The sequence below is a fragment of the Novosphingobium soli genome (genome assembly GCF_042432915.1).
Taxonomy (GTDB): Bacteria; Pseudomonadota; Alphaproteobacteria; order Sphingomonadales; family Sphingomonadaceae; genus Novosphingobium; species Novosphingobium soli.
The window spans coordinates 114916-171776 of record NZ_JBHLWK010000010.1 but is presented as its reverse complement, the minus strand read 5'-3'; the positions used below and the strand labels follow the sequence as shown (position 1 = coordinate 171776).

Genomic DNA, 56861 nt, shown 5'->3' with positions numbered 1-56861 from the left:
CCATCGTCGACCAGCTTGTCGATGCGCGCGCCGACGTGCGCAAGACCGGCCCCGATGGCGTCACGCCGCTCGCGGTCTGCGCGCGCTACGCGCCGACAGGATCGGTCGCGCGATTGCTCGCGAAAGGGGCGCGGGCCGATGCCGTGGACGCGCGCGGGCAAACGCCACTGATGTGGGCCGCCTGCGCCGGGAACGCCGAGGCGGTGAGCCTGCTGCTTCGGGCCGCAGCCCGGCCCAACCGCGTCACCCGCGCCGGCTTCACGCCACTGTTCTTCGCCATCGCCAGCGGATCGGCCGAGACGGTGCGCGTCCTGCTCGACGCCGGCGCCGATGCTGCGCACCGCGGCCCCGAGAACACCAGCGCCGCCCAACTCGCGATGTACCAGAAGAACTGGCGCGCCGCGCAGATGCTGGTTGAGCGCGGCGGCGTCGACCTCATCCAACGCGACCGCAACGGCGAGCAGCTGCTCCACGCCGCGGCCGCGGGCGGGGACGAGCCGCTGGTGGCGCTGCTGCTGGCGAAGGGCGCGGATCCCAACGGGCTCACCGGTCCGTCCCGCATCGCCTGGGTGACCGAGGCGAACTTCGGCATGCCGCCGCCGCCGGTGCCCCCAACGCCGCCCCTGCTGGTGGCGGCGCGCCAGGGCCAAGTGGCGGTGATGAAGCGCCTCGTCGCCGGCGGCGCGAACCCCGCCTTCGTGGCCGAGAACGGCGTCAACGTGGTCCTCGCCGCCGCTGCGGGACAGAGCGCCGCCGCGCTGGAGGCGGCGCTCGCGCTGGCCCCGGACGCGAACGTGGCCGACGCCAAGGGTACGACGCCGCTGCACCTGGTGGTCGGCGGGGGCATGCACCCACAACTGCCGCAGATGCTGCGCATCCTGGCCGCGCACGGCGCGCGCCCCAATCTCGCCAACGCGAGAGGGACGACGCCGGCGCAGCTTGCCGAGGGCGGGCTGGCCACAGTGAAAGCCGCCTACGACCAAGTCTTTGGTCAAAAAGGCGCGCCCGTGCTAGCCAGTGCGCGTCCTTGATTCCAGAACAACGAACGGGATCCGCGAACCATGACTCATCCGAAGACGATTTCCCTGGCCGCGCTCGGCATGTCCGCAGCGCTCGTCGCCGTCGCCCTGGCGGGCAGCGGCACCATCGCCGTCGCCGCCTCCCCCGCCGCCAGCGCGATCGCCACGCGCCAGGCCAACTTCAAGAAGATGGGCGGCGCGATGAAGGTCCTCAAGGACCAGATCTCCAGCGGTGCCATCTCCAAGCCGCAGGCCGTCGCCGCCGCCAAGACGCTGGCCGCCACCGGGCGCGCGCAGGCCGGCCTGTTCCCCAACGGCAGCGGCGCCTCCGCGGGGGTGAAGACCGACGCGCTCCCGGCCGTGTGGTCCAACCGGGCCGCCTTCGACGGCCAGATGAAGGGCTTCATCGCGCAGGCCGACAAGATGGTCGCGGCCGCCAACAGCGGCAATCTCGATGCCGTGACCGCGCAGTTCAAGGCCGTCGGCGGCGCCTGCGCCTCGTGCCACAAGCAGTTCCGCGCCGACACCTGACATGCGCGCGCCCGCCCGCCCCACCGCCCGCATCTGGGACCCGACCATCCGCCTGTTCCACTGGCTGCTGGTCGGCCTCATCGCATTCTCGTGGTGGAGCGGCGAGCAGCACGACATGGAGCGGCATCGCCTCTCCGGCTACGCCATCCTCGCACTCTTGGTGTTCCGCGTGTTCTGGGGCTTCGCCGGCCCCCGCACGGCGCGCTTCGCCAGCTTCGTGCGCGGCCCGGGCGCGGTGATCGCCTATGTGCGCGAGCTCGGCAGCCGCAAGGGCCATGTCGCCGACGGGCACAATCCCCTCGGCGGGTGGAGCGTCGTCGCCATGCTCGCGGCCATTGGGCTGATGGTGGGCGCGGGGCTGTTCGCGAGCGACGTCGACGGGATCGAGTCCGGCCCGCTGGCCACCTACGTCTCGTTCGAGCAGAGCGAGGCCGCGGCCGACCTGCACGAGGCGGTGTTCAACGTCATCCTCGCCCTCACCGCGCTGCACGTGCTGGCGGTGCTGTTCTACCTCGTGTGGAAGCGGCAGAACCTGGTGCGCCCGATGCTCACCGGCCGCCGCATCGCCGAGGAGGGCGAGACCACCGCGGACCTGCGCTGGTCCCCGCTGCGGGCGCTGGTCGGCGTCGCGATCGCCGTGGCCGTGGCCTGGGCGGTTGCCAGGGGCTTCATGTTCTGACGCCCGCCGCGCTCACGCGCGTCGCCGGGCGGTCCCTCCCGGCACCAGCAGGTTGAGCAGCACGGCGCAGACCGCCGCCGGCATCACGCCCGAGCCCAGCAGCACCCGTGCGGTCTCCGGCACGTGCTGGAGCGCCGTCGGCTCCAGCTGGAGCCCCAGGGCCAGCGACAGCGAGACGCCGAAGATCAGCATGTTGCGCTGCGTCCAGTCCACGCCCGCCAGCATCGAGGTGGCGGCGGAGGCGACCATGCCGAACATGACGATGACGCCGCCGCCCAGCACCTCGATGGGAATGGTGGTGATCACCGCCCCCACCTTGGGCAGCAGTCCGCAGGCGATCAGGACCAGCGCGCCCACCGTCACCACGTGCCGGCTCATCACCCCGGTGATGGCGATCAGGCCGACGTTCTGGCTGAAGGTGGTGTTGGGCATGGCCCCGAACACCGCCGCCAGCGCGGTGCCGACGCCGTCCGCCGCGACCGCGCCCTGCAGCTCCTTGTCGCTGGCCGGCCGGCCGGCATTGCCCTCGCAGATCGCGTCGACGTCGCCGATCGTCTCGATCGAGGAGACGAAGCCGGTCAGGCAGAACCCGAGGATGGCGGAGGCCGAGATCGCGAAGCCGAAGGGAAAGGGGGTCGGCAGCATCACCAGCCCGGCCGAGGCGACGGGCGAGAAGTCGATCCGCCCCATCGCCAGCGCGGCCGCGTAGCCGGCGAGAAGGCCGATCAGGACGGCGGCGGTGGACCAGATCCCGCGCCCGAAGAAGTTGAGGCCCAGCGTCACCACCACCACCACCCCGGCCAGCAGCCACGACTGCCAGGCGCCGAAGGCGGGGGTCCCCACCGCGGGAACCCCGCCCGCCGCGTACTGGATGCCGATGCGCATCAGCGACAGTCCGATCATCAGCACCACCAGCCCGGTGATGAGCGGCGGCAGCGCGAAGCGGATCCGGCCCACGAACACGCTGAGGACGGCATGGAGCAGCCCTCCACACAGCGCCGCCGTGGTCAGCGCCGCCATGCCCTCCACCCCGCGCCCGGCGACGATGGGGATCATGATCGGGATGTAGGCGAAGCTGGTCCCCTGCACGAGCGGCAGCCGCGCGCCCACGGGCCCGATGCCGATGGTCTGCAGCAGCGTGGCCACGCCGGCGAAGAGCATCGCCATCTGGATCATGTAGATCAGCTGCGACGGATCGGCCGAACCGAACCCGAAGCCGCCCGCCCCCGCGACGATGATCGCCGGGGTCATGTTGCTCACGAACATGGCGAGGACGTGCTGGATGCCCAGCGGCACCGCCACCGCCAGGCCGGGGAACCAGTCGGGATCGCCCGCCCGGGCCGCCGCGTCGAGCGCCTGCGCGGCCGGGAGCGGTGGGGAGTCGGTAGGCGAGGCGGTCAGGGCAGTCATCGCAGGGTTCCTGTCAGGCGAAAGTCATGAGGCGGGCGAGCGAGCGGTCGGCGGCGCGCAGCACCGCGTCCCGCCGGACCTGGACGAGTTCGCCCCCGCGCACGACCGCGCGGCCCTCGACGAAGACGTCGCGCGCCTGCCGGGGCGGGCTGAGCACGAGACCGGCGACCTTGTCCCAGGCGCCGCTGGAGGGGACGTCCGCCACGTTCCAGACGGCGATGTCGGCGCGCTTGCCCGGCTCCAGCGCGCCCACGTCAGGGCGGCCGAGCACTTGCGCACCGCCCCGCGTGGCGAGGCGGAGCGCCGTGCGCGGGTCGAAGCGGTCGGCGCCGTGGACCACGCGCTGCAGCAGCATCGCCTGCCGCGCCTCGGCGAGGAGGTGACCCGAATCGTTGGACGCCGAGCCGTCCACGCCCAGGCCGACCGGCACCTTCGCGTCGAGCATGGCGCGAAGCGGCGCGATGCCCGAGCCGAGCCGGCAGTTCGAGCAGGGGCAATGCGCGAGGCCGGTCCCGGTCCGGGCGAACAGCGCGATCTCGGCCGCGTCGAGCTGGACGCAGTGGGCATGCCACACGTCGGGGCCGACCCAGCCCAGCTGCTCGGCGTATTCGCCCGGCCGGCAGCCGAAGCGTTCGAGCGAGAAGGCAACGTCGTCGGCGTCCTCGGCCAGGTGGGTGTGCATCATCACGCCCTTGTCGCGCGCCAGCAGCGCCGATTCGCGCATCAGGTCGGTGCTGACCGAGAACGGCGAGCAGGGCGCCACCGCCACGCGCAGCATCGCGCCCTCGGCGGCGTCGTGGAAACGGTCGATGACGCGGATGGTGTCCGCAAGAATGGCGGCCTCGTCCTCCACCACCGAGTCCGGCGGGAGGCCGCCCTGGCTCTCGCCCACGCTCATCGCGCCGCGGGTGGCATGGAAGCGGAGGCCGACCTCGCGCGCGGCATGGATGGAGTCGTCGAGCGTGACCCCGGCCGGGAACAGGTAGTGGTGGTCGGAGGTCGTCGTGCAGCCCGACAACGCCAGTTCGGCAAGCCCGAGCTGCGTCGCCGCGAAGACGTCCTCCGGCGTGTAGCGCGCCCAGATCGGATAGAGCCGCTTGAGCCAGCCGAACAGCGAGGCGTCGATCGCGCCGGGCACCGCGCGGGTCAGGCTCTGGTAGAGGTGGTGGTGGGTGTTGACGAGGCCGGGGGTGACGACGCAGCCGCGGGCGTCGATGACCTCGTCCGCCTCCTGCGCCAAGGGGGCGAGTTGCGCGGAACTGCCGACCGCGACGATCACGCCGTCGCGCCACGCCACGGCACCGTCCGCGATCTCGGTGCCCGCGTCGTCGATGCAGGCCAGGACGTCGGCGTGGTGGAGCAGCTTCACCGCAGGCACCGCTTCGCTGGCAGGCAGGACCCGGCGCCCCGCATCAGGGCGTCGCGTCCTTGTAGCGGTTCCAATCGCCCAGCAGCGCGTCGACCACCTTCGAGCCCACTGTGTAGAGGTTCTCCACCGCCGCCTCGAGCCCGGCGTAGCCCTCGTTCTCGCGCAGCAGGTAGGTGGCGGCGTCCACACCCGGCGGGGGCATCGTGAAGTTGGAGCCGGCGCGCAGCACCAGCACGCGGTCGCGGTCGGCGCGGCCGATCCGGTCGAGGTAGGTCATCGCCTGCATCACGCCGGTGTCCTCCATCGCGGAGGTCACGAACTCGCCCTTGCCGCCGCTCCAGCGGCGGACCCAGTCGTTGGCCCAGCCGGTCAGCTTCTCGCCGTGCCAGAAGGTCATGGCCGACAGGGTGTCGCCTTCGAGCACGACGGGCGGCTCCTGCGCGCGCGGATACCCGGTGAACTTCGCGCGCTCGGCGACGATGGCGGGGCTGTCGGGCAGCGCGATGCCCTTGGTGAGGTCGTAGGCCCACCGCTCGAGCGCGGGGTTCACCGCGAACACCTCCCCGCCGGCGGGATCAAGTGGGGTCCGGGTGTCGTTCGGGCCCTGGGTGCCCCGCGGAAAGTAGCCGGTCTTCCAGTCGGCCGGGATCTCGCGCGCGTCGATCTCGTGCGAGAGGTCGCCGTCGACGACGTAGCGCGCCCAGGCGACCGAACCGATGGTGGCATCCTCGGGGTCGATACCGGCGATCCCGGCGACCAGCCAGTAAGCCTGCGACAGGTCGAAGCGCGGATCCAGGCCGAGCGCCATGGTGGCGGCGGTGGAGCGTGCGGTGCCGATGCCGGTGACCATGCCCAGCACTTGCGTCTCGGGATTGTAGTAGAGGTCGTGGAACGACTGCGGGAAAGGAATGCGCTGCGTCAGGCCACGGCGCGCCTTCCACAGCTGGAACTCGCCCGCGACGTCACCCTCGTCCTTGCCGATCTCGAACAGCGAGACGACCACCACCCGCACCGGCAGCGGTTGGGCGCAAGGCGCGCCGGGGGCGCAGACCAGGGCGGCCGGTGTCGGGGCGGGCGCCGGATCGGCGGCCAGGGCCGGTGTCGCCGGGACCGGTGCCGCCAGGGACAGCATGGCGCCCGCGACGAGGGTGGCGAGCGACGGAATGCGCATGGGAATCCTTTCAACGGGCCGCGAAAGGAGCGCCGGACGCGCCGGCGCTCCCCCTCGGCGAACTCAGAACTTGTACGAGACGGTGCCCTGGAAGCTGCGCGGCAGCTCCGGAAGCACGATGGTGGAGCCGAACAGCTCGGTGAAGTTCGCGCGGAAGTACTTCTTGTCGGTCAGGTTCTTGACCACAGCGCGGAACACCCAGGGCCCGGTCTCGTAGGAAGCGGAGACGTCGAACTTGGTATAGGCGGGCAGCTTCACCGCCTGCGACACGCCGGAGTAGACCGAGTCCACCGCCACCATGCTGCCGGCCAGGGCTAGCCCGTTGTCGAAGGCATATGTCGCCGTCAGCGAGTAGAGGTTGGTGGGGATGCCGGCGCGGCGCGCGTCGCCCTTGGTGAGGATCGGAATGTTGCCGATCGGCTGGCCGCCCAGGTACAGCGCCGGGTTGGCGACGTTGACGAGATCCTCGATGCCGAAGAAGCTGAAGGTCTCGCCCGCTTCCAGCGCCGTCAGGTTCCAGACCTTGGTGCGGGTGTAGCCGCCGGTGAGCAGCAGGTGGTCGTCCACCGCCCAGCGGAACTCGGCCTCCAGCCCCTTGGTCTCGACCGCCTGGTTCACGGTCATCGACTGCGAGCTGTAGTCGGTGCGCTTCTGCTTGTAGACCGAGACCGCCGCGTAGAGCCGGTCGTCCAGCCAGCTGCCCTTGAGGCCGGCCTCGTAGAGCTTGGAGGCAGTGATCCAGGTTCCGCCATCCAGGTTGAACGGATCGATCTCGGCGCCCTGCCCGGCGATCACCACCGACTGGCGGGCGGCGGTGACGTAGGGGATCAGGCCGAAGGGCAGCTTGTAGTTGGCGCTGGCCGACCACGACCAGGCGCCATCGGTGTCGGACCCGCCGGAGATTGCGTCGGGCGCCTCCATGAACGATTCCTGGAAGTTGGAAACGCCCTTGATGCGATCGTAGCGCGCGCCCAGCGTCACATCGAGGCCGAACTTGAAGTCGAGGTCGACCAGCCCCGCAAAGGCCAGGTCGGTGTAGTGGCCCTTGACGTAGGTGTCGAAGTTGCAGTCGCATTCGGTGGACAGCAGGCGGTTGCTGGCCGGGGTGTAGCCCACCGTCAGGTCGACGCGGTGGAAGTACTCGTAGTTGAAGTCCTCGGCATGCCGGAAGTGCGTGTAGCGGATCGAGGGCGAGAGCTGGAACGCGAACTTGCCGGCGTCGGTCTCGAAGGTCTTCGAGAGGACGATCTTGTCCTCGAAGACGTAGGAATCGTGGAATTGCGAGAAGCCGTAGCTGTTCTCGTTGATGTTCTCGTAGCTGTCGTAGAACATCTGGTTCTTGATCTCGATGTCTCCGGGACCGGTCCAGATCAGGTCGGCGTAGAGCGTGGTCGCCTTGTTGTCGAGGCGGTCGTCCTTGCCGGTCAGGGTCTTCCTGCGGCTCAGCTTGGCCGTGCCGACGTTCGTGAGCGCGAGCTCGGGATAGGCCGAGGTGAAGCAGGCGTCGGTGAAGCCGGTCGGCCCCGTGCTGAAGCCGCCGCATCCGAAGGTGCCGAAGACCGACAGGCCGCCGGGGATCGCCTGGTTGATCTCCTCCACCGACATCTGCCCGTCGCCGTCGAAATCGAGCGACTGCGCGGCGCCGGTGATGTAGGTGCCGTTGTCCACCAGGTCCTGGGTCAGGCGGTTCCAGCCGCCGTTCTGCTGGCCCTTGTAGTTGTGGTACATGCCACCGAACTCAAGACGCAGGTTCGGCGTCAGGTCGGTGTCGAGTGCGGCCTGCAGGATGGTCTGCTTGGTCGACATGTTGTCGTAGTAGCTGCCCGAGTTCTCGACCTCGGCGTAGAGGCTGTAGCCGAACTCCTGCGCGCCCAGGCTGCCCGGACCGCGCACTTCGGCGGCGATGTCCGCCTTCTCCCAGCTGCCGCCGGTGAAGCTGATCTTGCCTTCGGGGCTCGCCATGTAGGAGCCGCCCTGCACGCGCGCCGACTTGGGAACGAAGTTCATGTAGCCGCCGGTCTTCGACGGGCCGTAGATCGGCGAGGCGGGGCCGCGCACGATGTCGATCCGCTCGGCCGCCGCGATCGGGGTTGGGTAGTTGCCGGGGTTGTCGAGGCGGCGCACCCCGCGGAAGTAGATCTCGCCCGGAGTGCCGCGGATGTCCAGCGCACCGCCGACCCCGAAAAAGGAGTTGGTGAAGGTGCCGGGCGACTGCGCGACGAGGTCGTAGATGTCGGTGATGCCGAAGCGCTCCATCTGCTCCGAGCTGACCGTCGAGACCGAGCGCGGCGTCTCGGTCACCGTCTTGTCGAAGCCGAACACGGTGCCCACGCCCTCGATCGGCAGCGCGCCCAGCGAGCCGGTGACGACGATCTCGCGGCCGTCCTCCTCCCCCGCCTCGTCGGCGGTCTGGGCCAGCGCCGGCGTCGTCAGCGCCGTGCAGCACAGCAGCGCGCCCGCGGTGGCCATCGCCGAGCGGCGAAGCGTGCGGCGGGTGTCGAACCTCATCTCAGTCTTCATGTCATGCCCCCTGAATCCGGCGGAAGCAGGCACGTACGCGCCCCGCCTTGTGGTTGTTCTCGTCCCTCCTCCCCACATCCACCTTGAGTCTGGCTGCAGTGCCCCGTTGCATCGACGGCAGCATCCGCACCGGCCTGGAAGCTATGTCCCCTTCGCGCCCTGAACGCCCCTGAAGCGGTCGAGCGAACGCTCGAACCGGTCGAAGTTGATCTCCAGCCGCGCCTGCACGGCGGCCTTCTCGCTGCCCGCCAGGAACGCCCGGCACGCGGCGCTGGCGAGCCCGGCGGCGCAGGCCGGCACGAAGGCGGTCATGCCGCGGTCGCGCCACAGGCTGGGACCCGGCGCGAAGGCATATTCCAGGCTGTCGCGCGCCATCTGCTTGAGGTCGGGGTAGCGCAGCCCCTGCTGCATGACGGCGCGGACATGCTCGTTGGTCATGTCGGAGCGCAGCACGCCCTCGTCGTCGGTGGAAAGCATGACCGGCACGCCCATCGCCCGGTAGAGCTGGATGGGATGCGTACCGCCCTCCACGCCGAGGATCACCGCGTTGCTGGTGAGGTTGATCTCCACGCCGATGCCCTCGCGGGCCATGCGGGCCAGCGTCTCGGGCGCGGCGGTCTCGTAGGCGATGTCGACGCCGTGGCCGATGCGCCGCGCACCGGAGGCCACGGCCTTGGCGATGTGATCCTCCAGCGCCCGCGGCGGGACCAGGCCGAGCGCCAGCTCGCCGGCGTGCATCGTCACCTTCACCTCGGGGTACTTCGCCTCGAGGAAGCGGAACATCGCCATGTGCAGGTCGTAGTCGCGCAGGGCGACCGGATCGTCCTCGGGCATGACGATGTTGACCCCGACGAAGCGCGGGTCGCGATGGGCGAGCGCGAAACCCGCGATCATCGAGCGCCAGGCTAGCGCCGGGGCCATCCCGCGCATCGCCGAGTAGAGGTAGCGCACCGTGACGCCGCAGCCGGGGTCGGCGGCCGCGGTGCCGCAGCGCAGGCGCTTGCGAGCCTCGGCGTCGAGACGGGTGACCTCGGCCATGGTCTCGTCCAGCAGCGGGGTCACCGCGGCGATCTCCCGCGCGTAGGAGGCGGCCAGTCCGGCGGCGTCGATCGCCTCCGCAGGGCCGGCCGCCATGGTGCGCGCCAGCCCGCCGGGATTGTACATCAGCTCCAGGTAGACGAGGTTGTTGCGTCCGGCGCTGGCATAGGCCTCGGCCAGCCAGCGCGCCTCCTCGCCGCGGTAGGCGGGGCCGAACTTGGCGAAGCTGGAGAAGAACTGGCTGTGCCCCGAGACCAGCGCCGGGCCGATGCCCTTCTGGAACCCGCGGGTGGAGATGGCATCGACCAGGCGGGCATAGGCGAAGGGATCCTCCACCGCCATGACCGCCACCTCGCGCTCGCGCGGGCACGGCGGCGGGACGATGCGGCCGATCTCCGCGTCGGCGCACAGGCCCTGCGCGGCGGCGGCCTCGAGGAAGTCCTCGGCATAGACCGACCCGCCGAGGTGGTTGTGCAGGTCCCCGCCCTTGGGCATCGCCTGGAGGAACACGCGCAGCCGGGCTTCATGGCCCGCCACATCGTCGAGCATCGCGGAGGCCGCGGCCTCTCCGGCCGCGTCCGCCCGCGCCGGCGAGGCTCCGGCCGCAGACAGCAGCGCGGCCGCGCCGGCCAGCGCCAGCGCGCGTCCCAGTGCCCCCAGCGGGCGGCCAGATCCCATCGCCGTCATGCCAGCTTTCCGAAAACCCCCTATCGGGGGCGCCCCGCGGCCCGGCCTGGTGGATGACCGTCTCAGTAGCGCCCCCGTCCGAACGTGCGGCTCCCGCGGGCGATCGATTCTCCGAAGAGAGTCGAACAAAGGACCGCAGGGGATCGCACCTTCCGGTACTCTGCGGGTGGTAAGGCACTTGACTTGGCGCAAGCAAACGCAATGAATCCCACGCGGCGTTGCAGAAATTAGAGCAGGTCCGGAACTTTCCTCATGCCCGCATTCTCCCGTTTCCTGCGATACTTCATGGCGGTCGGCCGGCACGGGTCGATCCGCAAGGCCGCGGACGAGCTCAACGTCTCGGCCTCGGCCATCGCGCGCCAGATCCTCAACGTCGAGGCGGACATCGGCACCCCGCTGTTCGAGCGCCTGCCGACGGGCCTGCGGCTCACCGCCGCGGGCGAGATCATGATGGCCGCCGGCAGCCGCTGGCAGAAGAACATGCAGGACATCCGCGCCCAGATCGAGGACTTGCGCGGACTCAAGCGCGGGCATGTCGACATGGCGGTGATCGACGCCCTCGCCAAGGGCCACATCCCCGCCGCGATCCGCGCCATCCAGGAGCGCTATCCCGGCATCACCGTGGGGGTGAAGGTGCTGGGAAACGACGAGGTGCGCAAGGCCGTGACCAGCGGCGAGGTGGATTTCGGCATCCTGTTCGAGCCGCAGACCTACCGCGACCTCACCGTGCGCGCCTTCGTCGAGGTGGTGCTGGGCTTCATCACGCCGGCCGGACACCCGCTGGGGGACAAGCGCGAGGCGCGCTTCTCCGCCTGCATCGGCTCGCCGCTGATCCTCCCGCGCGAGCCGCTGGCGGTGAGCCAGCAGATCGCCGTGCTGGAAGGCGCGACGGGGATGGAGCTGGACCGCAAGGCCTCCTCGGACAACATCCAGATGATCACCTCGCTGGTCGAGGAAGGCGTGGGCATCGGCATCCTCACCTCGCTCGACGCGATCGCCGAGGTGCGCGCGGGCAAGCTGCGCTTCACGCGCATCTCCGATGCGCTGCTGCGGCCGATGACGCTGGCGCTGTGCACCAACACCGCGCGCACCCCATCCTACGCCGCCGGGATCGTGCTAGCCGAGATCGAGAACGGCTTTGCCCAGCTCAGCTATGCCGACGCCATGCCGCCCGCGCCGGATGCCGAGGCGATTGAACTTGGCGACGATGCGCTATAACGGCGCCGCTTTCCCACATCGCCGGAACAGGATTCGCGCCGCATGAGCCAGAACGCCGAGCCCGAACTGCACTACCTCGAATACTACGAGGACTTCCTCGCCAAGGTCCGCGTGCTCTCGCGCAAGATCCGGGAGAGCGACTGGCAGCCCGAGTTCATCATCGGCGTCGGCCGCGGCGGCCTGGTGCCGGCGGTGTACATCTCGCACCAGCTCGCGCTGCCGATGCTCTCGATCGACCATTCCTCCAAGGTCCCGGGCTTCGCCGACGAGCTGCTCGGCAAGGTCGCCGGGATGAGCGCGGCGGGCAAGCGGCTGCTGTTCGTGGACGACATCAACGACAGCGGCGGCACCATCGCCTATATCCGCCAGCTCCTCGTCGACGGTGGCTGCAAGGCCGACAACCTGCGCTTCGCGGTGCTCATCAACAACGTCCGCTCGCGCGCCACGGCCGAGCTGTGGGTGGACGAGATCGACCGCGACCAGGACAAGCGCTGGTTCGTGTTCCCCTGGGAAGCGGTCGGCACCAAGGATGCCATTGTCGAGGAAGCGCGCTCGGTTCCGGAGCGGCTGTCCTGATGCGCATCTGCGTCTATCTCGGTTCGTCCGCCGGCACCAATCCCCTCTACCGCGAAGCCGCCGACCAGTTCGGCACGCTGCTAGCGCAGCGCGGCATCGGCCTCGTCTACGGCGGCGGCACCGTGGGGCTGATGGGCGTGATCGCCGACGCGGTCTGCGCCGCGGGCGGCGAGGTCATCGGCGTCATCCCCGAGGCGCTGCGCGCGCGCGAGCACGACCACCAGGGCATCAGCGAGCTCCACGTCGTCCAGACGATGCACGAGCGCAAGGCGATGATGGCCAACCTGGCGGACGGCTTCGTCACCCTGCCCGGCGGCATCGGCACGTTCGAGGAGATGTTCGAGGCCTGGTGCTGGTCGCAGCTGGGCTACCACAACAAGCCAGTCGGCCTGCTCGACGTCGGCGGGTTCTACTCGGGCCTGCGCCAGTTCATCGACAACGTGGTCGACGAAGGCTTCCTCCAGCCCCGCCACCGCGCCATGCTGATCGTCGAGAAGGACCCCGAGACGATGATCGAGCGCATCGCCAACTTCGTCCCGCCCGAGAACGAGCACTGGCTGGGCGCGCGGGACGTCTGAGCGCGAGGGGGCCGCGCGCAGCACGCAAGCGAAAGCGCCCGCTGGCGAGCGCGGGATTACGCCGAAGGAAGGCAACGCAGCCGAAGAATGACATCGGGCCGGCGTCGGGGCGCCCGTGCAGGGGCACGGGGGGAGACCGTCTCGTGCGAACGGCCGGGTAGCAGTCGGCGCAGCCCGGCTCGGCCCTGGTCGAAGCGGTTCGGATCGGCGGTGCGGGCTCGCAAACTGGCGCCGTATCCGGCCTCCCGCGGCCGACCTTGCGAAGAAGGGACGACGGTTGCGGGAAACCTGGGGTGGGGAGGGCCGCAAGCCGCCCTGCCCGATGAACCGCTCCGGTCGGACGCTGCGGCGTGATCACGACTTGTACGCCGTACCCGGCCCGCGACGCCGACCCGAAACACCGCCCGCCCTTGTACCTCAGGCCTGCGGATGGCGGCGCTTATAACCTAAATGGTTCTACATGTCAAGGCTGCGCGTAGGCTTCCAGCCGCTCAACATGCCGCGCGATCGCTTCGGGCGGAAGGAACGAGCCGGTAAAGCTGTTGCGCGCCAGCGTGACGAGGTCCGCGCGCGAGAGCCCGCGTGCCTCAGCCACCGCGCGGTAGTTGGCGGCGATGTAGCCCCCGAAATAGGCCGGATCGTCCGAGTTCACCGTCGCCTTCAGCCCCAGCGCCAGCATGCCATCGAGCGGGTGGTCGGCGAGGTCTCCGACCACGCAGAGCTTGAGGTTGGACAGCGGGCAGACGGTCAGCGTCATCCCCTCTGCCGCCAGCCGCGCGACCAGCGCCGGGTCCTCGAGCGCGCGGTTGCCGTGGTCGATGCGCTCCACCCCGAGCAGGTCGAGCGCCTGGTGGACGTATTCGGGCGGGCCTTCCTCGCCCGCGTGGGCGGTGATCCGCAGGCCCCGCGCGCGCGCGGCGGCGAAGACGCGCGCGAACTTCTCCGGCGGGTGGCCGACTTCCGAACTGTCGAGGCCCACCGCGGCGATGCGGTCCAGCCAGGGCCCGGCCGCCTCCAGCGTGGCGAAGGCGGCCTCCTCCGACAGGTGCCGCAGGAACGAGAGGATCAGGCTGGAGGTGACACCCAGCTCCGCCTCGGCCACGCGCATCGCCGAGAGCAGGCCCTCGATCACCTCCGCGAAGGGGATGCCGCGATCGGTGTGCGTCTGGGGGTCGAACATGATCTCGGCATGCACCACTCCGTCCGCCGCCGCGCGCCGGAAGTAGGCGATGGCGAGATCGTGGAAATCCGCCCGCGTGCGCAGCACCTCCGCGCCCGCGTAGTAGATGTCGAGGAAATCCTGGAGGTTGGAGAAGGCGTAGGCCGCCCGCACGTCCTCCACCGAGCCATAGGGGATCGCCACGCGGTTGCGCTGCGCCAGCGCGAACATCAGCTCGGGCTCGAGGCTGCCCTCGATGTGCAGGTGGAGTTCGGCCTTGGGCAGGCCGGCGATGAAGGTGGCGAGGTCGGTCATCGGATCCTTATGGCACATCGCCCGGGGGCGTGGACAGATTTGGTGGGGGTGTCCGGCATCGCCGACGGCCGACGCCGCCCCGCACCTTCCCCCACCGCTCAGCCTGGGCTTGCGGAAGGCCCGGCGGCCAGGCGCGAGGCTTCCATGCTTCGACAAGCTCAGCATGAGCGGGCTGGGGCAGGCGAGCAGTCATCTCTCCGAGCCATCCTCCCCAACCCCAGCTCCCAGCCGGCTTCGCAGCGCCTGAGCATCTCTCACTCGGGTCTCGGGGCTCTCCAGGCGCATTCGCCCATCACGTAAGTGCGCGCGATAGCGCGCTCGTCGCCGAGGATCTGGAGCGCGAAGAGGCGGGTGGCGAGGTCGGCGCCGGCGGTGCGCCGGGCCAGGAGCGGGGTGGCAGCGCTGTCCAGCACCACGAAGTCCGCCTCCTGCCCGGGTTCCAACGCGCCCACCCGGTCGGCGATGTGGAGCAGCGCGGCGCTGCCCGCGGTGGCAAGGTACAGCGCGCGGAAGGGGTCGAGCCGGTCCTCGCGCGCCAGCGCCGCCTGGTAGGCCAGCCCCGCTGTGCGCAACAGCGAGAACGAGGTCCCCGCCCCGATGTCGGTGCCCAGGCCGAGCCGCAGCGCGTGGCGGTCGGCCTGGCCGAAGTCGAAGTGCCCCGAGCCGAGGAACAGGTTGGACGAGGGGCAAACCGCCACACCCGCCCCGCTTTCGTGCAGCCGCGCGCACGAGCGTTCGGTCAGGTGGATGCCATGCGCGAAGACCGCGCGCCGGGTGACCAGGCCGAAGCGGTCGTAGGCGTCGAGGTAGTCCGCCGCGTCGGGGAAGCGTGCGGCGACGGCGGCGACCTCGTGCACGTTCTCGGCCAGGTGGGTGTGCATCAGCACCTCGGGATGGGCGGCGAGCAGCGCTCCGGCGTCGGCGAGCTGGGCGTCGCTGGAGGCGAGCACGAAGCGCGGCGTGATCGCATAGCCGAGCCGCCCGCGCCCCTGCCAGCGCCGGATCAACGCCTCGCTGCCGGCCCGGCCCGAGGCGACGGTGTCGTTCAGGCCCTCGGGCCCGAGATCCATCAGCACCTTCCCCGAGACCACGCGCATGCGTCGCGCCAGCGCCGCCTCGAACAGCGCGTCGACCGACTGTTCGTGGACGGTGGGGTAGACCAGCGCGCTGGTGGTGCCGTTGCGCAGCAGCTCGTCGCAGAAGAAGGCCGCGACTTCCTCGGCATGGGCCTTGTCCGCGAAGGCCTTCTCGGCGGGGAAGATGTGCTTGTCGAGCCAGTCGAGCAGCTGCTCGCCGTGGGAGGCGATGCGGTCGGTCTGGGGATAGTGGACGTGGGCGTCGACGAAGCCCGGGACGACGAGGCCGGGAAGCACTTCGGGCTCGGGATAGCGCGCGGCGAGCGCGGCATAGGGGCCACGGTCGAGGACCACGCCGTCCTCGACCACCAGCAGGCCGTCGGGCTCGTGGCGCACCGCTTCGCGTCCCGCGTCGCGCGGGTCGTGGGCGACGGACAGGAGTTCCCCGCGATAGGCCCGGATCATGGCGCCTCTCCGGCGCGGGAACCGGGCGGAGGCACCGTCGCGTGCCGCTCCACGCGGCTCCGCACGGTCTCCGGCCCGGGGCCGGGGCGGCATTTGGTCCGGGCAGTCACTGGCCGCGGAGCCCCAGCAGCTGCGCGCAGACGGAGATGGCGATGACGTCGGGCTCCTTGCCGCGCACCCCGGGCATGCCGATGGGGGCGGTGAGCCGCGCCAGCGCGTCGGGCCCGATCCCGTCGGCCGCGAGGCGCGAGCGGAACCGCGCGATCTTGGTGGACGAGCCGATCAGCCCGACGAACGCCGCCGGCTCGGCGCGACCGAGGGCGGCGAGCGCGAGGTGGTAGTCGAGCGGGTGGTCGTGCGTGAGGATCACGATCGCCGCATCCGCCGGCGCTTCCGCGACGCAATGGGCGATCTCCTCCTCGGCCATCACGGTCACGCCGTCGATGTGCCCTTGCTCGGGGCGGGTGTCGAACCAGGCGAGCTGGAGCGGCAGCCCGGTCATGTGCCGCGCGATCGCCTGCCCCACGTGGCCGGCGCCGAAGAGATAGACCGGCCGCGGCCGCTCGCCCACCGGCTCGACGATGCGGGTGCCCGCCTCCGGCCGGTCGCCGCGCGCGGACTGGCGAGTGGCGGTCTCGCGCTCGAACACGGCCCGATGCGGCCCGGCCTCGGCGAAGGTGGTCGCCAGCATGCGGCCGGGTTCGGCATCGTGCAGCCAGTCGAGCGCCCCGGGGTCTAGGCGCTCGACCAGCAGGCGCACCCGGCCGCCGCAGCACTGGCCCAGCAGCGGGCCGAGCGGATAGTCCTGCACCCGCCACGCGCCCGGCGCGTGGTCCAGCAGGGCGCGCGCCTGCTCGAGCGCGCGATATTCGAGCTGGCCGCCGCCGATGGTGCCTTCCTGCCCCTGCGCCGTTACCAGCATCCGAGTGCCCGCGCCGCGCGGGGCAGAGCCCTCGCTCGCCAGCACCGAGACCATCGCGGTCGGCACGTCCCGGTCGAGCCGCCGCAGCCAGCCGATCCACTGGCTCATGCGCCGCCCCGGTGGCCTGCGATGGCGCTGAGGATGCGCTCGGGCGTGGCGGGCGCGTCGAGCGGAGGGATCGCGCGGCGGTCGGGCGCGGTGGCGGCCACGGCGCGGTTCAATGCGGAAAACACCGAGATCGCCAGCATGAACGGCGGTTCGCCCACGGCCTTGGAGCGGTTGATCGTGGGCTCCGCGTTCTCGCCGTCCCACAAGGTGACGGTGAAGTGCTTCGCCCGGTCGGAGGCGGTGGGGATCTTGTAGGTCGCCGGGCTGTGGGTCAGCAGGCGCCCCCTTTCGTCATAAACCAGCTCCTCGGTGGTCAGCCAGCCCTGCCCCTGCAGGAAGCCTCCCTCGATCTGGCCCACGTCGATCACCGGGTTCAGCGAGCGGCCGACGTCGTGGAGGATGTCGACCGCCAGCACCCGGTGCTCGCCAGTCAGGGTGTCGATCACCACTTCGCTCACCGCCGCGCCGTAGGCGAAGTAGTAGAACGGCCGCCCCTTGAAGACCGAGCGGTCGTATTCGATCCCCGGCGTGGCGTAGTAGCCGGTGGCGGAGAGCGAGATGCGGCCGATGTGGGCCTTGCGCGCGACCTGCCCGAAGGTCAGCGTCTCGCCGCCGACCAGCACGCCGCCCGGGGTGAAGTGGACCGCGCCCTCCGCCACGCCGTAGGTGCGCGCGAGGAAAGCGGTCAGCCGCTCGCGGATGGCGGTGGCGGCGTTGTAGGCGGCCATGCCGTTGAGGTCGGCGCCCGAGCTGGCCGCCGTGGCCGAGGTGTTGGGCACCTTGTCGGTGCGCGTGGCGGTGATGCGCACCGTCTCCAGCGGCACGGCGAACACGTCGGCCACCACCTGCGCCACCTTGACGTAGAGGCCCTGCCCCATCTCGGTGCCGCCGTGGTTCACCTGGATCGAGCCATCGGCATAGAGGTGGACCAGCGCGCCGGCCTGATTCAGGTGGGTGGTGGTGAAGCTGATCCCGAACTTCACGGGCGTGAGCGCGATGCCCTTCTTGAGCACCGGGTTGGCGGCGTTGAACGCCGCCACCGCGCGCGCGCGCTCGTCGTAGCGCGCGGTCTCGCGCAGGCGGGCGACGATCTGCGGGGCCACGTTGTCGGCCACCACCATCTCGTAGGGCGTGGTCTCGCGGCCCGGGCCGTAGAGGTTGGCCACGCGCACGTCGAGTGGGTCGAGGCCGAGATGCGCGGCCACCGCGTCGATCACCCGCTCGATCGCGAGCATGCCCTGCGGTCCGCCGAAGCCGCGAAAGGCGGTGGCCGAGACGGTGTTGGTCTTCAGCCGCTCGGAGATGACGGCGACGTCGGGCAGGTAGTAGCAGTTGTCGGCATGGAACATCGCCCGGTCGTTGATCGCGGGCGAGAGGTCCACCGTGGCCCCGCAGCGCGAGGCGAGGTGCAGCGACAGCGCCAGCAGACGGCCCTCGCCATCGAAGCCGACCTCGTAGTCGACCTCGAACTCGTGGCGCTTGCCGGTCATGACCATGTCGTCGTCTCGGTCGCAGCGGAACTTGGCCGGGCGACCGGTGCGATGCGCGACGAGCGCGGCGGCGGCGGCGAAGAGAGCGGCCTGCGTCTCCTTGCCGCCGAATGCTCCACCCATGCGCCGTACTTCCAGCGTCACGTCGGCGGAGGAGAGGTGCAACATGTGCGCGATGAGGTGCTGCACCTCGCTGGGATGCTGCGTGGAGCTGAGCACGTGGATCTGGCCGTCCTCGCCCGGGGTGGCGACGGCGACTTGCCCTTCGAGGTAGAAGTGGTCCTGCCCGCCCATCGCGAAGCGCCCCGCAAGGCGGTGGGGCGCGGTCTCCAATGCGGCCGTCGCATCGCCGCGAGCCATGCGCTGCACCGGCTCAATGTGCGCATCGGCCGCCCGCGCCTCGGCGATGGTGATGGCGGCGGGCAGCGGCGCGTACGCGACCTTGCCGAGCCGGGCGGCAGCGCGGGCGGCGCGCTGGCTGGTGGCGGCGACCAGGAACAGCGCCTGCCCGTGGCACAGGACTTCGCCGTCGGCCAGCAGCCGGTCGTCGCCGGCGACCGGGCTGACGTCGTTGGCGCCGGGGATGTCGGCGGCGGTGAACACCGCGACCACGCCGGGCGCCGCACGCACGTCGCCGAGGTCCATGGCCATGATGCGCGCGCGCGCCTCGGTGGACTGGCCGAAGGCAAGGTGAAGCATGTCCGCCGGCTCGCCGACGTCGTCCGCATAGCGCGCCTCTCCGCTGACGTGCAGGCGCGCGCTGTCGTGCGGGTGCGAGGGCTTGGGCAGCACCTTCCAGGCGGGGTCGCGCTCAGCCATGGCAGGCGGTCCGGGGATGTCCGGCGCCGCGCCCGCGCGGGCCAGGGGACGCGATCATGCCTCCACCTCCAGCACCGAGATCGCGGTGCCCTGTTCGCGCAGCCACAGGCGGCGCAGGAGGTTGGCGGCGGCCTCCAGCCGGTAGGCGGCGCTGCCGCGCACGTCGGAGAGCGGGGCGAAGTCGGACTTCAGCGCCTCGGCGGCGGCGGCCAGCGTGGCCTCGTCGAAGCGCCGGCCGACCAGCGCCGCCTCGCACGCCGCGGCGCGCTTCGGCGTCGCCGCCATGCCGCCGAAGGCGACGCGCGCGGCGGTGATGGTGCCCTGGGCAATGGTCAGCGCGAAAGCGCCGCAGACCGCCGAGATATCGCTGTCGAACCGCCGCGAGAGCTTGGCGATGTGGACCACCGCCCCGGCCGCGGGGCGCGGGATGCGAATGGATTCGACGAACTCGCCGGCCCGCCGGTCCTGCCGGCCGTAGGCGAGGAAGTAGTCTTCCAGCGGCATCGTCCGGCGCCCGTCGATGCTGCGCAGCGTCAGCTCGGCGCCCAGCGCGATGAGCGCGGGGGGGCCGTCGCCGATGGGCGAGCCGTTGGCGATGTTGCCGCCGACCGTTGCCGCATTGCGCACCTGCAGCCCGCCGATGCGCCGCACCAGCTCGCCAAGCTCCGGGTGCAGCCGCGCCATCGCCGCATGCGCATCGGCATAGCGCACCGCGGCGCCGAGCGTCAGCGCCGCCTCGCCCTCCTCGATCCGCGCGAGATCGGCGATGTCGGCGATGAAGATCACCGCGCCGAGGTCCCGCAGGCCCTTGGTCACCCACAGGCCCACGTCGGTCGCTCCGGCGACGAGCCTTGCCTCGGGGTGCTCGGCCAGCAGCGCGGCGAGCTCCTGCGCGGTGCGCGGCGAGAACCAGCGGCGACCCTGCCATGTGCCCGAGGCGCCCTCGCCGGCGATGGCCTGGAGACCTGCGATCACCGCCGCCTCGTCCCGCGCGGCCGGGGCCAGGCCCTCGCCCGCTTCCAGGATCGGACCGTAGCCGGTGCAGCGGCACAGATTGCCGGCGATCACGTCCGCCACCGGCAGGTCGCAGCCCCTCGCGCCGATCGACCGGCCGTGGAGCGACATGACGAAGCCCGGCGTGCAGAACCCGCATTGCGAGCTTCCGTTGGCGGCCATGACCTCCTGCACCGGGCAGAGCGCACCGCCGGCGTCCTTGAGGCTCTCCACCGTCATCAGCGCCTTGCCGTTCACCATCGGCAGGAACTGGATGCACGCATTCACCGCCCGCCACGCAACCGCCTCGCCTTCCAGTGCGCCGACCAGCACCGTGCAGGCGCCGCAGTCCCCTTCCGCGCAGCCCTCCTTGGTGCCGGTGCGGCGCAGCGTGTAGCGCAAGTGGTCGAGCAGCGTGGCGGTGGGGTCGACTTCGGGCAGGTCCACCCGTTGCCCGTCGAGGAGGAAGCGGACGCCCAAGTCAGCTTCCCCGGTAGGTCGAGTAGCCGTAGGGCGAGACCAGCAACGGCACGTGGTAATGGCCCTCGCGCCCGGTGCCGAACGCGATCGGGACCACGTCGAGGAACGGCGGGTCGGGCAGCGTCACGCCCTTGCTGCGGAAATAGTCGGCCACGAAGAAGTCGATGCGGTACGTCCCGCCCCGGAGTTCGGGCAGCGCGGGGCAGCGCCCGTCGCCGTTGGTGAAGCCTTCGAACAACCAGGCATCGGCGGCGTCGAACAGGCGGATCTTCACCCCGGCCGCGGGGCAGCCGTGGGCGGTGTCGAGGACGTGGGTCGACAGCGTGGTCATGCGGCCCGCTCCTGCTTCGGCCATTCGCCCAGGAACTCGTGCTCGTCGTAGGCGAGGAAATCGGCCACCAGTGCGTCCTTGTCGTCGAGAAAGAGCTGGTCGGCCACGCCCCTCGCCAGCCGGGGCAGTGCGTTGTGCAGGCCCGAGAGCGCCGAAGCGGAAAGGCCCAGGCTGACCAGCGCGGAATAGTTGAAGGCGAACAGCCCGTGCAGCGGCGCGCCATCCATCCCCGTGCGCGGCAGGAACTCGAAGGCGGGGCCGAGGTAGGGGTGCGCGTCGATGAGGGGGTTGCGCGGCCCCTCGGGAGTGACCCGATCGCCCCACCGGGCGACGAGATGGGCAAGGTCGCACAGCTCGGGGCGTAAGCCAGGGTCGCTCACCAGGCCGGTGGAGACCACCACGAAGTCGAAGTCGTGCAGCCCCTGCGGCGTCGTCACCCGCACGCGGCCGTCATGCTCGGCCACGTCGAGCCACGGCGCGCCGAGGTGGAGCGCGAATCCGGGCCAGGCGGCCGCGCGCTCGAAGGTGTCGTTGGTGGGCGGCTGGTTGTGGCCGAGGAAGGCCTCCATCGCCGCGTACTTGGTGGCATCGTCGAGCGCGGGGTAGCGGGCGGTGAAGCCCACGCGCTCCATGAAGCGGATCGGGTTCACCCGCGGCAGCGCGCGGCGGCGCATGAACACTTCGGCTGCGGCGACGCCCTGCGACAGCGCGAAATTCGCATTGTCGAAGGCCGAGGCGCCGCCGCCGAGCACGCCGATGCGCTTGCCGTGCAGCGCGGAGAAGTCGATCGGCTCGCTGGTGTGGGCCCAGAGGCGGCGCGGCAGGTTGTCGCGCACCATCGCGGGGGTGAACCACTCGCCCCCGCCCTGGATGCCGGTGGCGAGCACCACCTTGCGCGTCCATACGGTTGCCCGTCCCGCGAAGTGCAGGCGGTGGAGGCCGAGCTCGGGCCGGGGCTCGATCCGCAGCAGCTTCGCGCCGTTCTCCACCGGCAGGTCGAGCACGCGGCGGTACCAGCGCAAGTACGCCATCCAGTCGCCGCGCGCGATCTTGTCGAGCGCGTCCCAGCCGGCGGCGCCGTGCTGCGCTTCCCACCAGGCGCGGAAGGTGAGCGAGGGCACGCCGAAGTCGATGGGGTTGAGGTGCTTGGGCGTGCGCAGGGTGACCATCCGCGCGTAGGTCTCCCAGGGCCCCTCGCTGCCGGCCGCGTTCTCGTCGAACACCTGGACGTTGGTCACCCCTTCGCGCCGCAGGCCGAGCGCGGCGGAGAGGCCGCACTGGCCGCCGCCGATCACGGCGACGTCGAGCACCTCCATGCCGTCGACGGTGCGCGGACGAACCCACGCGGGGCGATAGAAGCCGATCAGCTCGAGCTCGCGCGCGAGCCGCGCTTCCAGTGCGGGAAGGCCGATCCTGTCGCTCATGCCCGGTCCTCGAGGCGCAGGCGCACGATCTCGCCGATCTGCTCCAGCGCCGTCGCGATCTCCGCCTCGCGCGCGTTGCCGAGGCGGCGTTCCATGGCGGCCAGGATACCAGCCTTGTCGGTGAGGCGCACGCAGATGATGAAAGGAAAGCCGAAGCGCTCGCGGTAGGCGGCGTTCAGCGCGTGAAAGCGGTCGAACTCGTCGGGCGTCAGGCGGTCGAGGCCGGCGCTGGCCTGCTCGCTCGCGCTCGCCGCGGTCAGCGTGCGGTCGATCGCCGCCTTCCCGGCCAGCTCCGGGTGCGCCTGGATGAGCGCAAGCTGTTCCCCCGGCGCGGCGTCGTACATCACCGCCATGAGGTCGGCGTGGCGGTCGCCGCTGGACGGCCGCGCGTCGGCGCGCGCCTCCACCCAGGGGCTGTGTTCGAACAGCGCGGTCACGACGTGCTCCCCTCAAGGCTGACATGGGCGGAGACGACCTTCCAGCCGTCCTCGAAGCGGACCCACGATTGTGTCTGGCGACCGCGTCGGCCACCGGCTTCGGGGCCGGAACCCTCGCGGAAGAACTCCGCGTCCGCGGTGGCGAAGCTGGCGCCGTAGACGGTGATCGCCACGCGTCCCAGCCGGCGCTGCGGGGACCCGCCGCGACCCTTGCGGAAGGCGCGGATCTCCTCGATCCCATAGAGCACCTCGCCCACGCCGTAGCGGTTGGTGGTGGGCGCATCGTGGAACAATGCGTCCATCGCCGCGATGTCGTCGGCCATCAGCGCCGTCTCGTAGGCATGGAAGGCGTGCGTCACCTCGGCCAGCAGCACCGGGTCATTGATCCGCATGCGCGCCTCCCTGGGTGGGATGGACCGCCATCCAGTGGCGGGCGATGTCGATGCGGCGCGCGACCCAGGCCTCGCCGCTCTCGATCACATGGTCGAGGAACCGCGCCAGCCAGCGCGCCCGGCCCGGCTTGCCGGCAATGCGGGCATGGAGGCCCACCGACATCATTCGTCCGCCTTCCTCGCGCAGCTGGTCGAAGGTGTCGCGCATGTGGCGGAAGAACTGCTCGCCCTCGGTGAAGCCGTTGAGCGCGACGATCTTCATGTCGTTGACGTCGAGGCTATAGGGCACCACCAGCTGCGCCCGCCCGTGCCGCGTATCCCAGTAGGGCAGGTCGTCGGCATAGCTGTCGGCGTCGTAGAGGAAGCCGCCCTCCTCGGCCACCAGCCGCGCCGTGTTGGGCGAGGTGCGGCCCTGGTACCAGCCGAGCGGCCTCTCCCCGGTCAGGCGCCGGTGCAGCGCCACGGCCTCCGCGACATGGGCGCGCTCGACCTCCTCGGGAACGTACTGGTAGTCGATCCAGCGCAGGCCATGGCTGGCGATCTCCCAGTCCGCCTCGCGCATCGCCGCAACGGCCTCGGGGTTCATTTCCAGGGCCTTCGCCACCCCGAACACGGTGACCGGAAGGCCGCGCGCGGTGAACAGGCGGTGGAGCCGCCAGAAGCCGGCACGGCTGCCGTACTCGTAGAGGCTTTCCATCGCCATGGCGCGGTCGGGATGGCTGGCCGCGCCCACCATCTCGGAAAGGAACGCCTCGGATCGCTCGTCGCCGTTGAGGACGCAGTTCTCGGCGCCCTCCTCGTAGTTGACGACGAACTGCACGGCGATCCGCGCGCCGTCCGGCCACTGCGGATCGGGCGGAGTGCGGCCGTAGCCGACGAGGTCGCGCGCCGTCACGGGCGCGCCTCCTGCACCTGTTCGGGCCCCCATGCCGCGATCGCCGCCGGCACCGCCTCTCCCAGCGGAAGCGCGAAGCCCTGCATCCGCAGGCAAGCCTCCAGCGCGGCGAGCGTGAGCAGCACCTTGTGGCGCATGGCGTTGTAGCCCATTGCGCCCAGTCGCCAGACCTTGCCCTGCAGCGGCCCGAAGGCGGTGCCGATCTCGATCTCGAACATCGCGCGCATGGCCGTGCGCACCGCTTCGCCGTCGACGCCGGCGGGGATGTGGACGGCGGTGACGTTGGTCATGCGGTGGGCATCGTCGCCGAAGACCGTCAGGCCCATGGCGCGCAGGCCCGCGGTCATCGCCCGACCGGCCGCGGCATGGCGGGCGTAGCGCGCCGCCAGCCCCTCCCCCAGCGCAATGCGGGCGCATTCGCGCGCGGCGTAGAGCATGCTCGTCGCCTCGGTGTGGTGGTTCAGGCGCTTCTCGGACCAGTAGTCCATAATCATGGCGAGGTCGAAGTAGTTGGAGCCGATCCGCGGCCCCTGCCCGTCGACCATGCCTTCGCCGCGGATGCCGCGCTCCACGTGGCGACGACGGCCGATGTGCTCCGCCGCGCGGTCCGAGATCGTGATCGGTGCCGAGCCCGAAGGCCCGCCCAGGCACTTCTGCAGCCCCCCCGTCACCACGTCCACGCCCCAGCGGTCGCACGCCAGCTCCATCCCCCCGATCGTGGCGGTGGCATCGACGTAGGACAGCGCGCCGACCGCCCGGCACAGGTCGCCCAGCCCCTCCAGCGGCTGCGCCATCGTGGTCGAGGTGTCGCCGTGGATGGTGGCCACGAGGCGTGGGCGCACGCGGGCGATGGCGGCCTCGATGCGGTCCAGCGGGACCACCTCGCCCCAGGGCGCGTCCACCGTCTCGATCACCGCGCCGATGCGCTGCAGGATCTCGGCGAGCAGCAGCCCGAAGCGGCCGAAGTTCACCACCAGCACCACCTCGCCCGGTGCCACCAGGCTGACCAGCGCCGCCTCGATCCCGGCGCGCGCGGTGCCGTCAACCAGCATCGTCCAGCGGTTCTGCGTCCCGAAGATCGGGCGATACAGCGCCATCACCTGGTTCATGTACCCGGTCATCTCGGGATCGAACTGCCCGAGCAGGTCCGCGCTCATCGCGCGCAGCACGCGGGGGTGCGCGTTGATCGGGCCCGGCCCCATCAGCAGGCGCTGGGGCGGGTCGATCTCCCCGAAGAGCAGCGGATCAAGAGGCACAGGATTCTCCCAGGCGTTCGACGAAGCCGAGCATCACCCGCAGCGCGATCTCCGCGTCGGCAGCGTCCACGTGCTCGGCCGGATTGTGGCTGATGCCATCCCTGCAGCGGATGAACAGCATGGCCGTGGGGCACAGCGCGGCCATGTTCATGGCATCGTGCCCCGCGCCCGAGACCAGCCGTCGCACCGGCTGCCCGGCCGCGGCGAGCGCCGCGTCCATCATGTCCATGAGCGCGGGATCGCACGGGCTCGCGGCCAGATCGTGGATCCGCTCCACCGCGCAGTCGAGGCCGCGCGCATCCGCGATTTCCACGATGCGCGCGAGAATCGCCTTCGCGGCCCGGTCGCGCCGGTCTTCCGCGCCGGAGCGCACGTCGATGGTGAAGCGCACCTCGCCGGGGATGACGTTGGGCGCACCCGGCCGCGCCTCGATCATCCCCACCGTGGCGACGACGTCGGAGTCGTCCCCGCGGGCGACCTGCTCCACAGCCAGCACCATCGCCGCCGCGCCGGCAAGCGGATCGCGGCGCAGGCGCATCGCGGTGGTCCCCGCGTGGCCCGCCATGCCTCCGACGGTAACGGCGTAGCGTCGTTGCGCGGCGATCCCGGTGACGGTGCCCACCGCCAACCCCTCCGCCTCGAGCACCGGCCCCTGCTCGATATGCGCTTCGAGATAGGCCAGCGTGGCCCCCGGCGCCCGGGCGGCGGCGAGGTAGTCGCGCGTCGACGCCAGCGCCTCGGCCAAGGTGACGCCCGCGGCATCGGCGATGTCGAGCGCGGCGGCGTCGAGCGTGCCGGCCACCGCGCGGCTGGTCAGCATCGCGGCCGGAAAGCGCGATCCCTCCTCGTCGCCGAAGGCATAGACTTCGATCGGGAACGGCAGGCGGCGGCCCTGCGCGTTCAGGGCAGCGATCGCTTCGATGCCCAGCATGATGCCGAGCGGTCCGTCGTAGGCGCCGCCGTCGCGCACCGAATCGAGGTGGCTGCCGATCACCAGCGCCGGCGCGTGGCCCAGCGCGCCTTCGTAGCGCCCCACCAGGTTGGCGGCCGTGTCCCGCCGCACCTGCATGCCCGCCCGCTCCATCCACCCGGCGACGACCTCCTGCGCGGCGGCGTAGGCGGGGGTCAGATAGGCGCGGAACAGGCCGCCTTGCATGTCGGAAAAAGGCGCCACCGCCAGCGCATCGCAGCGCGCCACGGCGCGGGCACCGCCGGGGGGGAGGTCCGTCAGGCTCACCATCCCGCCGCCTCGCCGTCGCTGCGCGGATCGCTGGCGCCCTCGAACGTCCCGTCCGCCAGGCGCACCAGGGCGCCGGCATGGCCCATCGTCGCGGTGAGCGGGCCGACGCGCTCGACATCGTGGCCTGCCGCGGCGAGTTGCGCATAGAGTGCCTCCTCGAAGCCGTCCTCCAGCTTGAGCGTGGTCGACTGTTCGCCCCAGGTGCGCCCGAGCAGCCAGCGCGGGGCGCTGATCGCATCCTGCAGCTCGGTGCCGAAGCGCGCGTAGCGGGTGAACAGCGCCGCCTGGGTCTGCGGCTGCCCCTCGCCGCCCATGGTGCCGTAGGCCATCACGCGCCCGTCGCCGAACACCGCCAGCGCGGGGTTGAGCGTGTGGAACGGCTTGCGGCCGGGCTTGAGCGCGTTCCAGCCCTCCGTCGCGAGGCGGAAGGAGCTGCCCCGGTTCTGCCAGGTGATCCCGGTCTGTGGCAGGACCAGGCCGGACCCGAACTCGAAGTAGGTGGACTGGATGCAGCTGACCACCCGACCCTCACTATCCGCAGCGCCGAACCAGCAGGTGTCACCCCACTGCGGCGGCTGGGGCCAGGGCAGCGCATGGGCCGGGTCGATCCGCGCCGCCAGCGCGTCGAGCGCCGCGGGGTCGGAGAGCAGCCCCTGGAAGTCGAAGTCGGTATGTGCCGGGTCCCCCACGTGGACGTCGCGCAGGAGGAAGGCCTGCTTGGTCGCCTCGACCAGCCCGTGGACATGATCGAAACCGTCGGGAACGGTGGCGGCCAGCCGATCGAACAGCGCCAGGATCAGCAGCGAGGCGAAGCCCTGCGTCGGCGGGGCCGCGTTGTAGAGCGCCGCGCCGCCGATCACCGTGTGCAACGGATCGGGGCGGGTGGCGGCATGGGCCGCGAGGTCCGCCGCCGAGACCGGGCTTCCCAGCGCGGCGAGATCCTGTGCGACCAGGCGCGACAGCTCGCCCCGGTAGAAGCCGTCGAGGCCATCGGTGGCGAGCGTGCGCAGCGTCTCTCCCAGCAGCGGCTGGCGCAGCCTGTCGCCCGCGACCAGCGGCCGCCCGTCGGGCTCGAAGATCGCCGCGTAGGCTCCGGGCTGGCCGCGCAGCTCGGGGCCCTTGGCGGCGGCGATGGCGGCGCCGCCGGCGGTGACCGGCACCCCGGCCTCGGCATATTCGATGGCATCGCGCAGCAGGCGACCGAGCGGCAGCGCGCAGCCCTCCCCTTCCAGCGCCGCGGCCCAGCCCGAGATCGTGCCCGCGACCGTGTTCGCCGCCAGCGGCCCGCGCGTGGGCACCGCATCGAGGCCGGCGTAGAGCGAAAGGTCCGCTGCCGCGGCCGCGCCGCCGCAGCCGTGGATGGCATGGACGCGTCCGTCCGGCTCGCGGATGACCCAGAACCCGTCGCCGCCGACGCCGGTCATGTGCGGGTAGACCACGGCGAGCGCTGCCGCCACCGCGACGCAGGCCTCCACCGCCGAGCCCCCGTCCGCCAGCACGTCGCGCCCCGCGCGCGCTGCCAGGAAATGCGGTGCGCTGACGATGCCGTTCGCGGCCGTGACCGTCCTCATCGGCTCAATCCGGCAGCGCGGCGACGAAGGCGCGCACGACTTCGGCCGAGTTCACCGAGGCGAGCGCCATGAAGGTGTTCATCTGGTTCTCCCCGCTGTCGCCGCCGGCCAGGTCGGAGAGGCTGCGGAAGACGATCGCCGGCACCGCGTTGGCATAGGCCACCTGCGCCACCGCCGCGCTTTCCATGTCGAGCACGCGCGCGTTCCAGGCCTGCTGCAGGTATTCGCGGAACTCGGCGTTGTCGGCGAAGACGCCGGCGCTGACCCCGGTGCCGCCGACAACGATCTTCGGCTCGTGGGGCAGGCAGCGCGCGCTGTCGGCCGCCTGCGCCTCGCTCCCGATGCAGCGCTTGAGCGAGACCTGCGGCGTAATCCGCCGCGCGATCTCCACCAGGCCAGGGTCGACCGGGAGCGTGTAGTGGCGGCGCATCGCCTCGCCCGCGTTGCCCACGCGCACGCCGCGCGGGAACATCATGCCCCAGTTCTTCGGCGCCTGGCTGTCGACCGGCTCGGGCGGTGCCCAGCCCGTGTCGGTCCGGCGCGCGAACGAGACCTCCAGGTACTGCGCCCAGTCCTGCGCGACGATCACGTCGCCGATCGACAGCGCGGGATCGACGCCGCCGGCGATGCCGGAGAACACGATGCGCTTGACCTTGAAGCGGTCCAGCACGAGCTGCGTGTTCATCGCCGCGTTCACCATCGACACGCCGCTCTGCATCAGCACCACCGGCTTGCCTTCAAGACGCCCGGTGACGAAGGTGAGGCCGTTGACCTTGTACGCGCGCGGCTTCTGGACGGCAGGCAGCAGCGCGTCCCATTCGGGCTGGAACGCAGTCATCACCACGGTCCGCGCGGTCTCGTCGAGCCGCTTGGCCTCCGCCGGCACGGCGGCCAGGGCGAGCGGGAGAGCCAGGGCCAGAGCCAGAGCCGGGGAAACGGTATTCCTGCGCATCATGCGGCTCCCATCCAGACGAAGCGGGCGACGAAGAGCAGCGCCAGGACCAGCAGGAACCAGTCCGCCTTGCGGACGGTCCCGCGCACGATCTTGAGCGCGGCGTGGGCGGTGATGCCGAAGGCGAGGCCGTTGGCGATGGAGAAGGTCAGCGGGATCATCGCCACGGTGAGGAACGCGGGGATCGCCGAGAGCGGGTCCTCCCACTCCACCTCCGTGAGCGGCAGCAGCATGAGGCCGCCGACGATGATGAGCGCCGGCGCGGTCGCCGCAAGCGGGATCACCTGCGCATAAGGCGCGACGAACATCATCGCTAGGAACAGCAAGCCGGTGACCACGGCCGTGAGACCGGTCCGCCCGCCCGCCTGCACGCCCGCCGCGCTCTCGACGTAGCTGGTGACCGTGCTGGTGCCCGCCATCGAGCCGACGATAGTGGCGGTGGCGTCGGTGATGAGGATGCGGTTGAGGCGCGGAATGCGCCCGGCCGCGTCCATCAGCCCGGCGCGCTTGGTGACGGCGACGAGCGTGCCGATGTTGTCGAACAGGTCGACGAAGAGGAACACGAACAGGATTTCCAGCAGGCCCAGCCCATGGCTGCCCGAAAGCCCGAACACGCCGCCGAGGTCGAGCTTGAACGCGGTCCCGGTGAGCGCGGCGAGCGAGTAGGGCTCGGGGCTGATCGAGACCATGCCGGCGATCCAGCCCACCACCGTGGTTGCGACGATGCCGACCAGCATCGCCCCGCGCACGTTCCACACGCTCATCGCGCCGATCACCACCAGCCCGAAGAGCGCCAGCGCCGCCCCCGGCGCCTTGAGGTCGCCCAGCGCGACGAAGGTGGCGGGGTTGGCGACGATGATGCCCGCGTCCTTGAAGCCGATGAAGCCGATGAACAGGCCGATGCCTCCCGCCACGGCCGCGAAGAGGTACGGCGGGATCGAGTTGACGATGAGCTGGCGCACCCCGGTCAGCGTCAGCACCAGAAAGGCGATGCCGGAGATGAACACGCAGCCGAGCGCCACCGGCCAGGGCACGCCCATCTGCTGCACCACGGTGAAGCTGAAGTAGGCGTTGAGCCCCATGCCCGGCGCCAGGGCCAGCGGCGTGTTGGCGACGACGCCCATCAGGATCGAGGCGAAGGCCGCCGCAAAGCAGGTCGCCGCCGCCACCGAGGCCACGGGCATTCCCGCGCTGCCCAGGATGGCCGGGTTGACCAGCACGATGTAGGCCATCGTCAGGAACGTCGTCACTCCCGCCAGCACTTCCGTGCGCGCGGTGGTGCCGCGCGCGGTCAGCGCGAAGTAGCGGTCGAGCGCGCCCGAGGGCGGCGCCTCGGCTCCCTCGGGGATCGTCTGCGTCTGCGTCACTCTTCAACCCCCATCGTCGCGCGGTGCGACCTGCTTGATGGCCGCCGCCCCCGCAGCGTCCCTGTCGTGCTCGTCATCCCTGCCCGTCATCCCCGCCCATCATCCCTGCCCCGCCGCCGCGGCAGCGTAGGGAGCTGCGCACCCGTCCCCGGCGGCAGCGCTCGCTTCGGGTGCGGTGAAGCCGGTGACACCCGCCGCCTCCAGCCTTGCGCCAAAGGCGAACAGGTCTGCCTCCCGGCCGGGAGCGCCGACCAGTTGGAGCCCCAGCGGCAGTCGTCCCGGGCGCCGCAGCGGCACCGCCAGCGCCGGCAATCCGGTGAAGCTGATCGGCTGGGTATGGATGCCGAGATCCGCACGGGCCGGCGACAGCGCGCCGTCGATGACGATCCGCGGGTCGGCGATGGCCGGCGCCACGGTCGGCGTGGCGGGCGCGAGCAGCACGTCGTAGTCGGCCAGCAGTGCCTCGATGTGAGCGCGGTACTCGGCGCGGAACGCCTGCGCCTCGGCATAGAGGCCTTCGGGCAGCAGCGCGCCTGCCAGCAGGCGATCGCGCACCTGCGGGTCGAAGGCGAGCGCATCGGTGGTCAGCGCCGCCCGGTGGAGCGCGCCGCCTTCGAACGCGGTGACGAGGAACGCGGCCGAGCGGGCGCGGGCGATCTCGGGCAGTTCGACCAGCGGCGCCTCGGGGGCGAGCGCGTCGATGGCGGCAATCTGCTCGGGCTCGGCATTCTCGCGGAAGCGGCCGCCGAGGCGGCCCACGCGGAACGCCGGGAGCGACGACAGCGCCTCGCGCCCAGCGAGCACTTGCCAGACCAGCGCCATGTCCTCGACCGAACGCGTGAACGGGCCGATGTCATCGAAGCTCTCAGCGAAGGGAAACACGCCGTCCATTGGCAAGTCGCCGTGGCTGGGCTTGAGGCCGTAGGTGCCAGTCAGGCTGGCCGGCACGCGGATCGAGCCGTTGGTGTCCGAGCCCAGCGCAAAGGGCAGCAGCCCGGCGGCGACCACCGCTGCGGAACCGCCCGAGGAGCCCCCGGCGAGGCGCGTGGGATCGTGGGGATTGCGCGTGGTGCCGTAGGTCGCGTTGATGGTGGCGAACCCATAGGCGAACTCGTCCATGTTGAGCGTCGCCACGACCACCGCGCCGGCTGCCTTCAGCCGCGCCACCGCCTCGGCATCGCGGACCGCCGGCGCAGCCCCGGCACGCAGCGCGGAGCCGGCGGTGGTGGGCAGGCCCGCCAGGTCGAACAGGTCCTTGACGCCGTAGGGCACCCCCGCGAGCGGCCCCGGATCGCGCCCGGCGGCGACCAGGGCGTCGACGGCCTCGGCCTCGACGCGCGCGCGGTCGTGCAGCACGCGGGTGACGGCGACAAGCGTGCGGTCGGCCTGCACCAGCGCGCAGAGCGCCTCTTCCACCAGAGCCCGCGCGCTTACGCGGCCTTCGCGGACTGCCGCGGCCCATTCGCGGACGCCCATCATGCCTGCGTTTCCGTGGGCTGGCCGCGCATCACGCGGGCATGGCGCGCCAGCAGGGCGAGGTTCGCCGCCACGCCGGGCTCGCATTCCGGCGAGATCGTCAGCCCTCGCGCCGACGCTGCGGCGGCGATCGCGTCGGCACTCAGGGGAACTGCGGCACCCGGAGCCTCGGGCAGCGCCGCAGCGGGAATCTCGGCCATGGTCTCACGATCGTTGGGCGCGTGGGAAGGAAGCGGTGTAACGCGTCTTTCCTGCCCGCTCACCCCCTGTCTAGCAAACGCAATGATCGGAACGGATCGTTGCAGGAATTCGAGCGGGTGAGACGCGGCCAGCCGTGCCGAGACCGTGGCAAGCCGGCCGCTTCAGCTCAGACCATGGTCTCCGGCCGCACCACACGGTCGAACGTGGCTTCGTCCACCAGCCCCAGCTCGAGCGCGGCCTGCTTCAGCGTCTGCCCCTCGGCATGCGCGTGCTTGGCGATCTTGGCCGCGTTGTCGTAGCCGATCTCGGGCGCCAGCGCGGTCACCAGCATCAGCGAGCGCTCCAGCAGCTCGGTGATGCGCGCGCGGTTGGGCTCGATCCCGTCGACGCAACGCTCGGCGAAGCTGACCATGCCGACCGAGAGCAGGTCGATCGAGCGGATCACCGCGGCGCCGATCAGCGGCTTGAACACGTTGAGCTCGAACGCGCCCTGCAGCCCGCCGACGGTCGCCGCCTGGTGATTGCCGATGACCTGTGCCGAGACCATCGTCAGCATCTCGCACTGGGTGGGATTGACCTTTCCCGGCATGATCGAGCTGCCCGGCTCGTTGGCCGGCAGGTCCAGTTCGCCCAGCCCCGAGCGCGGGCCCGAGCCCAACCAGCGGATGTCGTTGGCGATCTTGGTCAGCGCCACCGCCAGCGTGGCGAGCGTGGAGGAGAGGTGGACCAGCGGATCGTTGGAGGCGAGCGCCTCGAACTTGTTCTCCGCCGGGCGGAACGCCAGCCCGGTGAGACGAGAAAGCTCGTCCGCCACGTCGACGTCGAACCCGGGCGCGGCATTGAGGCCCGTGCCCACCGCCGTACCGCCCTGCGCCAGCGCGGTCACGCCCTCGCTCCCCGCCGGCACGATGCGCGCGCGCGCGAGCTTGAGCTGCTGGGCATAGCCCGAGAACTCCTGTCCCAGCGTGACCGGAGTGGCATCCTGCAGGTGCGTCCGGCCGATCTTGACGATATCGCCCCAGGCTTTCGCTTTGACGTCGATGGCGGCGAAGAGGTGGTCGAGGGCGGGCAGCAGGCTGTCCGTCACCGCACGCGCCGCCGCCACGTGCAGCGCCGTCGGGAAGCTGTCGTTGGAGGACTGGCCCATGTTGACGTGGTCGTTGGGGTGGACCGGGCTCTTGCCGCCGCGCTTGCCGGTGAGGATCTCATTGGCGCGGCCCGCGATCACCTCGTTGAGGTTCATGTTGGTCTGGGTGCCGCTGCCGGTCTGCCAGATGACCAGGGGGAACTGGTCGTCGAGCTGGCCCGCCACGATCTCCGAAGCGGCCGCGTCGATGGCGTCCGCGATCTTCGCGTCGAGCCCGTGCCGGCGGTTGACCCGCGCCGCCGCCTGCTTGACGAGCGCCAGGGCGTGGACGATCGCGATCGGCATCCGCTCGCTTGCGCCGAACGGGAAGTTCTCGATGCTGCGCTGCGTCTGGGCACCCCAGTAGGCCCCCACAGGGACGTCGATCTCACCGATGCTGTCGGATTCGCGGCGGGTATCCATAAGCGCGTGACCTCCTTCGCTCGAGCCTTCGCCCGTCGCAGCATACATAGGCGCGGCGGACACGAAATCCACCGCTATTGCGACTTAGTCGCACATATTCGCGAAGCTCTTTCATCGACCTGCCCGCCTGGCAATCAGGGGCCGATATCGCCCAGGCATGGTGCTTGACTGCCACCGCGTCATCGGCGAACCCCCTGGCACCATCGCGCGGAACAGGACGGCTGGAGCTGATGACCACACGCATTCTCGCAGGGCGCCCGGTGGCTCCCGTCGGCCTGGGCTGCATGAACGTGGCCTGGGCCTATGGCGACGCGCCCTCGCGCGAGGATGCGGTGAGGCTGCTTCGTCATGCGCTCGACAGCGGGTGCGATCATTTCGACACCGCCAACATCTACGGCAACGGCATCAGTGAGGAGATCGTCGGCGAAGCGATCGGCGACCGCCGCGGCGCGTTCCTGCTGGCGACCAAGACCGGCATCCTCGTCGACGGTCCGCGCCGCGGGATCGACTGCAGCCCCGAGGCGATCACCGCGTCGCTGGAGGGAAGCCTTCGGCGGCTCGGCACCGATCACATCGACCTGTTCTACATGCACCGCTTCGACCCGAAGGTGCCGATCGCGGACTCGGTCGGCGCCATGGTGCGCGCCATCGAGGCCGGCAAGATCGGCGCCTATGGCGTGTCCGAGTGGTCCTGCGCCCATATCCGCGAAGCCCATGAGGTCCACCCCGTGGCGGCGGTGCAGACCGAATACTCGCTGTGGACGCGCAACGTCGAGCTGGGCGTTCTGGAGGCCACGCGCGAACTCGGCATCGCCCTCGTCGCCTTCTCGCCGGTGGGCCGCGGCGCGCTGGGCGGCGAGCTGCGCGATGTCGCCACGCTGGCCGAGGGCGACCTGCGCCGCGGCATGCCCCGCTTCCAGGGCGAGAACTGGGTGCGCAACCGCGCGAGGATCGAGGCGCTCGGCGCGCTGGCGGCGGAGGCGGGAATGACCACCGCCCAGCTGGCTCTCGCCTGGGTGCTTTCGCGCGGGGCGCATGTCCATGCCATCCCGGGAACCCGCTCCATCGCCCATTTCGACCAGAACCACGCGGCGGCGACGCTGGCGGCGTCCCCTGCCCTGCTCGAACGCGCGGGAGCGCTGCTCAACCAGGAGACGGTGAGCGGCCACCGCTACCCGGAGGTCATGCGCGGCACCATCGACACCGAGGACTTCGCCACGCCCGCTTGACGCACGCCTGGCTTGGTAGGCTTCATCCTACAGCCCGAGCGGGCGCAGTTCCCGGATCAGGTCCACCAGCAGCTGGAGCCCGCGCGGCACCTGCCGCCGGCTGGAATAATAGATGAAGTAGCCGGGGCCCGGGGAAGCCCAGTCCGACAGCACCACCCGCAGCCGACCCTGCTCCACCATCGCGGCGACCGCTCCTTCGGACGTGTACATCACGCCCAGCCCGCGCAGCGCCAGCGCGCTCGCCGTGCTGCCGTTGTCCACGGTAATGGCGCCGGGCACGGCCAGCGCCAGCGCCTCCTCGCCGCGCTCGAACTCCCAGTTGTACATGCGCCCGGTGCCCAGCCGCAGGCGAATGCACTGGTGATGCATCAGGTCGGTCGGATGCAGCGGCTCGCCATGGCGCTCAAAGTAGTCGGGCGCGCCCGCGACGACCCAGCGGAAGTCGGCAGAGAGGCGCTGCGCGATCATGTCCTCGGGCACCGTGCCGCCGAAGCGGATGCCGGCATCGAACCCCGCGTCGATCACGTCGACGAGCGCATTGTCGACGCAGACGTCGAGCTCCACGTCGGGATAGCGGGCGACGAACTCCGGCAGCACCGGCACCAGGAGCCGCATCGCCGCCTCGTCGGGGACGTTGATCCGCACGCGCCCGGCCGGCGCGTCGCGGTGAAGGTTGAGCATGTCCTCGGCTTCGTGGATCGCCGCGAAGGGGTCGCGAATAGCGCCGTGCAGGTCCTCCCCCGCCGCGGTCAGCGTGACCGACCGATTGGTGCGGTTGACCAGCCGCACCTTGAGGCGCTCCTCCAGCCCGCGCAGCGAATGGCTGAGGGCCGAGGCGCTGACGCCCAGCTCGGTGGCTGCCTTGCGGAAGTTGCGGTGCCGCGCGATCGCGAGGAAGTAGCTGAGGTCGGCAAGGTCCGACCGCCTGAAGGGCATGGTTGCGCGTGTCCCCGAGAGGTGAGCGACCGCTTGTACTGCGCGGAGGGGCGCTGCGCCAGTTCCTCCCGCCGCGGCGGAAGGACTGGCGCAGCGCAGCGCAGACGCGGGTGTCGTCCTCCCGGAAAGGCGGTCAGGCCACCTCGCCCAGGCGGTCCAGATACTTGTCGAGCGTGATCGGATACTCGCGCACGCGGATGCCGGTGGCGTTGTAGACCGCGTTCGCGACGGCCGCGCCCACGCCGCACAGGCCCAGCTCGCCCACGCCCTTGGCCTTCATCGGGGACACCTTGTCGTCCGCCTCGTCGAGGAACACGACCTCCTGGTGGGGAATGTCCATGTGCACGGGCACCTCATAGCCGGCGAGGTCGTGGTTGACGAAGAAGCCGAAGCGCTTGTCGATCGCGAGTTCCTCCATCAGCGCGCCGCCCACGCCCATCGTCATCGCCCCGATCACCTGGCTGCGCGCCGAAGTCGGATTGAGGATGCGGCCGGCGGCGCAGACCGCGAGCATGCGGCGCACCCGCGCCTCGCCGGTGTACCGATCGACGGCCGCCTCGACGAAGTGGGCGCCGAAGGTGGACTGCTGGAACCGCTTGGCGAGGTCACCGTACTCCATGGTGTCCTCGGCGACGAGTTCGCCGCCGCGCGCGGCATCGGCGATGTCGGCGCTGCGGTTGCCGACCTGGACGTGGCCGTTCTCGAACACCGCGTCGCCGGGGCCGAAGCCCAGCTTCTGGACGATCTGCTCGCGCAGCTTGACGCAGGCGGCGTAGACGCCCGCGGTGGAGCTGTTGGCACCCCACTGGCCGCCCGAGCCGGCCGAAACGGGGAACGCGGAATCGCCCAGCCGGACCTCGACCTTGGCCAAGGGCACGCCCAGCATCTCAGCCGCGGTCTGGGCGACGATGGTGTAGGTGCCGGTGCCGATGTCGGTCATGTCGGTCTCGACCACGACGCCGCCTGCGGGGCTCAGCCGCACCCGCGCCCCCGACTTCTGGTTGATGTTGTTGCGGAACGCCGCCGCCACGCCCATGCCGACCAGCCAACGTCCTTCGCGCACCTGGCCGGGCGCCTTGCGCCGGCTCCAGCCGAAGCGTTCCGCGCCGTCCTGGAGACACCGCACGAGGTTGCGCTCCGAGAACGGACGCTCGGGCTTCTCCGGATCGACTTGCGTATCGTTGAGCACCCGGAACGCGACCGGGTCCATCCGCAGCTTCTCCGCCATCTCGTCGATCGCGATTTCGAGGGCCATGAGGCCGGGCGCCTCGCCGGGCGCGCGCATGGCGTTGCCTTCCGGCAGGTCCAGCACCGCAAGCCGCAGCGCGGTCATGCGGTTGGGACCGGCATAGAGCAGCTTGGTCTGCTGCGTGGCGGCTTCCGCCTCGCCGCCCTCGAGGTCGCCCGACCAGCTCTCGTGCCCGATCGCGGCGATCTTGCCGTCCGGCGTGCAGCCGATGCGGATGCGCTGGATGGTGGCGGGGCGATGGGTGGTGTTGTTCGGCATCAGCGGCCGCTGCAGCGCCACCTTGACCGGCCGCTTCGCCGCGCGCGCGCTGAGCGCGGCCATGAGCACGTCGGCCCGGAGGAACAGCTTTCCGCCGAAGCCGCCACCGATGTAGGGCGAGATCAGGCGTACCTTCTCCGCCGGCATCTGCAGCGTCGTGGCGAGGTCCTTGAGCCCCCAGTTGACCATCTGGTTCGAGGTCCAGACGGTGAGCCGGTCGCCTTCCCACCGCGCGATGGTCGCGTGCGGCTCCATCATCATGTGGCTCTGGTCGGGCGTGGTGTACGTCTCGTCCAGCTGGACCGGCGCGGCGGCGAAGGCACTCGCGAAGTCGCCCACCCCGCTCGGCGCGTCAGAGCCGGTGCCATCGGCCGCGCCGGGCTTGGCGGCGGCCAGATCGAACCGCCCGCCATCGCGGGCATAATCGACGTCGATCAGGGCGGCGGCGGCGCGGGCCTGCTCGAAGCTCTCCGCGACGACCACGGCGACAGCCTGGTGGTAATGTTCCACCTGCGGCCCGGCGAGGAGGTGCGCGGTGTTCATGCGCCCCTTGCCGAGCTTGCCCGCATTGCGGTGGGTGACGACCGCCAGCACGCCGGGCGCGCGCTCGGCACGGGCCGTGTTGATCGAGCGGATCGTGCCCTTGGCCACGGCCGAGCCGAGGATGTAGCCGTAGGCGTGGTCGCCGGGCACGTCATGGTGCTCGTAGGCGTAAGGCGCCTTGCCGCTGACCTTGAGCGGGCCGTCGATGCGGGGCGTGGGCTTGCCGACCACGGTCATGCGGTCGATCGGGTTGGTCCCTGCGGGCGTGTCGAACTTCATGATGCCTTGGCCTCCGCGATGACCGATGCGATGGTGCGCTGGCCGAGGGCCAGCTTGAACGCGTTGTCCTCGCGCGGGGCAGCCCCGGCGAAGAGGCGGTCGGCCACGGCCTTCGCACCCTGCGGCAGGAGCGCGTCGGCCTCCTCCACCCGCCACGGCTTGTGCGCAACGCCGCCCAGCGCCACGGCGCCCTTGCCGTCGCGCCCGATCACCGCCGCGACCGAGACCAGCGCGAAGGCGTAGGAGGCGCGGTCGCGGACCTTGCGGTAGATGTGCGTGCCGCCGCGCGGCCGGGGCAGCGCGACCGAGATGATCATCTCACCCTTCTCCAGCACCGTCTCGATGTGCGGCGTGTCTCCGGGCAGGCGGTGGAAGTCGGCGATCGGAATGGCGCGGGTGGTGCCGTCCGGGCGGATCGTCTCCACCGAAGCGTCGAGCACGCGCATCGCGACCGCCATGTCGCTGGGATGCGTGGCGATGCACGCCTCGCTGCTGCCGATCACGGCGAGCTGGCGCGAGAAGCCGCCCAGCGCGGCGCAGCCCGAACCGGGCTTGCGCTTGTTGCAGGGCATGTTGACGTCGTAGAAATAGGGGCAGCGGGTACGCTGGAGCAGGTTGCCCGCGGTGGTCGCCTTGTTCCGCAACTGGCCCGAGGCGCCCGCCACCAGCGCGCGGGTCAGGACGCCGTAATCCTTGCGCACGCGCTTGTCGGCAGCGAGGTCGGTGTTGCGCACCAAGGCCCCGATGCGCAGCCCGCCGCCGTCGATCTCCTCGATCCTGTCCATGCCGAGGCCGTTGACGTCGATCAGGTGCGTCGGCGTCTCGATCTCCAGCTTCATCAGGTCGAGGAGGTTGGTGCCGCCGGCGATGAACTTGGCGCCCGGCGTCGCGGCGGCCTTGGCGGCGGCGTCCTGGGCGCTGGCCGCGCGCTCGTAGGTGAAGGGCCTCATGCCTTCTCTCCCCCGATACCGGCGACCTGCGCCATGGCCTCGGCAATGTTCGAGTAGGCGCCGCAGCGGCAGATGTTGCCGCTCATGCGCTCGCGCATCTCGGTCGTGGTCATCGGCGAAGGGCGGCCGATGTCCTCGGTCACGTGGCTGGGAATGCCGGCGCGGATCTCTTCCAGCACCGCGACCGCGGAGCAGATCTGACCCGGCGTGCAGTAGCCGCACTGGTAGCCGTCGTGCTCGACGAAGGCGGCCTGCATCGGGTGCAGGTTCTCCGGGTTTCCGAGACCCTCGATGGTGGTGATCTCATCGCCTTCGTGCATGACGGCGAGCGACAGGCACGAGTTGATGCGCCGGCCATCGACAATGACGGTGCAGGCGCCGCACTGCCCGTGGTCGCAGCCCTTCTTGGTGCCGGTGAGCCGCAGGTGCTCGCGCAAGGCATCGAGCAGCGTGGTGCGGGTATCGAGCTCGAGACGGCGCTCGGCGCCGTTGACCTTGAAGCGCACCGCGGCCCTGGGCGGCGTTGCAGGATCGGGCTGCGCGAGGGCGGCGCCCCCGGGTCCGAGCGAGCCAGCGACGGCTGCACCCGCCGCACTGGTCTTGAGAACGTCGCGCCGGGAGATCGCTCCGTATCCTTCCGTCATGGTGATGTCCTTGTCTGGGCGGGACGCGGCAAAGCCACGGCCGGATACGCCCCTTGCCTGGCGCAGCCCTATGTGCCGTTCAACACATTGTGCCCGCGATAGTTGCGCCGCGCCACTCCGCCCCATTGCACGGTGCGTTGAGCACAGTTCAACGTCGGGGCCCATATTATGCATCATCGGATATCGAAGGGTCAGGGCGCCGTGCGATCGAGGGGATTGTCGCGGCGGGTGTCGGGCAGCAGGAGAGCCGCGATCAGCGAGACCAGGCAGAGCGCGGTGACGTACCAGTAGAATGCGTGCTCGATCCCCGCCTGCTTGAAGCCGAGCGCCACGTTTTCCGCGGTCCCGCCGAACAGGGCGTTCGCCACGCCATAGGCCAACCCCACGCCCAACGCGCGGACGTGGACCGGGAACAACTCCGCCTTGAACAGGCCGCTGACCGAGGTGTAGAAGCTGCATATCGTCAGCCCCGCCACCACCAGCACGAACGCTGCCTGCGGCGTGCGTGCGGCCGCCAGTGCGCTGAACAGCGGGACCGTGCAGAGCATCCCCGCACCTGCGAACAGGATCATGTTGCTGCGCCGGCCGATCCGGTCCGACAGCAAGCCCATGAGCGGCTGCTGGATCATGAACAGGACGAGCGCCAGCGTCATCAGCAGCGTCGCCGCTTCCTTGGTCATGCCCACGGTCAGCACCAGGAACTTCTGCATGTAGGTGGTGAAGGAGTAGAACATCAGGCTGCCGCCGGCGGTCAGCGCCGCGACGACGAGGAACGGGCGGGTCGAGTGGCGGAACAGCGCGACCAGGCTGCCGGCCTCCGCCGCCGAGCGGTCCGCCGGCCCGGCGGTCTCGTGCATGTGGTCGCGCAGGAGAACGATGGCCCCCGCCGCGACGGCACCGATCAGGAAGGCGATGCGCCAGCCCCAGGCGCGCATGCCCGCCTCGCCGAGGACCTGCTGCAGCAGGAGGATCACCAGCGTCGCACAGAGCTGGCCGCCGATCAGGGTGACGTACTGGAAGGAGGACCAGAAGCCGCGCCGCCGCGGTCCCGCTATCTCGCTCAGGTACGTGGCCGCGGTGCCGTACTGCCCGCCCGTGGAGAAGCCCTGCAGCATGCGTCCGGCGAGGAGCAGCGCCGGCGCCGCCGCGCCGATCCGCGCATACGTGGGCAGCACCGCGATGAGCAGCGCCCCCGCCCCCATCATCAGCACCGAGACGACCATCGCCGCCTGGCGTCCGTTGCGGTCGGCATAGCGGCCGAAGAACCAGCCCCCTATCGGCCGCATCAGGAACCCCACGGCGAAGATCCCGCTGGTCGCCATGACCTGGACCAGCGGATCGCTTTCGGGGAAGAACTCCGCGGAGAAGTAGAGCGCGGTGAAGGCGTAGACGTAGAAGTCGTACCATTCGATCAGATTGCCGGCCGAACCGGCGACGATCGCGCGCAGGCGCATCGCATCGGTAAGCTGCGGCGCAGCGGGCGTGGACTGGATCACCAGGCTTTCGGACATCGTGCTCCCCCTTGCTCGGCTTGGACCGCGGGCCATTGCGGATCAAGTGCCGTAGGCGCCGGCCGGTCAGATCGGAAGCGCGGTGGTGGCCTTGATCTCCGACAGCGCCACGGTGGAGGTGATTTCCTGGATGCCGGGAAGCTGCGAGAGCTTCTCGAAGAAGAAGCGCTCGTAGGCGTTGATGTCCTCGGCCACAACGCGGATCATGAAGTCGACCGAGCCCATCAGCACGTAGCAGTCGAGCACTTCGGGGTACTCGCGGATCTTGGCTGCGAACTCGTCGAGGTTGGCGCGGCCGTGGGCGTTCAGCTTGACCTGGGCGAAGACGTGGGCGTTGAGCCCGACCTTGTGGCGATCGACGATGGCCACGCGCCGCTTGATGAAGCCATCGCGCTCGAGCCGGTCGATACGCCTCCAGCAGGGCGACGCTGAGAGGCCGACGCGCTCGGCGATCTGCGCCGTGGTCTGATTCGCGTCGCGCTGCAGCTCGCGAAGAATTTTTCTCTCATACAGGTCGAGCTCGGTCATTCTCACCGTATAGCACGGCATCGAAGGTGAGGTCTTGCGCGAAATAGGCCGCGGGCCCGCGAATGAGGAGAGAAATCCCTCTTCCGTCCTGCGAAGATGCACGGCATCACCCCGCTCACCAGGAGCCCCGCGATGGTTGCCCAAACCCGGCGCATGATGCCGCCGATGGAATATGTCCGCCTCTCCGACGAAGCCGCCGGTCTCGACGGCGTCATCGCGATCCACTCGACGGCGCGCGGCCCGGCCGCCGGCGGTTGCCGCCTCTGGACCTACGACGATGCCGGTGCCGCGATGGCCGACGCCTTCCGGCTGGCCGAGGGGATGAGCTACAAGAACGCCATGGCGCGCCTGCCGTTCGGCGGCGGCAAGGCGGTGCTGCGCAAGCCGGCAGGCGCTTTCGACCGGCGCGCGCTGTTCGAGGCGTTCGGCCGCGTGGTCGAGAAGCTCGAGGGCCGCTACGTCACGGCCGAGGACGTGGGCACCGGCGTCTCCGACATGGAATGCGTGGCGCGCCACACCCGCCACGTCGCCGGGCGCACCGCCCTGCCCGGGCTCGCGGGCGGCGATCCCTCGCCCTGGACCGCGCTCGGCGTGTTCGAGGCGATGAAGGCGGCCGTCGATGTGCGCTACGGCGGCCCGCTCTCAGGCATGCGCGTGGCGGTGCTCGGCGTGGGCAACGTCGGCGCCGGCCTCGCCCGGTTGCTCCATCAGGCCGGCGCGAGCCTCGTCATCGCCGACATCGACCCGCTGCGCTGCGCCCGGCTCGCCGAGGAGACCGGCGCCGCGGTGGTTCCCATCGATGCGATCGCCGCAGTCGAGGCCGAGGTCTTCGCCCCGTGCGCGCTGGGCGGTGCGCTCGACGCGGCGACGGTGGCGGCACTGAGGGCGGGCGTCGTCTGCGGCGCGGCCAACAACCAGCTCGCCGCACCTGAGGTCGCAGGACTCCTGGTGGAGCGCGGGATTGCCTACGCGCCGGACTACGTCGTCAATGCGGGCGGGATCATCAATGTCGCGGCGGAATACCTCGGCGAGAGCGAGGGCGAGGTGCGCGGGCGCGTGCTGGAGATCGGGCCGCGCACGCGCGAAGTGCTGGAAGCGGCTGCCGGCGCCGGACTGCCCCCGCCGGTCGTCGCAGACCGCATGGCGGAGCAGCTGATGATGCGGCGCGAGGTCGTGCCCGTCTGAGCAACCGCCTGTCTGTCAACGACAAATCGGGAGGAGGCGGACACCGCCGCCTCCTCCCGCCCTGTCAGAACGCCGCGTCTTCCAGCGCCATCATCGAGCGCTTGCCGGCCTTGATCGCCAGGAAAGCGGCGGTCGCCTGGGGCAGGATGCGGTCGAAGTAGAACTGCGCGGTCGCCAGCTTGGCCTTGTAGAAGCCCGCCTCCTCGGTGCCGCCCGCGAGCCTGTCGCGTGCAATTAGCGCCGACTTAGCGAAGCAATAAGCCATGGCTACGAGGCCGGTAAGGCGCAGGTAGTCGGTTGCCGCGGCGCCGGCTTCCTCGGGGTCTTTCATCCCCTTCTGCGCGATCGTCGCGGTCGAAAGCTGGAGCGCCCCGAAGGCCTTTTCCAGCGCCTCGATCATCGGCTGGAACTGCTCGTCCCCCTTGCTCGCCTCGATGAACTGCGAGACCGGGTGGAAGAAGCTGCGCAGGTAGCGGCCCATGTGCGCGGGCATCTTGCGGCCTACGAGGTCGAGCGCCTGGATGCCGTTGGTGCCCTCGTAGATCATCGCGATGCGGGCGTCGCGGGCGTACTGCTCCACGCCGCTCTCGGCGATGTAGCCGTGGCCGCCGTAGACCTGGACCGCCAGGTTGGCGCTCTCGTGCCCGAGGTCGGTGAACAGCGCCTTCACCACCGGGGTCATCAGCGCGATGAAGTCCTCGGCGCGCTGCTTCACCGCGGGGTCGGTCGCGTGCTTCTCGGCGTCGAGCGCGCGGCTGACCCAGGCGCCGAGCGCGCGGCAGCCTTCGTTGTAGGCGCGCATCGTCATCAGCATGCGGCGCACGTCCGGGTGGACGATGATCGGATCGGCCGGACCGGAGGGGTTCTTCACGCCCGAGAGCGAACGACCCTGCAGGCGCTCGCGCGCATAGTAGACCGCCGACTGGTACGCCGCCTCGCCGATGCCCAGGCCCTGGATGCCCACCGAGACACGCTCGGTGTTCATCATCTTGAACATGGCCTCCATGCCCTTGTGCGGCTTGCCGACCAGCCACCCGACCGACTCGTCGAAGTTGAGCTGGCAGGTGGCGGAGGCCTTGAGCCCCATCTTGTGCTCGATGGCCGCGACGGAAACGCCGTTCGAGGGGCCGGGGGTGCCGTCCTCCTTGGGGAGGTACTTGGGCACCAGGAACAGGCTGATCCCCTTCACGCCCTCGGGCGCATCCGGCAGGCGTGCCAGGACGAGATGGATGATGTTCTCGGTCAGGTCATGCTCGCCCGCCGAGATGAAGATCTTGGTGCCGCTGATCTTGTAGGAGCCGTCGTCCTGCGGCACCGCCTTGGTGCGCAGCATGCCGAGATCGGTGCCGCAGTGCGGCTCGGTGAGGCACATCGTGCCCGACCACTCGCCCGAGACCATCCGCGGCAGGTAGAACTGCTTCAGCTCGTCGCTGGCATAGGCCTCGATCGCGGTGGTGCCGCCGTGGGTGAGACCCGGGTAGAGGCTGAACGAGAGGTTGGCCGAGCAGATCATCTCCTCGGTCATCTTGTTCACCGCCTCGGGCAGGCCCTGCCCGCCCCACTCGGGGTCGGAGGCCAGCGCGCACCAGCCGCCCTCCCGGAACAGGTCGTAGGCCTCCTTGAAGCCCTTGGGCGTGCGCACCACGCCGTTCTCCAGCGTGCAGCCCTCGATGTCGCCGCTGCGGTTGAGCGGCAGCAGCACTTCTTGCGCCACCTTGCCCGCTTCCTCGAGGATGGCGTCGACGAGGTCGGGGGTGAACTCCTCCAGCGCCTCGAGATTGCCGAAGCCGTCGTCCTGGTGGAGTTCGTGGATCACGAACCGCATGTCGCGCAGGGGCGCTTCATAGACTTGCATTGTCACTCTCCTCGGGCGGCCCCGGCTGACCGGGGACCGCCCCTATGTCGTCAGTTGCGCAGCGGCTTGCCGGTTTCGAGCATGTGCTCCACGCGGGCGATCGAACGCGGCTCGCGCACCAGGCGCATGAAGGTCTCGCGCTCCAGCTTGAGCAGCTCCTGCTCGCTCACCACGTCGACGAGGTCCGCCTCGCCGCCCGAGAGCACGCCGGCCAGGGCATCGGAGACGACCAGGTCGTAATCGGTCGCCTTGCCCTGCTTGTGGAAGCCGTCCGCCGCCATGTTCAGCGCCACGCGGCCGCTTTCGCCCGGCAGGCGGAAGTGCGGGGCCTCGGGCGGGGTGTAGCCCTCGACCATGCTCAGCGCCTTCTGCTTGGCATCGTAGAGCAGGCGGTCGCGGTTCATCGTGATCGCGTCGCTCTCGCGCAGGAACAGCATCTCCTTGGCCTGCGCCGCCGACTTGGAGACCGAGGCGGTGGACACCGTCTCGAACACCTTGGCGACCGCGGGCATCGGGCCCTTGGGCATCAGCTTGTTCTTCTGCCAGCGGTCGAGCATCTCGCCGTTGCCGCCCCAGCCCGGAATCAGGCCGACGCCGCATTCGACGAGGCCCATGTAGAGCTCGGCATGGGCCTGCACCGCGTCGCAGTGGAGCAGGATCTCGCAGCCGCCGCCGACCGCGAGCCCGGCGGGCGCGCCGACCACCGGGAACGGTGCGTACTTCAGGCCCTTGTTGGCCATCTGCCCGCCCGCCACGAGCTTCTCGATCTCGCTCCAGGCCGCGATGTTGAGCGCGAAGAGCGCAAGGCCGAGGTTGGCGCCGGCCGAGAAGCTGTCGGCATCGTTGTAGACCACGAGCGCCTTGTACTTGGCTTTCACCAGGCCGATCGCCTCGACGATCAGCTTCATGACGTCGCCGTCGAGCGCGTTCATCTTGCCGGTGAATTCGAGCGCGACGACGCCGTCGCCCACGTCCCACAGCGCGGCGGAACCGTTCTTCAGGAGCGGCTTGGACGCGAGCTTGATGTCCTCCAGCCGCAGCACGCCCTCGGGCCGCACGACGTCGCGGTACTCGCCGTCGAGGCCGAGGAACTGGCGCTTGCCGTTCTCGATGCGGTAGAACGGGCGATCCCCCGCGACCTTCAGGATTTCGGGCACCGGCCGGCCTTCGGCCTCGAGGCGGGCGGCGAGCCAGGCGGCGCCCAGCTTGTCGATCATCTCGAAAGGCCCGGCCTTCCAGTTGTAGCCCAGCTTCATGGCGTCGTCGATCGCGACCACGTCACCCGCCGCCGAGGGCACCAGGCCGGCCGCATAGGCCAGCGTGCCGCCCAGCACCGCCCAGGCGTACTCGCCGACCGGACCCTTGGCCTCCACCAGCTTGCGCAGGTCACCACGGCCCGCCGCGCCCGAAGGACCGGCGGCGCGGATCGTCTCGCGGTATTCGCCGGTGGCGAGGTCGATGGTCTCCTTGCGGCGGCCCATCTCCTTGTTGAGGCGATAGAACCCGCCCTTGCCCTTGCGACCGGTGTAGCCTTCGCCGATCATCTTCTCGATCAGGGGATGGCTGCGGGCGATCGCGTGGTACGGATCGTCCTTGGCGAGCGTCGAGGTGAGGCTGGCCTGCAGGTGCGGCATGAGGTCGATACCGACGAGGTCGACGAGGCCGAAGATGCCGGTCTTGGGCACGCCCATCGGCTTGCCGGCGATGGCGTCGGCCAGCTCCACCGTGATCCCCATGTCGAACGCGGCGTTGAGGCCGAGCTGGATCCAGTAGGTGCCGATGCGGTTGGCGATGAAGCCCGGCGTGTCGTTGGCCCTGACCACCGTCTTGCCCATGGCGACGTCGGCGAACCGCTCGACCTTCGCAGCCACGGCAGCGTCGGTCTCGGGTCCGTTGACGATCTCCAGCAGGCGCATGTAGCGCGGCGGGTTGAAGAAGTGGGTGATGAGGAAGTCGCGCTTGAACGCGTCCGAGCGGCCTTCGACCAGCTGGCCGAGCGGGATCGTCGAGGTGTTGGACGACACCGCGGTGCCTTCGCGCTTCACCGCCTCGATCTTCGCGTAGAGGCCCTGCTTGATGTCGAGCCGCTCGATCACGGCCTCGACCACCCAGTCGCACTCGGCGATCTTGTCGAGGTGATCCTCGATGTTGCCGGTCTCGACCAGCTTGGCCGCCGACTTGCTCATGAACGGCGCGGGCTCGGTCTTGAGCATCTTCGCCACCGCGCCTTCGGCGATGGCGTTGCGGTTTGTCCCGTCCTTGGGGACGATGTCGAGCAGCAGCACCGGCACGCCCGCATTGGCGACTTGCGCGGCGATCCCGGCACCCATGGTGCCGGCGCCGATGACGCAGACTTTCCTGATGGCGGTCTCGCTCATTCCACGGCCTCCAGGACGGTGGCGATGCCCTGCCCGCCGCCGATGCACTGGCTGGCGAGCGCGTACTTGCCGCCTTCGCGCTTGAGCAGCGAGGCCGCCTTGCCGACGATGCGCGCGCCGGTGGCGCCGAGCGGGTGGCCGATGGCGATGGCGCCGCCGTCGATGTTCACCTTCGCGAGGTCGAGGCCCAGGTCCTTGATGCAGGCGAGCGCCTGGCTGGCGAAGGCCTCGTTCAGTTCCACCACGTCGAGGTCGGCGGCGGAAATGCCGGCGCGCTCCATGGCCTTCTGGCTGGACAGGATCGGGCCGAGGCCCATGGTCTCGGGTGCGCAGCCGGAGATGGCGACCGACTTGATGCGGGCGAGGATCGGCAGCCCATGGGCGCGCGCGTATTCCTCGGTGGTGACGAGCACGGCGCTGGCGCCGTCGGTCAGCGGCGAGGAGGTGCCGGCGGTGACCGAGCCGTTGGCGTCGAACGCCGGCTTGAGCCCGGCGAGGCCCTCGGCCGTGGTCTCGGCGCGAATGGTGCCGTCCTCGGTCACGGTGCCGCCCTTGGTCTCGATCGGCACGATCTCGTCGATCAGCTTGCCGGCGTCGCGCGCCGCGGCGGCGCGCTTCTGGCTCTCGACCGCCAGTGCTTCCTGCTCGGCGCGGGGGATCTGGTACTTGGTGGCGACGTTCTCCGCCGTCTCGCCCATGCCCATGTAGGCGGCGCTCTTCTTGGCCAGCGCGGGGTTCGGAAGTGGGTTGAAGCCCATCATCGGCACGCGGCTCATCGATTCGACGCCGGCACAGACGAACACCTCGCCCGCGCCGATCGCGATCTGGCCCATCGCGATCTGGATGGAGCTCATCGAGGAGCCGCAAAAGCGGTTCACGGTCATGCCGCCGACCGAGATCGGCAGGTCGGCCAGCAGACCGATCAGGCGCGCCACGTTCAGGCCCTGCTCGCCTTCGGGGAAGGCGCAACCGACGATGATGTCCTCGATGTCCGAGGGCTCGACCCCGGTCTTGGCAATGAGACCGCGAATCACCTGCGCGGCAAGGTCATCGGGGCGAACGCGGGCAAGCGCGCCCTTGTTGGCCAGATGGAAGGGCGAGCGGGCGTAACCCGCGATCACGACGCTTTGCATGCATTCTCTCCATGAGCGGACCGGCGCGGCTTTCGCCGAATCCGAAGCGATCCTCGTTCCTCGCGAACGTCTTCCCTTAAGGTGCGAATCTTTCCCTATACGTCAAGCAAATTTTGGGTTATGCCGAGTCCATCCGGTTCGGGATCGGTGGTCACCTGCGAAGCCAGGGGCCCGGTTCCTGCAAGAAAACCCGGGCGAGAGAGATGGAGAGGTCGCAGATGCACTTCAGAAAACTTACGGCGCTGGCGTTGGTTTCCGCGCTCGGCGCTGCTCCGGCACTGGCGGCCGATGCCGATTCGGTTCTCGGCACCTGGCGCACGCCTTCCAAGCACGGCACCGTGGAGATCGAGCGCTGCGGCGCCTCGCTCTGCGGCAAGCTGATGTCCTCCGACAACATCAGGACCAATCCTGAGCTGAAGGACGTCAACAACAAGGACGCGACCAAGCGCGACCGTCGCCTCAAGGGACTGCAGATCCTGGGCGGCTTCAAGCGCGACGGCAGCCAGTGGTCGGGCGGCACGATCTACAACCCGGAAGACGGCGGCACCTACAAGGCCACCATCACCCCGGCCGGTGCCGACACGCTCAAGCTCAAGGGCTGCATCGTCTGGCCGCTGTGCAAGACGCAGACCTGGACGCGGATCAAGTGAGCCACGGCCGCGTTACCCGGAATGCCTAAGTCACTATGTTCAAGGGAGAGTACGACATGAATACCAAGTCCGGCCGCATCCTTCTTGCGGGCGCTGCCAGCGCCGTGGCCCTTGCCTGGGCGGGATCGGCGAACGCACAGGCGTTCTACCTGCAGGAGCAGTCCGTACGCGGTCAGGGCCGCGCCTTCTCGGGCGAAGCGGCCGACAAGGGCGTCGATTCGCTGTGGTGGAACCCGGCCTCGATCGCGGGCCTGCAGGGCGGCGAGGCTTCGGTCCGCGCCAGCTTCATCCGGCCGCGCGGCGACGTGGTGGACAACAACACCCTGATCGTCCGCCCGCTCCAGGCCCCTGCCTCGGTCGGCGGCGATCCGGTCGCGCGCAACCCGATCAACAACGGCGTCCTCCCCTCGGGTGCCATCGCCTACGGCTTCGGCCGCGTGGCCGTCGGCCTCTCGGTGACCGCCCCTTACTCGTTCACCACCGACTACGACGCCGACAGCTGGGCCCGCTACACCGCGGACAAGACCAAGCTGCGCACTTTCGACATCCAGCCCAGCCTGGCGGTCGCGCTGACGGACGGGCTGTACATCGGCGCCGCCGCCAACATCGAGCATGTCGACGCCGCGCTCGGCAACGCGCTGCCCGACCTCTCGCCACTGCTGCCCGACGGCCACCAGAACCTCGAAGGCAAGGGCTGGGACGTGGGCTGGTCGGCCGGCATCCAGTTCCACGACGGCCCGGTCTCGCTGGGCCTCGCCTACAAGTCGGCGATCAAGCACAAGCTCGACGGCACCCTCACCATCGAGGGGCTGCAGGGCCCGCTCGCGGCGCAGAACCGCACCATCGACGCCACCGCCGAGTTCGAGACCCCGTGGCAGATCATCGGCAGCGCCCGCGCCCGCGTCAGCCAGAAGCTGACCCTCAACGCGCAGGTCGTGCGCATGGGCTGGAGCAAGTTCGACTCGATCGACCTCGGCGCCCCGATCAACCAGTCGATCCCCGAGAACTACCGCAACAGCTGGACCTGGGCGCTGGGCGCGGACTACGACGTGAGCCCCGAGTGGACGGTGCGCGCCGGCTTCCAGCGCGGCATCACCCCCACCCGCGACGGCGACCGTGACGCCCGCGTGCCGGACAGCAACCGCTGGAACTTCTCGGCCGGTACCAGCTACGCGCTGAGCCAGCGCTTCACGATCGACGCGGCGGCCTCGTACATCACCTTCGACGATGCCGCGATCGACCGCACCACGGCTGCCTACGCGGGCACCACGGCGCAGACCCCGATCCTGGTGGACGGCGAACTGCAGGACGCGTCCGCCCTCGTCCTCTCCCTCGGCGCAAGGATGGCCTTCTGATGACTGAAGCGGCGACGATCGGCGGGAACTCCCCCGCCACCCATACCCCACCGGCAGACGAGATGCCGCCGATCGCGCCGCGCCTGCTGACCGACCTGCTCGACCATGCCGTCTCGGCGCATGGCGCGTGGCCGGCCATCGACTTCATGGGCCGGCGCTGGACCTATGCCGAGATCGGCGACCTGGTCCAGCGCGCGGCTCGGGGGCTGCAGGACCTCGGCGTGGTCAAGGGCACGCGCGTCGGCCTGTGCCTGCCGAATACGCCCTACTACGTGATCTGCTACTTCGCCGTGCTGCGCATCGGCGGCGTGGTGGTGAACTTCAACCCGCTCTACACCGAGCGCGAGATGGCGCACCAGGTCGAGGACTCGGGGTGCGAGGTGATGATCGCCACCGACCTCGCCCTCTCGCTGCCCAAGATCGAGCCGCTGGTGGGCGGCAAGGACGGCAAGGGCTGCCTCAAGCGCGTGATCGTGTGCCCGTTCGCCGACGTGCTCCCCGCCTTCAAGCGCCGCGCCTTCCAGCTGTTCAAGCGCGGCGACATCGCGCACGAGCCCAACGACCTTCGCTACGCCCGCTTCGCCAACCTGATCGCGCGCGATGCTCCGCTCGACCCGGTGGAGCGCTCCCCCGGCGACCTCGCCGTGCTGCAGTACACCGGCGGCACCACCGGCGTGCCCAAGGGCGCGATGCTGACCCACGCCAACCTCGCCGCCAACTCGGCGCAGATGATCGCCCACGTGGGCCACATGCCCGAGCAGCAGGAGCGCACGCTGGGCGTGCTGCCGCTGTTCCACGTCTTCGCGCTGACCACGGTGCTGAACTACTCGGTGGACACCGCCGCCGAGATGATCCTGCTGCCGCGCTTCGAAATGAAGTCGTTCCTTGCCACCGCCCGCCGTACCAAGCCGACGCAGTTCTTCGGCGTGCCCACGCTCTACACCGCGCTCAACGGGCAGCAGCTCCATGGCGAGTTCGACAACGTGCGCGTCTGCATCTCCGGCGGCGCGCCGCTGCCGCTGGAAGTGCGCCGCGCCTTCGAGGAGCGCACCGGCGTGCGCGTGGTCGAAGGCTACGGCCTGTCAGAGGCCAGCCCGATCATCGCCTGCAACCCGCTCGAAGGCCTGGTCAAGGACAACTCCTGCGGCCCCGCGTTCCCTGGCACCGCGCTCGAGATCCGCGACCCGGCTGCCCCGCACCGTGTGTGCCGCCAGGGCGAGAAGGGCGAGGTCTGCGCGCGCGGCCCGCAGGTGATGAAGGGTTACTGGAACCGGCCGGACGAGAGCGAGAAGACGTTCATCTTCGGCGCCCTTCGCACCGGCGACATCGGCTACCTCGACGAGGACGGCTATCTGTTCCTGGTCGATCGCATCAAGGACGTGATCCTGTGCGGCGGCTACAACGTCTATCCGCGCGTGATCGAGGAGGCGCTCTACGAGCACCCGATGGTGGCCGAGGCCGCGGTGATCGGCATTCCCGATACCTATCGCGGGCAGTCGCCCAAGGCCTTCGTCGTGCTCCAGCCCGGCGACCTGCTGGACCAGGAGACGCTCATGGGGTTCCTGCGCGAACGACTGAACAAGATCGAGCTTCCATCCGTCATCGAGTTCCGCGACACGCTGCCCAAGACCATGGTGGGCAAGCTGTCGAAAAAGGAACTCGCCGCCGAGGAGGCCGCACGGCGCGGCGACGGGCCGCCCGCTTGAGTTCCGCCCCCCATCCCGATCCCGCGCTCGATCCCGCTCCCGCTCCCGCCGGAGACGTCGAAGGCCCGCAGATGCTCGGCATCCAGGATGCCGCGCGGCAGCTGGGTGTGACGATGCGCACCTTGCGCTTCTACGAGGACAAGGGGCTGATCGCGCCCCAGCGGGTGGGCACGACCCGCATCTACTCCAGGCGCGAGATGGGGCGCATGCAGCTCATCCTGCGCGGCAAGCGGCTGGGGTTCTCCATCCGCGAAATCGCCGAGTTCCTCGACCTCTACGACGTCGATCCGGAGCACCACGAACAGGTGCGCAAGCTGAAGGCCAAGGTCGGCGAACGGATCGCGGGCCTGCACAGGCAGAAGCGCGCGATCGAGCAGACGCTGGAGGAACTCCTCTCGATCGAGCGGCAGGCGCTCGCCTGGCTCGAGGGTTCCCCGGTGCGCCCGGTGGACGGAAAGGATCCCGAACGTGACTGAGCCCCGCGTCGCGGTCGCGGAACTGCGCGACATGCTCCAGGTGGAGGAACTCGACGTGGACCTGTTCCGCGGCGCGCCCTCCGCGGAGGGACCCGGCCGCGTGTTCGGCGGACAGGTCGTTGCCCAGGCCCTCGCCGCCGCCGGTCGCGGGGTGGGGGAGGACCGGCAGGCCCACTCGCTCCACGCCTATTTCCTGCGCGCCGGCGACCCGGCCCGCCCGATCGTCTATCGCGTCCTTCGCGACTTCGACGGGGGCAGCTTCACCAATCGCCGGGTCGTGGCGATGCAGGGCGGCAAGCCCATCCTCAATCTCGCCGCTTCCTTCCATCGCCGCGAGGACGGCTTTGCCCATGCCGCGCCGATCCGCGAGGTACCGGGACCCGAGCAATGCCCGGGGCTGGTGGAGGCGCTGGCGGCGGCGGGGACGCGCATGCCTTCCGCCATGCTGGAGCGGCTCGCCGCCTTCGAGGTCCGGCCGGGACCGCCGGCGCGGCTCGATGCCGAAGGATCGGGCATGCCCCGCCAGTTCCTGTGGTTCCGCCTGGGCGCGCCGATGGACGCCGACGAGGCGCTCAGCCGCGTCGTCCTTGCCTACGCCAGCGACTTTGCGCTCGTCTCCACCGCGGTGATGCCCCATGCCGGCGGCTTCTTCGCCCCCGGGCTCCAGGTGGCGAGCCTCGACCACGCGGTCTGGTTCCACGCGACGCCACCGGTCGACGACTGGCTGCTCTATGCGATGGACAGTCCCTGGGCCGGTGCCGGCCGCGGCTTCGCACGCGGCACCGTCCACGACCGCGCGGGTCGCCTCGTCGCCAGCGTGGCGCAGGAAGGTTTGTGCCGCATTCTTCCTGCAGGGGCCGTCAGGGGCGAGCGCGTGGGGGGACCGCCCGGGTCCTGATCGGCTTCACCGAAGACCAGGCATCACGTGACCTAGGCGTCGGCGCGATGGTCCAGGTGCAGGTAGTTGGTGTTGAACAGCGCCACGGCCATCAGCCGGTCCAGGTCGTGAACCGTCATCTGGCGGCTGCGCAGGTCGATCAGCCCGTCGCGCCGCATCTCCTGGATGGTACGGTTGACATGCACCTGGGTCATCCCGGTGGCGTCGGCGATGTCCGACTGGGTCAGCGGGAACTCGCAGGTGTTCGCGTCCGTCAGCCCGGCAGTGCGGCTCCGCACGAAGAGCTCGCAGAACAAGTGCGCGATCCGCTCGTAGGCCGTGCGCTGCCCGATGCTCGTCGTCCATTCGCGCTGGATGGCGCCGGCCACCAGTTCCGTCCACCACAGGGCCTCGGCAATGGCGGGCCGGGCCTGGACAAGCTCGCGCAGTTCCTGCTTGGGCACTTCGCCAAGCCGCACCGTGGTCACTGTGGACAAGGTGTGATCCAGCCGCTTGAGGATGAAGATGTTGGGGTCGCACAATTCCCCAGGCAGCAGGAACGAGAGAATCTGCCGCCGTCCGTCGGCCAGCTGCTTGGAACGCTGCGCCCAGCCCTCGAGCACGACGTTGACGAAGTGGGGCCGATCGCCCTCGCGAACGATGTCCCGGCGCGCCGGCACGGTACGCACGCGCTTGGTGAGAGTGGTCTTCAGGAGATCACGGTCGGCGGCCGTCAGCTTACCGAACGCAGACAGGTTTAAGGACAATGCGGTGGGGGTTCCCGACGAGGAGACTGAACCCACGTCCATTGCGCGCTCTGGCCGCTTGCAGCATTTACATGCGTTAAGTGCCCGATTGAGTGCGGAACTTTTCAGGCCTGCGGCAAGGGACGTCCGGACATGCAGCCGACCGGGGTCGGCTTCGTCCGGCTCATCGCCCGCCCGCTCCGGCCTGTCCCGCCGGACTCGCCAGGGGCGATCCAGGCAACCACAGCAGGGCTGGAGGTTTACCTCCGCGACAAACGCCAGGAACGAGGAAGATGATGGGGGAGCCTTGGGGGCCTGACGCGACGGAGGCGCAAGCGCGCAGGCGTTCCGATGCCATCCGCATCGCCCGCGTCGTCTGCATCACCGGCGTTGTCTATGTTCACGCCTGGACCGGGCTCTCGGGCCACGAACTGGAACAGCTGCGCGGGACCCCGCAGGAGGTCCTGCGCTGGATCCTGATGGAGATCTTCGGGCGCAGCGCCGTGCCGCTGCTGGGGCTGATCTCCGGCTGGCTGGTCGCAGGCTCGCGCCGCACCCGCGACTGGGGCGCGCACATCGGGCGCAAGGCGCGCACGATCCTGCTGCCGATGGTCCTGTGGAACGCGCTGGCGGTGGTGCTGGTCTCGGGCGCGGCGTGGCTGCTCGACCTCAAGGCGCCCATCCCGCAGTCGGCAGGATGGCTGGCGGAGGAGTTGTTCATCGTCACCCGTCCTCCCGACATCAACGTGCAGATGCCGTTCCTGCGCGACCTGTTCCTGTGCATGGTGATCGCGCCGCTGCTGGTCCGGTTGCCGCTGGCGGCGCTCGGCATGGTGGCGCTGGCGGCGGGGACCTGCCACGTGCTCGGAATCGGGCCGCCGGTGATCCTGCGCGCCTCGATCCTGATGTTCTTCACGCTGGGGATCATCGCCCGGCGCACTGACCTGGCCGATCGCATCGCGCGCTGGCCGCTGCCCGCGGCCGTGCTCCCTTTCGCGATCCTGGCGCCGCTGCACCTCTATCTCTCGGTCGGCGACGTGCGCCCGTTCGACAGCGCGCTGACGGCGGGGCTCGACCTCGTGCTGCGGATCGCGGCCTCGCTGGCGGTCTGGCGCATCGCCCTGGCCCTGGCGCCGCGTCCACTCGCCAGGCCGCTGCTGCGGGTGGAGCCGTACATGTTCTTCTACTTTTGCGCCCACCTCATCGTCGTGTGGCTGGGCGGGCCGGCGATCGGGCAGTGGACCGGCAAGCTGGGGTCTCCGCTCTATCCGGCCTACCTGCTGGCGCAGCCGTTCCTGGTGATGGCGACGGTCATCCTGGCCGCGCGGCTGCTGCTGCGCTTCGCGCCCGGTACGGCCCACGTGCTGAGCGGTGGCCGCCTGGGCCGCGGCACGCGTTCCTCGGCCTGAGCGGACACAAAAAGGGGAGCCGGAAAGGCTCCCCTTCGAAGCGAGCGGTCCGTATCAGGACGGACCGCCCGTTCTGTGGCAGGTCAGGTCACGACGTGCGGCTGCTGCCCGTCGAGCCGGTGGACGCGCTCGTGGACCCGGTCGATCCCGAGGTTCCCGAGCCCGAACCGGTGGTCGAACCTGTGCCCGTGTTCGTCGCGGTGGTGTCGGTATGGGAATAGCCCGGGGTGCTGGTGCCGGCAGTCAGGCCGCTGCCGCTGCTGCTGCTGCTCGCCGTTCCGCTGGTGACGCGCAGGTTGTTCTGCACATGCCTCACGCCCGAGACGTTGTCCGCAAGATCCTCCGCGCGGCGCTTGTCCTGCCGGCTCTCGACCGTGCCTTCCAGCGTTGCCTCTCCGCTCTTCACCGAGACGCGGATATGCGTGGCGTCGAGCCGGTTGTCGTGCGTCAGGGCATCGTTGATGTCCTCGCGGATGCGCTCATCGGAGCGGGTGTAGTCCGAAGGACCACGGCCACGATGATCCTGTTCCCGGCGGCGGGCGGCCTCGTCGTCGCCGAACCAGCTGGCGATCTCGTCACCGGCGCGCTGCAGGAAGCCGCGGCTCTCGCCATACTCGCGCCAGTCGCCATAGTCGCGGCGGCTGGACCAGCTGCCGGGCCCGTAGCTCTCGCGATAGCTGTTGCTCGGGCTCATGCCGCCGCTCAGGCCGCCTCCGCGGCTGGAGAAGTCGCGGCCGCCGTAGTCCTCGCTGGTGAAGCTCGCATAGTCGTTGCCGCCGCTGGCGTCGAACGCGCGCGAGGGATAGTTCGCCTCGCGTGAGCCGGAGAAGCGGTAGCCGCGGTCCTCCTGGCCGTGTCGGGACTGATCGCGATCCCAGTGGCCTTGATCGCGCAAGCCGTAGCCGCCGCCATGGCTGCGCTCGGTGTAGCCACGATCGCCCCACCCGCGCCCTTGCGAGCCGCGCTCGAAGCGGTCGCGCCCGCCGTAGCCGGAGCGGCCGCCGCGGTGGCTGCGCTCGCGCCAGCCGCTGTCGCCCTCGTCACGCGGGTCGCCGTAATAGCGGGCGTCGGGATCGCGTGACGCGCTGCGCCCCGTATCGCGAGAGGCACTGCGCTGCGAGTCCTCCGATCCCCAGCCGCCGCCGGCCTGGCTCGACTCGCTCTGCCACTGGTTGGCCTGCCGCGGCGAATCCCACGCGCTCTCGTCGGTGCGAAAGCCGCCCTGCTGGCGGTTGCCTTCGTTGAGATCA

The 56861-nt window shown here is 70.4% G+C and carries 48 protein-coding genes (2 of these 48 only partly in view); 14 read left to right on the top strand and 34 right to left on the bottom strand.

The window, feature by feature from the left end; translation table 11 throughout:
• The 3 genes in view from ACFFJC_RS07295 to ACFFJC_RS07285 are tightly spaced (at most 30 nt apart) and all read left to right on the top strand, a layout consistent with a single transcriptional unit that may run on beyond the window.
• Positions 1 to 1031, top strand: the 3' portion of a protein-coding gene (locus ACFFJC_RS07295; protein WP_379486837.1) for an ankyrin repeat domain-containing protein. 331 nt of this gene lie to the left of the window's left edge; 1031 of the gene's 1362 nt are visible here — the last part of the coding sequence; its start codon lies off the left edge, out of view; its stop codon occupies positions 1029 to 1031.
• 30 nt (positions 1032 to 1061) lie between these two features.
• Positions 1062 to 1550 (top strand): c-type cytochrome, encoded by a 489-nt coding sequence (locus ACFFJC_RS07290; RefSeq protein WP_379486836.1) that lies wholly within the window; start codon positions 1062 to 1064, stop codon positions 1548 to 1550.
• A 1-nt stretch (position 1551) separates the two neighbouring features.
• Positions 1552 to 2229 carry a cytochrome b/b6 domain-containing protein gene (locus tag ACFFJC_RS07285; RefSeq protein WP_379486835.1) on the top strand — a complete coding sequence of 226 codons (678 nt, stop codon included), beginning with the start codon at positions 1552 to 1554 and terminating at the stop codon, positions 2227 to 2229.
• A gap of 12 nt (positions 2230 to 2241) precedes the next feature.
• Here ACFFJC_RS07285 and ACFFJC_RS07280 read toward each other — a convergent pair whose 3' ends face one another.
• The 5 genes from ACFFJC_RS07280 to ACFFJC_RS07260 all read right to left on the bottom strand — a co-directional run bounded on the left by ACFFJC_RS07280 (position 2242) and on the right by ACFFJC_RS07260 (position 10424).
• Positions 2242 to 3639: a uracil-xanthine permease family protein gene (locus tag ACFFJC_RS07280; RefSeq protein WP_379486834.1), complete on the bottom strand. Its 1398-nt coding sequence runs from the start codon at positions 3637 to 3639 to the stop codon at positions 2242 to 2244.
• A gap of 13 nt (positions 3640 to 3652) precedes the next feature.
• The gene (locus ACFFJC_RS07275; protein ID WP_379486833.1) at positions 3653 to 5017 is read right to left on the bottom strand and encodes an 8-oxoguanine deaminase; all 1365 of its coding nucleotides are present in this window, start codon (positions 5015 to 5017) and stop codon (positions 3653 to 3655) included.
• A gap of 34 nt (positions 5018 to 5051) precedes the next feature.
• A complete protein-coding gene (locus tag ACFFJC_RS07270; RefSeq protein WP_379486832.1) occupies positions 5052 to 6179 on the bottom strand; it encodes a purine nucleoside permease in 1128 nt (375 codons plus the stop codon).
• Positions 6180 to 6242: 63 nt separating this feature from the next.
• A complete protein-coding gene (locus ACFFJC_RS07265; protein ID WP_379486831.1) occupies positions 6243 to 8699 on the bottom strand; it encodes a TonB-dependent siderophore receptor in 2457 nt (818 codons plus the stop codon).
• A gap of 141 nt (positions 8700 to 8840) precedes the next feature.
• Positions 8841 to 10424, bottom strand: coding sequence for an adenosine deaminase family protein (locus ACFFJC_RS07260; RefSeq protein WP_379486830.1), 1584 nt, complete (start codon positions 10422 to 10424; stop codon positions 8841 to 8843).
• Between the two features lie 252 nt (positions 10425 to 10676).
• Here ACFFJC_RS07260 and ACFFJC_RS07255 point away from each other — a divergent pair, with 252 nt between their 5' ends.
• Genes ACFFJC_RS07255 through ACFFJC_RS07245 form a run of 3 tightly spaced genes read left to right on the top strand, consistent with a single transcriptional unit; the run spans position 10677 to position 12796 of the window.
• On the top strand, positions 10677 to 11642 hold the full coding sequence (locus tag ACFFJC_RS07255) for a LysR family transcriptional regulator (RefSeq protein ID WP_379486829.1): 966 nt from the start codon (positions 10677 to 10679) through the stop codon (positions 11640 to 11642).
• 42 nt (positions 11643 to 11684) lie between these two features.
• Positions 11685 to 12218 carry a phosphoribosyltransferase gene (locus tag ACFFJC_RS07250; protein ID WP_379486828.1) on the top strand — a complete coding sequence of 178 codons (534 nt, stop codon included), beginning with the start codon at positions 11685 to 11687 and terminating at the stop codon, positions 12216 to 12218.
• Positions 12218 to 12796, top strand: coding sequence for an LOG family protein (locus ACFFJC_RS07245; protein ID WP_379486827.1), 579 nt, complete (start codon positions 12218 to 12220; stop codon positions 12794 to 12796). Before ACFFJC_RS07250 ends, ACFFJC_RS07245 begins: the two co-directional genes overlap by 1 nt.
• 463 nt (positions 12797 to 13259) lie before the next feature.
• Here the strand turns inward: ACFFJC_RS07245 and ACFFJC_RS07240 are convergent, their stop codons facing one another.
• From ACFFJC_RS07240 to fumC, 18 genes are all read right to left on the bottom strand, one after another.
• Entirely contained in the window at positions 13260 to 14270 is a 1011-nt protein-coding gene (locus tag ACFFJC_RS07240) for an adenosine deaminase (protein WP_379486826.1), read from the bottom strand.
• Positions 14271 to 14524: 254 nt separating this feature from the next.
• The gene (guaD, locus tag ACFFJC_RS07235) at positions 14525 to 15811 is read right to left on the bottom strand and encodes a guanine deaminase (RefSeq protein WP_379486825.1); all 1287 of its coding nucleotides are present in this window, start codon (positions 15809 to 15811) and stop codon (positions 14525 to 14527) included.
• A gap of 106 nt (positions 15812 to 15917) precedes the next feature.
• Entirely contained in the window at positions 15918 to 16841 is a 924-nt protein-coding gene (gene xdhC, locus ACFFJC_RS07230; protein ID WP_379486824.1) for a xanthine dehydrogenase accessory protein XdhC, read from the bottom strand.
• Positions 16838 to 19150, bottom strand: a complete 2313-nt coding sequence (gene xdhB, locus ACFFJC_RS07225; RefSeq protein ID WP_379486823.1) for a xanthine dehydrogenase molybdopterin binding subunit — start codon at positions 19148 to 19150, stop codon at positions 16838 to 16840. Before xdhB ends, xdhC begins: the two co-directional genes overlap by 4 nt.
• A gap of 54 nt (positions 19151 to 19204) precedes the next feature.
• Positions 19205 to 20623, bottom strand: coding sequence for a xanthine dehydrogenase small subunit (gene xdhA, locus ACFFJC_RS07220; RefSeq protein WP_379486822.1), 1419 nt, complete (start codon positions 20621 to 20623; stop codon positions 19205 to 19207).
• A gap of 1 nt (position 20624) precedes the next feature.
• Positions 20625 to 20954, bottom strand: a complete 330-nt coding sequence (uraH, locus tag ACFFJC_RS07215; RefSeq protein ID WP_379486821.1) for a hydroxyisourate hydrolase — start codon at positions 20952 to 20954, stop codon at positions 20625 to 20627.
• Positions 20951 to 22378, bottom strand: coding sequence for an FAD/NAD(P)-binding protein (locus ACFFJC_RS07210; RefSeq protein WP_379486820.1), 1428 nt, complete (start codon positions 22376 to 22378; stop codon positions 20951 to 20953). The genes uraH and ACFFJC_RS07210 overlap by 4 nt, the downstream gene beginning before the upstream one ends.
• Positions 22375 to 22815, bottom strand: a complete 441-nt coding sequence (gene uraD, locus ACFFJC_RS07205; protein WP_379486819.1) for a 2-oxo-4-hydroxy-4-carboxy-5-ureidoimidazoline decarboxylase — start codon at positions 22813 to 22815, stop codon at positions 22375 to 22377. The genes ACFFJC_RS07210 and uraD overlap by 4 nt, the downstream gene beginning before the upstream one ends.
• Positions 22812 to 23207, bottom strand: coding sequence for an oxalurate catabolism protein HpxZ (hpxZ, locus tag ACFFJC_RS07200; RefSeq protein ID WP_379486818.1), 396 nt, complete (start codon positions 23205 to 23207; stop codon positions 22812 to 22814). The genes uraD and hpxZ overlap by 4 nt, the downstream gene beginning before the upstream one ends.
• A complete protein-coding gene (puuE, locus tag ACFFJC_RS07195) occupies positions 23194 to 24102 on the bottom strand; it encodes an allantoinase PuuE (RefSeq protein WP_379486817.1) in 909 nt (302 codons plus the stop codon). Before puuE ends, hpxZ begins: the two co-directional genes overlap by 14 nt.
• Complete coding sequence (gene pucG, locus ACFFJC_RS07190; protein WP_512700637.1) at positions 24099 to 25358, bottom strand: (S)-ureidoglycine--glyoxylate transaminase; 1260 nt, start codon at positions 25356 to 25358, stop codon at positions 24099 to 24101. Before pucG ends, puuE begins: the two co-directional genes overlap by 4 nt.
• Positions 25348 to 26595, bottom strand: coding sequence for an allantoate amidohydrolase (locus tag ACFFJC_RS07185; protein WP_379486816.1), 1248 nt, complete (start codon positions 26593 to 26595; stop codon positions 25348 to 25350). Before ACFFJC_RS07185 ends, pucG begins: the two co-directional genes overlap by 11 nt.
• Positions 26592 to 28169 (bottom strand): gamma-glutamyltransferase family protein, encoded by a 1578-nt coding sequence (locus ACFFJC_RS07180; protein WP_379486815.1) that lies wholly within the window; start codon positions 28167 to 28169, stop codon positions 26592 to 26594. The genes ACFFJC_RS07185 and ACFFJC_RS07180 overlap by 4 nt, the downstream gene beginning before the upstream one ends.
• Before the next feature lie 4 nt (positions 28170 to 28173).
• Entirely contained in the window at positions 28174 to 29121 is a 948-nt protein-coding gene (locus ACFFJC_RS07175) for a 5'-methylthioadenosine/S-adenosylhomocysteine nucleosidase (RefSeq protein WP_379487208.1), read from the bottom strand.
• A complete protein-coding gene (locus ACFFJC_RS07170; protein ID WP_379486814.1) occupies positions 29121 to 30488 on the bottom strand; it encodes an NCS2 family permease in 1368 nt (455 codons plus the stop codon). Before ACFFJC_RS07170 ends, ACFFJC_RS07175 begins: the two co-directional genes overlap by 1 nt.
• A gap of 99 nt (positions 30489 to 30587) precedes the next feature.
• Positions 30588 to 31967 carry an AtzE family amidohydrolase gene (locus tag ACFFJC_RS07165; RefSeq protein WP_379486813.1) on the bottom strand — a complete coding sequence of 460 codons (1380 nt, stop codon included), beginning with the start codon at positions 31965 to 31967 and terminating at the stop codon, positions 30588 to 30590.
• Positions 31964 to 32164 (bottom strand): hypothetical protein, encoded by a 201-nt coding sequence (locus ACFFJC_RS07160; protein ID WP_379486812.1) that lies wholly within the window; start codon positions 32162 to 32164, stop codon positions 31964 to 31966. The genes ACFFJC_RS07165 and ACFFJC_RS07160 overlap by 4 nt, the downstream gene beginning before the upstream one ends.
• Positions 32165 to 32331: 167 nt before the next feature.
• A complete protein-coding gene (fumC, locus tag ACFFJC_RS07155) occupies positions 32332 to 33714 on the bottom strand; it encodes a class II fumarate hydratase (protein WP_379486811.1) in 1383 nt (460 codons plus the stop codon).
• Between the two features lie 230 nt (positions 33715 to 33944).
• Between fumC and ACFFJC_RS07150 the strand changes: the two genes are divergently transcribed.
• Positions 33945 to 34943 (top strand): aldo/keto reductase, encoded by a 999-nt coding sequence (locus tag ACFFJC_RS07150; protein ID WP_379486810.1) that lies wholly within the window; start codon positions 33945 to 33947, stop codon positions 34941 to 34943.
• 27 nt (positions 34944 to 34970) lie between these two features.
• On the opposite strand, the gene ACFFJC_RS07145 is transcribed toward ACFFJC_RS07150, so the two are convergent.
• From ACFFJC_RS07145 to ACFFJC_RS07120, 6 genes are all read right to left on the bottom strand, one after another.
• Positions 34971 to 35879, bottom strand: coding sequence for a LysR family transcriptional regulator (locus ACFFJC_RS07145; RefSeq protein WP_379486809.1), 909 nt, complete (start codon positions 35877 to 35879; stop codon positions 34971 to 34973).
• A gap of 133 nt (positions 35880 to 36012) precedes the next feature.
• Positions 36013 to 38208, bottom strand: coding sequence for an aldehyde oxidoreductase molybdenum-binding subunit PaoC (paoC, locus tag ACFFJC_RS07140; protein WP_379486808.1), 2196 nt, complete (start codon positions 38206 to 38208; stop codon positions 36013 to 36015).
• A complete protein-coding gene (locus ACFFJC_RS07135) occupies positions 38205 to 39158 on the bottom strand; it encodes an FAD binding domain-containing protein (protein ID WP_379486807.1) in 954 nt (317 codons plus the stop codon). The genes paoC and ACFFJC_RS07135 overlap by 4 nt, the downstream gene beginning before the upstream one ends.
• Positions 39155 to 39802 (bottom strand): aldehyde dehydrogenase iron-sulfur subunit PaoA, encoded by a 648-nt coding sequence (paoA, locus tag ACFFJC_RS07130; protein WP_379486806.1) that lies wholly within the window; start codon positions 39800 to 39802, stop codon positions 39155 to 39157. Before paoA ends, ACFFJC_RS07135 begins: the two co-directional genes overlap by 4 nt.
• 191 nt (positions 39803 to 39993) lie before the next feature.
• Entirely contained in the window at positions 39994 to 41313 is a 1320-nt protein-coding gene (locus ACFFJC_RS07125) for an MFS transporter (RefSeq protein ID WP_379486805.1), read from the bottom strand.
• A gap of 66 nt (positions 41314 to 41379) precedes the next feature.
• Positions 41380 to 41841, bottom strand: a complete 462-nt coding sequence (locus ACFFJC_RS07120; protein WP_379486804.1) for an Lrp/AsnC family transcriptional regulator — start codon at positions 41839 to 41841, stop codon at positions 41380 to 41382.
• Between the two features lie 132 nt (positions 41842 to 41973).
• On the opposite strand from ACFFJC_RS07120, the gene ACFFJC_RS07115 reads away from it, so the two are divergent.
• Positions 41974 to 43026: a Glu/Leu/Phe/Val dehydrogenase family protein gene (locus ACFFJC_RS07115; protein WP_379486803.1), complete on the top strand. Its 1053-nt coding sequence runs from the start codon at positions 41974 to 41976 to the stop codon at positions 43024 to 43026.
• Between the two features lie 64 nt (positions 43027 to 43090).
• Here ACFFJC_RS07115 and ACFFJC_RS07110 read toward each other — a convergent pair whose 3' ends face one another.
• From ACFFJC_RS07110 to ACFFJC_RS07100, 3 genes are read right to left on the bottom strand one after another with little or no spacing between them, the layout of a single operon-like run.
• A complete protein-coding gene (locus ACFFJC_RS07110; protein WP_379486802.1) occupies positions 43091 to 44881 on the bottom strand; it encodes an acyl-CoA dehydrogenase C-terminal domain-containing protein in 1791 nt (596 codons plus the stop codon).
• Between the two features lie 50 nt (positions 44882 to 44931).
• Positions 44932 to 47259, bottom strand: a complete 2328-nt coding sequence (locus tag ACFFJC_RS07105; protein ID WP_379486801.1) for a 3-hydroxyacyl-CoA dehydrogenase/enoyl-CoA hydratase family protein — start codon at positions 47257 to 47259, stop codon at positions 44932 to 44934.
• Positions 47256 to 48392 carry a thiolase family protein gene (locus ACFFJC_RS07100; protein ID WP_379486800.1) on the bottom strand — a complete coding sequence of 379 codons (1137 nt, stop codon included), beginning with the start codon at positions 48390 to 48392 and terminating at the stop codon, positions 47256 to 47258. Before ACFFJC_RS07100 ends, ACFFJC_RS07105 begins: the two co-directional genes overlap by 4 nt.
• Positions 48393 to 48610: 218 nt before the next feature.
• Here ACFFJC_RS07100 and ACFFJC_RS07095 point away from each other — a divergent pair, with 218 nt between their 5' ends.
• The 5 genes from ACFFJC_RS07095 (at position 48611) to ACFFJC_RS07075 (ending at position 53477) form a co-directional block, all read left to right on the top strand.
• On the top strand, positions 48611 to 49042 hold the full coding sequence (locus tag ACFFJC_RS07095) for a DUF2147 domain-containing protein (RefSeq protein ID WP_379486799.1): 432 nt from the start codon (positions 48611 to 48613) through the stop codon (positions 49040 to 49042).
• 56 nt (positions 49043 to 49098) lie between these two features.
• Complete coding sequence (locus ACFFJC_RS07090; protein ID WP_379486798.1) at positions 49099 to 50397, top strand: OmpP1/FadL family transporter; 1299 nt, start codon at positions 49099 to 49101, stop codon at positions 50395 to 50397.
• Positions 50397 to 52103 carry a long-chain-fatty-acid--CoA ligase gene (locus ACFFJC_RS07085; protein ID WP_379486797.1) on the top strand — a complete coding sequence of 569 codons (1707 nt, stop codon included), beginning with the start codon at positions 50397 to 50399 and terminating at the stop codon, positions 52101 to 52103. The genes ACFFJC_RS07090 and ACFFJC_RS07085 overlap by 1 nt, the downstream gene beginning before the upstream one ends.
• A 71-nt stretch (positions 52104 to 52174) precedes the next feature.
• A complete protein-coding gene (locus ACFFJC_RS07080) occupies positions 52175 to 52579 on the top strand; it encodes a MerR family transcriptional regulator (protein WP_379487207.1) in 405 nt (134 codons plus the stop codon).
• Positions 52572 to 53477: an acyl-CoA thioesterase gene (locus ACFFJC_RS07075; protein ID WP_379486796.1), complete on the top strand. Its 906-nt coding sequence runs from the start codon at positions 52572 to 52574 to the stop codon at positions 53475 to 53477. Before ACFFJC_RS07080 ends, ACFFJC_RS07075 begins: the two co-directional genes overlap by 8 nt.
• A 32-nt stretch (positions 53478 to 53509) precedes the next feature.
• Here ACFFJC_RS07075 and ACFFJC_RS07070 read toward each other — a convergent pair whose 3' ends face one another.
• Positions 53510 to 54265, bottom strand: a complete 756-nt coding sequence (locus tag ACFFJC_RS07070; RefSeq protein ID WP_379486795.1) for a Crp/Fnr family transcriptional regulator — start codon at positions 54263 to 54265, stop codon at positions 53510 to 53512.
• 230 nt (positions 54266 to 54495) lie between these two features.
• Here ACFFJC_RS07070 and ACFFJC_RS07065 point away from each other — a divergent pair, with 230 nt between their 5' ends.
• Positions 54496 to 55611: an acyltransferase family protein gene (locus tag ACFFJC_RS07065; RefSeq protein ID WP_379486794.1), complete on the top strand. Its 1116-nt coding sequence runs from the start codon at positions 54496 to 54498 to the stop codon at positions 55609 to 55611.
• Between the two features lie 88 nt (positions 55612 to 55699).
• Here the strand turns inward: ACFFJC_RS07065 and ACFFJC_RS07060 are convergent, their stop codons facing one another.
• Positions 55700 to 56861: the 3' portion of a BON domain-containing protein gene (locus ACFFJC_RS07060; RefSeq protein WP_379486793.1), read on the bottom strand. Its footprint extends 11 nt past the window's final position; only the last 1162 of its 1173 coding nucleotides appear in the window; its start codon lies off the right edge, out of view; its stop codon occupies positions 55700 to 55702.

Bases quoted from the DNA above. Each gene is read 5' to 3' on its own strand.
- ACFFJC_RS07290 (WP_379486836.1), top strand. From the start codon at position 1,062: ATGACTCATCCGAAGACGATTTCCCTGGCCGCGCTCGGCATGTCCGCA.
- ACFFJC_RS07285 (WP_379486835.1), top strand. From the start codon at position 1,552: ATGCGCGCGCCCGCCCGCCCCACCGCCCGCATCTGGGACCCGACCATC.
- ACFFJC_RS07280 (WP_379486834.1), bottom strand. From the start codon at position 3,639: ATGACTGCCCTGACCGCCTCGCCTACCGACTCCCCACCGCTCCCGGCC.
- ACFFJC_RS07270 (WP_379486832.1), bottom strand. From the start codon at position 6,179: ATGCGCATTCCGTCGCTCGCCACCCTCGTCGCGGGCGCCATGCTGTCC.
- ACFFJC_RS07265 (WP_379486831.1), bottom strand. From the start codon at position 8,699: ATGAAGACTGAGATGAGGTTCGACACCCGCCGCACGCTTCGCCGCTCG.
- ACFFJC_RS07260 (WP_379486830.1), bottom strand. From the start codon at position 10,424: ATGACGGCGATGGGATCTGGCCGCCCGCTGGGGGCACTGGGACGCGCG.
- ACFFJC_RS07255 (WP_379486829.1), top strand. From the start codon at position 10,677: ATGCCCGCATTCTCCCGTTTCCTGCGATACTTCATGGCGGTCGGCCGG.
- ACFFJC_RS07250 (WP_379486828.1), top strand. From the start codon at position 11,685: ATGAGCCAGAACGCCGAGCCCGAACTGCACTACCTCGAATACTACGAG.
- ACFFJC_RS07245 (WP_379486827.1), top strand. From the start codon at position 12,218: ATGCGCATCTGCGTCTATCTCGGTTCGTCCGCCGGCACCAATCCCCTC.
- ACFFJC_RS07240 (WP_379486826.1), bottom strand. From the start codon at position 14,270: ATGACCGACCTCGCCACCTTCATCGCCGGCCTGCCCAAGGCCGAACTC.
- guaD (WP_379486825.1), bottom strand. From the start codon at position 15,811: ATGATCCGGGCCTATCGCGGGGAACTCCTGTCCGTCGCCCACGACCCG.
- xdhC (WP_379486824.1), bottom strand. From the start codon at position 16,841: ATGAGCCAGTGGATCGGCTGGCTGCGGCGGCTCGACCGGGACGTGCCG.
- xdhB (WP_379486823.1), bottom strand. From the start codon at position 19,150: ATGGCTGAGCGCGACCCCGCCTGGAAGGTGCTGCCCAAGCCCTCGCAC.
- uraH (WP_379486821.1), bottom strand. From the start codon at position 20,954: ATGACCACGCTGTCGACCCACGTCCTCGACACCGCCCACGGCTGCCCC.
- ACFFJC_RS07210 (WP_379486820.1), bottom strand. From the start codon at position 22,378: ATGAGCGACAGGATCGGCCTTCCCGCACTGGAAGCGCGGCTCGCGCGC.
- hpxZ (WP_379486818.1), bottom strand. From the start codon at position 23,207: ATGCGGATCAATGACCCGGTGCTGCTGGCCGAGGTGACGCACGCCTTC.
- ACFFJC_RS07180 (WP_379486815.1), bottom strand. From the start codon at position 28,169: ATGAGGACGGTCACGGCCGCGAACGGCATCGTCAGCGCACCGCATTTC.
- ACFFJC_RS07175 (WP_379487208.1), bottom strand. From the start codon at position 29,121: ATGCGCAGGAATACCGTTTCCCCGGCTCTGGCTCTGGCCCTGGCTCTC.
- ACFFJC_RS07165 (WP_379486813.1), bottom strand. From the start codon at position 31,967: ATGATGGGCGTCCGCGAATGGGCCGCGGCAGTCCGCGAAGGCCGCGTA.
- ACFFJC_RS07160 (WP_379486812.1), bottom strand. From the start codon at position 32,164: ATGGCCGAGATTCCCGCTGCGGCGCTGCCCGAGGCTCCGGGTGCCGCA.
- fumC (WP_379486811.1), bottom strand. From the start codon at position 33,714: ATGGATACCCGCCGCGAATCCGACAGCATCGGTGAGATCGACGTCCCT.
- ACFFJC_RS07150 (WP_379486810.1), top strand. From the start codon at position 33,945: ATGACCACACGCATTCTCGCAGGGCGCCCGGTGGCTCCCGTCGGCCTG.
- ACFFJC_RS07145 (WP_379486809.1), bottom strand. From the start codon at position 35,879: ATGCCCTTCAGGCGGTCGGACCTTGCCGACCTCAGCTACTTCCTCGCG.
- paoC (WP_379486808.1), bottom strand. From the start codon at position 38,208: ATGAAGTTCGACACGCCCGCAGGGACCAACCCGATCGACCGCATGACC.
- ACFFJC_RS07135 (WP_379486807.1), bottom strand. From the start codon at position 39,158: ATGAGGCCCTTCACCTACGAGCGCGCGGCCAGCGCCCAGGACGCCGCC.
- paoA (WP_379486806.1), bottom strand. From the start codon at position 39,802: ATGACGGAAGGATACGGAGCGATCTCCCGGCGCGACGTTCTCAAGACC.
- ACFFJC_RS07125 (WP_379486805.1), bottom strand. From the start codon at position 41,313: ATGTCCGAAAGCCTGGTGATCCAGTCCACGCCCGCTGCGCCGCAGCTT.
- ACFFJC_RS07120 (WP_379486804.1), bottom strand. From the start codon at position 41,841: ATGACCGAGCTCGACCTGTATGAGAGAAAAATTCTTCGCGAGCTGCAG.
- ACFFJC_RS07115 (WP_379486803.1), top strand. From the start codon at position 41,974: ATGGTTGCCCAAACCCGGCGCATGATGCCGCCGATGGAATATGTCCGC.
- ACFFJC_RS07110 (WP_379486802.1), bottom strand. From the start codon at position 44,881: ATGCAAGTCTATGAAGCGCCCCTGCGCGACATGCGGTTCGTGATCCAC.
- ACFFJC_RS07105 (WP_379486801.1), bottom strand. From the start codon at position 47,259: ATGAGCGAGACCGCCATCAGGAAAGTCTGCGTCATCGGCGCCGGCACC.
- ACFFJC_RS07100 (WP_379486800.1), bottom strand. From the start codon at position 48,392: ATGCAAAGCGTCGTGATCGCGGGTTACGCCCGCTCGCCCTTCCATCTG.
- ACFFJC_RS07095 (WP_379486799.1), top strand. From the start codon at position 48,611: ATGCACTTCAGAAAACTTACGGCGCTGGCGTTGGTTTCCGCGCTCGGC.
- ACFFJC_RS07090 (WP_379486798.1), top strand. From the start codon at position 49,099: ATGAATACCAAGTCCGGCCGCATCCTTCTTGCGGGCGCTGCCAGCGCC.
- ACFFJC_RS07085 (WP_379486797.1), top strand. From the start codon at position 50,397: ATGACTGAAGCGGCGACGATCGGCGGGAACTCCCCCGCCACCCATACC.
- ACFFJC_RS07080 (WP_379487207.1), top strand. From the start codon at position 52,175: ATGCTCGGCATCCAGGATGCCGCGCGGCAGCTGGGTGTGACGATGCGC.
- ACFFJC_RS07070 (WP_379486795.1), bottom strand. From the start codon at position 54,265: ATGGACGTGGGTTCAGTCTCCTCGTCGGGAACCCCCACCGCATTGTCC.
- ACFFJC_RS07065 (WP_379486794.1), top strand. From the start codon at position 54,496: ATGATGGGGGAGCCTTGGGGGCCTGACGCGACGGAGGCGCAAGCGCGC.